The 57,671-nt window shown below is 71.0% G+C and carries 2 protein-coding genes (1 of these 2 running past the window's edge); both read right to left on the bottom strand.

Annotation, left to right across the window (positions count from 1 at the left end; all coding sequences use genetic code 11):
• Positions 1-25,204, bottom strand: partial view of a non-ribosomal peptide synthase/polyketide synthase gene (locus D7Y13_RS02195; protein ID WP_120582673.1) — the 5' portion only. 5,480 nt of this gene lie to the left of the window's left edge; only the first 25,204 of its 30,684 coding nucleotides appear in the window; the start codon lies at positions 25,202-25,204; the stop codon falls past the left edge of the window.
• A 355-nt stretch (positions 25,205-25,559) separates the two neighbouring features.
• On the bottom strand, positions 25,560-57,671 hold a 32,112-nt coding region (locus tag D7Y13_RS02190), incomplete at its 5' end, for a non-ribosomal peptide synthetase (RefSeq protein WP_147452417.1).

The raw sequence follows: 57,671 nt of genomic DNA, 5'->3' as shown, positions 1-57,671 counted from the left end.
GCCGGGCCATCAGCGCATCGAGGCTTTCGCGCAGGGCCTCCACATCCAGCGCACCCTCGAACCGCAGGGCCAGGGGGACGTTGTAGAGGCTGCTGCCCGGATCCAACTGGTCGATGAACCACAGCCGCTGCTGGGCGAACGACAGCGGCGGGGCGCTCGTGCGGTCCGCCCGAGCGAGGGGCGCGGTGTGCGACTGGGGGACGCCGCCGCCCAGCCGTTCAGCGAGCGCGGCCACCGTGGGAGCGGTGAACAGGTCGCCCAACGGAAGCTCCACGCCCAGCACGGTCCGGATGCGCGCCACCACCTGCGTGGCCAGCAGCGAGTGGCCACCCAGGTCGAAGAAGTTGTCGTCGATGCCGACGCCTTCCACGTGCAGCACCTCCGACCAGATGGCGACGAGGCTTGCCTCCAGCGCGTTGCGCGGAGCCTGGGCCCGTCGCTCCGAGGCGACCGGGGCCTCCGGCGCGGGCAGGGCCTTGCGGTCCACCTTGCCGTTCGCGTTGAGCGGCAGGGCCGGAAGCTCCACCCAGGCGGAGGGCACCATGTATTCGGGAAGCTGCTTCGCGACGAAGGACTTCACCGCGTCCAGCTCCAGCCCGTCCGAGGAGGGCACGACGTAGCCTACGAGGCGCTTGTCGCCGGGCACGTCCTCGCGCGCCAGCACCACCGCCTCTTGAATCCCGGGCGCCTGCCGCAGCACGGCTTCGACTTCGCCGGGTTCGATGCGGAAGCCGCGCAGCTTCACCTGGAAGTCGGCGCGCCCCAGGAACTCCAGCGTGCCGTCCTCCGTCCACCGCGCCCTGTCTCCCGTCCGGTACAGGCGTGCACCGGGCTCACGGGTGAAGGGGTGGGGGACGAAGCGCTCCGCGGTGAGGTCCGGTCGCTGGAGGTAGCCCCAGGCGAGGCCGTCACCGCCCACATACAGCTCGCCCGGCGCTCCGGGCGGCAGCGGCTGGAGTCCCTTGTCCAACACCCACGCCGTGGAGTTCCCCAGCGGACGGCCAATGGGCACCGTGCGCTCCACGGTGTCTCCCGCGCGCAGCGTGTGCGTCGCGGAGAAGGTGGTGTTCTCCGTGGGGCCGTAGCCGTTGATCAACACCGCGCCTTCCGGGAGGCGCGCGAGGTGATCGCGCACCGCCTGCGCGGGCAGCACGTCGCCGCCCGCGAGCACGCGGCGCACGCGCGCCAGATCCTGGCCCTGCTGGGACACCATCTGCTCGAAGAGGGCGGCGGTGAGCCAGAGCGTGCTGATGCCCTCGCGGCCCAGCAGCTCGCCCAGCTCCGCCAGGGACAGGGTCTTCGGCGGGGCCAGCACCAGCTTCGCGCCATTGAGCAGCGCGCCCCAGACCTCCAACGTGGAGGCATCGAAGGCGACGGGCGCGAGCTGGAGGAACACGTCTCCGGGTCCCACTTCGAGGAAGCCGTTGTGGCGCGCGAGCCGCATGATGCCCCGGTGCGGCACGCTGACGCCCTTCGGACGTCCGGTGCTTCCCGAGGTGAACATCACGTAGGCCAGCGCCTCCGCGGGCACTGGCACATCCAGCGGCGTGACGGGCTGCTTCGCGATCCGATCCGCCTCCTCATCCAGCAACACGAGCAGTCCCGCCACCACGGGCAGGCTGTCCGCCAACGCGTCCTGCGTGACGAGCACGCTGACGCCTGCCTCCTGGAGGATCCAGGTGATGCGCTCGGCGGGATCGCGGGCCTCGATGGCGACATAGGCGGCGCCGGCCTTGAGGATGCCCAGCATCGCGGTGATGAGCGCGGGCGAGCGCTCCACGCACAGGCCCACCCGATCGCCCGGCCTGACTCCGGACCAGCGCAGGTGGTGCGCGAGCTGGTTCGACTCCGCGTCCAGCTCCGCGTAGGTGAGCGTCCGGGTACCGGCCTTCAGCGCGACGGCATCCGGCGTGCGCGCGGCCTGCTCGGAGAAGAGCGTGGGCACCGAGGCGTCACGCGGGTAGTCGCGCTCCGTGCCGTTCCAGTCAAGCAGGAGCTGACGGTGCTCGATGGGCGTCAGCAGGGGCAGCATCGACAGCCGCGTCTGGGGCGCGCGGGCGGCATCCTTCACCAGCAACCGCAGGCGCTGGACCAGGCCCGCCACGGTGCGCTGGGTGAAGAGGGCCTTGTTGTAGACCATCGCCCCCGAGTACCCCTCCGGGCTCCGGCTCAGCAGCAACTGCAGGTCGAAGTGGATGAGGATCGGGGCGTCCTCCAGCGGGCGGAGCGTCAGCGCCGGCAGCTTCAGCTCCGGCATCGGCGCGTTCTGGAGGGTGAACGTCACCTGGAAGAGGGGCGTGCGGCCCGCGGCCCTCTCCGGCTGCAACACCTCCACCAGCTTCTCGAAGGGGACGTCCTGGTGTTCGTAGGCGCCCAGCGTGGTGGCACGCACCTGGGCCAGCAACTCGTGGAACGTGCGCGCTTCACCGAAGCGGGCGCGCAGCACCAGCGTGTTGGCGAAGAAGCCGATGAGGCCCTCCGTCTCCGCCTGCCGCCGGTTCGCGATGGGTGAACCCACGAGCACGTCGTCCTGTCCCGAGTACCGATGCAGCAGGGTCTGGAAGGCCGCGAGCCACACCATGAAGGGCGTGACGCCCTCCTGCTTCGCCAGGGCTTCCACCTGCTCGCTCAGCTCCGGCGAGATGCGCACCGGCACGAGCGCGGCATCCTGGGAGGGCACGGAGGGACGGGGCCTGTCCGTGGGCAGCTCCAGGATGCCGGAGGCTCCGGCCAGGGAGGCCTTCCACCAGGAGAGCTGCGCCTCCAGGGTCTCGCCCTGGAGCCAGTCACGCTGCCAGCGAGCGTAGTCCGCGTACTGCATGGGCAGGGCCGGCAGGGCAGGGGGACGGTTCTGGAGGAACGCCTCGTAGAAGACGGTGACCTCGCGGACCAGCACGCCGAGCGACCAGCCGTCGGACACGATGTGGTGCGTGTTCAGCACCACCTGGTGCTCTTGCGCTCCGAGCTTCAGCAGCAGGGCGCGCATCAGCGGCCCTTCACTCAAGCTGAACGGTCGGCGCCCTTCCTCCCTTCGCAGCCGCAGGGCTTCCGCCTGCCGGGCCTCCGCATCCCGGACGTGCGTCAGATCCACCGTCGCGAACGGGACGTGGAAGTCCGCGTGGATGACCTGGACGGGCTGCCCGCCTTCGGAGTGGAAGGTGGTGCGCAGGGCTTCATGCCTCGTCATCAGCGCATCGAGGCTCGCGCGCAGGGCGTTCACGTCCAGCGTGCCGTGGAAGCCCAGGGCGATGGGGACGTTGTAGAGGCTGCTGCCCGGCTCCAGTTGATCGATGAACCACAGCCGCTGCTGCGCGAACGACAGCGGCGGGGCGTTCGCGTGGACCGACGGGGTGATGGCTTGGGCTTGGGTCTTGGGCGTGGCTCGGCCCAGCCGTTCGGCGAGGGCGGCCACCGTCGGCGTGGTGAAGAAGTCGCTCAGCGGCAGCTCCAACCCCAACGTGGACCGGATGCGCGCCACGGCCTGCGTGGCCAACAGTGAGTGGCCGCCCAGGTCGAAGAAGCTGTCATTCCGTCCCACTGCGGGGACGCGCAACAGCTCCGCCCAGATGGCGGCCAGGGCCACCTCCGTGGGCGTCACGGGTGCTTCGTAGACGCTCGAAACAGGCTGGGAGATGGCCAGCGCTCGCAGCGCCTTGCGGTCCACCTTGCCATTGGGCGTCAGGGGCAATGCTTCGCGGGGCACCAGCGCTGACGGCAGCATGTACTCCGGCAGCCGCTGCTTCAGGAACTCGCGCAGCGTGCCGGGTTCCAGCTCGCGCTCCGCGACGAACCAGGCGACGAGCCGCTTGTCGCCGGCCACGTCCTCGCGCACGAGAACCACGGCCTCCCGCACGTCCGGGTGGGCGAGCAGCGCGGCCTCCACCTCACCCAATTCGATGCGGTGGCCGCGCACCTTCACCTGGGAATCCAACCGGCCCAGGTACTCCAGCGTTCCGTCTTCCCGCCAGCGGGCCTTGTCGCCCGTGCGGTACAGCCTCGCGCCGGCCCGGCCACTCAGCCCGTCCGGGATGAAGCGCTCCGCCGTCAGGTCCACTCGGCCCAGGTATCCACGGGCCAGGCCCTCACCGCCCACGAGCAGTTCGCCCGCGATGCCCACCGGCACCGCGCGGCCCGCTGCGTCCACCACGTACACGTCCGTGTTCGCGATGGGCCGACCGAGCGGCACCACCTCCACCGCCTCGCGCGGCGTCTCCCACACCACGCAGTCGATGCACGCTTCTGTCGGGCCGTACTGGTGCACCAGCTTCGCGCCCAGCTTCGTGACGAAGCGCCGGTGCAGCTCCGCCCCCAGTGCCTCACCGCCGCAGAAGACGTACCGCAGGCGTGCGCATCCCTCCACGCCCGAGGCCTCCAGGAAGGCTCCCAGGGGCGCCGGTCCGAAGTGCAGGTGGGTGACCCCGTGCTCCGCCACTGCGTTCACCAGGTACTCCGTGTCGCGCTGGCCTCCCGGCTTCGCCAACACGAGCCGTGCACCGCTCACCAGCGGGGCCCAGACCTCCCACACCGAGATGTCGAAGCTGCTGGAGGCCTTCGCCAGGAACGCGTCGCTCCCGCTCATCGGGAAGCGCACCTGCCGCCAGTGCAGGTGGTTGACGACGGCGCGGTGGCCCATGCCTACGCCCTTCGGCATGCCGGTGCTGCCCGACGTGTAGATGACGTACGCCAGGGCGTCGGCATCCACGGATGCCCGGGCTTCGTCGCGGGCGAGGCCTTGCGCGGGGGCCGTCGCGGCGAGCGCTTCCTCCACGTGGACCACGCGCACGGACGTCGCGGGCAGTTCGTGCGCACGCGCCGCATGTGCCAGCACCAGGGCCGCGCCGCTGTCCTTCACCATGAAGCCCAGCCGCTCCGCCGGATACTCCACGTCCAGCGGCACCCAGGCGCCTCCCGCCTTCAGCGTCGCCACCTGCGCGATCACCAGCGCGGCGGAACGCTCCAGCGCCAGGCCCACCTTCACCTCCGGGCCCACGCCCCAGGCGCGCAGCTTGTCCGCCAGTGCTTCGGCGGCTTCATTCACCTGCCGGTAGCTGAACGTCCCTTCCTCGCTGACGATCGCCACCGCGTCCGGCGTCTTCCGGGCCTGTGTCTCGAAGAGGCCGTGCAGCGTGGACTCTCGTGGGAACTCCGCCTGCGTCTGGTTCCACTCCACCAGCACCCGCTGCGCCTCGGCGCCTCGCAGCAGGGCCACCTCCGCGACGCGCGTGTCGGGGCGGACCGTCACTTCTTCCAGGAGGACGCCCAGGTGATTGAGCAGCCGCTTCGCGGTGCCTTCCTCGAAGAGGTCCGTGTTGTACGTCAGCGTCGCCGCCAGCCCCTGGCCCGTCTCCGCCATGGACAGCGTCATGTCGAACTTCGACGCCGAGCCTTCCGTCTCCATCGCTCGCAGGGACAGACCGCCCGGCAGGGACTGGCCTTCCGCGAGCACCGCTGCGTTCAGCGTGAAGGACACCTGGAACAGCGGCGTGCGACTCAGGTCGCGCTCTGGCTTCAGCTCCTCCACCAGCTTCTCGAACGGCACCTCCTGGTGCGCGTACGCGCCCAGCGTCGTCTCCTTCACCTGGCGCAGCACCTGCCGGAAGGTCGGACTGCCTTCCAGTCGCGCACGGATCACCAACGTGTTGACGAAGAAGCCGATGAGCCCTTCCAGCTCCGTCTGGTTCCGGCCCGCGATGGGCGTTCCCACGCTGATGTCCTGCTGCCCGCTGTAGCGCGACAGCACCACCTGCCAGGCCGCCAGCAGCAGCATGAAGGACGTGACGCCCTCGCGCTGGGCCAGCGCCTTGACCTGCTCCTCCAGCGAGCGCGGCAGGGCCACCGAATGGCTTGCGCCCCGGTAGCGCTGCACCGCCGGACGCGGCTTGTCCGTCGGCAGCTCCAACGCGGGCGGGGCGCCTTCCAACTGCTGACGCCACCAGGAAAGCTGCGCCTCCAACACGTCACCGCGCAGCCAGCCCCGCTGCCATGCCGCGTAGTCCGCGTACTGCACCGGCAGCTCCGGCAACGGCGACGCATGGCCTTGCCTGAAGGCCCCGTAGAGGGCACCCACTTCCTTCACCAACACGCTCACGGACCAGCCGTCCGACACGATGTGGTGCATCACCAGCACCAGCACGTGCTCGGTGGCGCTCAGCCGCAGCAGCTTCGCCCGGAACAGGGGGCCCTGGCTCAGGTCGAACGGACGCTGGGATTCCGACTGCGCTCGACGCTGGACCTCGGCTTCACGCTCGGTGGCGGGCAGCGCTTCGAGGTCCACCGACTCCAGCACGGACTTCACCGACGGCGTGACGACCTGCGCCGGCTGACCGTCACGCCCCTGGAAGGTCGTGCGCAGGGACTCGTGACGCCGCACCAGTTCATCGAAGGTGCGGCGCAGGGCCTCCACATCCAGTGGGCCCGACAGCCGGACGGCCGCGGGCAGGTTGTAGAAGGCACTGTCCGGCTGGAGCTGATCCAGGAACCAGAGGCGCTGCTGCGCGAAGGACAGCGGCTCCTCGCCCGTGCGCTCCTGCTTCACGAGCGCGGGCATCGTCGCGCGATGGCCCGACTGCCGGGCCGACTCCACCTTCCGGGCCAGCGCCTCGATCGTGGGCGCTTCGAAGAGGGCTCGCAGGGGCAGCTCGACGTTGAAGGCCGCGCGCATGCGCGACACCGCCTGCGTCGCCAGCAGCGAGTGTCCACCCAGCTCGAAGAAGCTGTCCTGGACGCCCACCTGCTTCACGCCCAGCACTGACTCCCAGAGCGAGGCGAGCGCCTGCTCCGTCGGGTCGCGGGGGGCCACGTAGACGCGCGTGCGCTCCGCGCCTGCTTCCGGCCTGGGCAGGGCCTTGCGGTCCAGCTTGCCGTTGGCGTTGAGCGGAAGGGACGGCAGTGGCACCCACGCGGAGGGCACCATGTACTCGGGGAGTTGCTTCGCGACGAAGGCCTTCACCGCGTCCAATTCCAGCGTGTTCCTAGAGGGCACGAGGTAGCCCACGAGGCGCATGTCACCGGGCACGTCCTCCCGGGCCAGCACCACCGCCTCCTGAACCCCGGGCACCTGCCGCAGCACGGCTTCGACTTCGCCGGGCTCGATGCGGAAGCCGCGCAGCTTCACCTGGAAGTCGGCGCGCCCCAGGAACTCCACCGTACCGTCGGGCAGCCAGCGCGCCACGTCGCCCGTGCGGTACATGCGCGCGCCGGGCGTGGGGCTGAACGGATCCGGAAGGAAGCGCTCCGCCGTCAGCTCCGGGCGACGCCAGTAGCCCCGGCCCACCTGCACGCCCGCGAGGAACAGCTCACCGGAGACGCCCACCGGCACGGGCTGGCCATGGCGGTCGAGCACGTAGAGTCGCGTGTTCGCCCCGGGACGACCGATGGGCACGCGGCGCAGGTCCTCCGTGCGCGGGCAGTGCCAGGAGGTGACCTCCACAGCCGCCTCGGTGGGGCCGTAGTGGTTGAGCACCTCCGCGACGGGCAGTCGCGCGTAGGCACGGCGCACCAGGTCCGCGGGCAGGGCTTCGCCGCTGCACACCACGCGGCGCAGGTGCGTCAGGCCCTCCAGGCCCGGCTCCTCCACGAAGACGCGCAGCATGGACGGCACGAAGTGCGCGGTGGTGATGCGCTGCTCGGCCAACAGCCGCACCAGATAGGCCGGCTCCTGGTGGCCACCGGGACGCGCCACCACCAACCGCGCTCCCGCCATCAGCGGCCAGAAGAACTCCCAGACGGACACGTCGAAGCTGAACGGCGTCTTCTGCAACACCGCGTCTTCCGACGTGAGTCCGTACGCCTGCTGCATCCAGCGAAGGCGGTTGACGACGCCCGTGTGCGCGTTCATCGCGCCCTTCGGACGGCCCGTACTGCCCGACGTGAAGATGACGTAGGCCAGCGCCTCGGAGGAACCCCGAGCCGCCGGAGGCGTCGTGGGGTGCTGGGCGATCCGCTCCCAGCCGGTGTCCAGGTTCACGACCTGGGTCCCCGAACCCTCCAGGGGCAGCTTGGAGACGAGGTGCTCCTGCACCAGCAGCACGGGCGCCTGGGTGTCCTCCAACATCCACTGGAGGCGATCGCGCGGGTAGGCCGGATCCAACGGCACGTAGGCCGCGCCGGCCTTGAGCACGCCCAGCAGCGCCACGACCAGCTCCAGCGAGCGCTCCAGGCACACGCCCACCAGCGACTCGGGGCCCACGCCCAGCGTGCCCAGGTGGTGCGCGAGCTGGTTGGCCTTCGCGTCGAGCTGCGCGTACGTGAGGCGCTGTCCCTCGAACACGACGGCGACGGCGTCTGGCGTCCTCGCGACCTGCTGCTCGAAGAGGTCGTGGATGCGCTCGCCGCGCGGGTGCTCCACGCGCGTGTCGTTCCACCGCACCAGGACCTGCTGACGTTCGTCCTGGGAGATGAGCGGGAGTCGATCCAGCGGAAGGGTGGGGGAAGCGATCATCGCTCCGACCAACAGCTCCAGGTGCCGGACCATGCGCGCCGCTGTCTCGGGCTCGAAGAGGTCCGTGCGGTAGAGGAGCACGCCCTCGAAGCCCTCCGGGTTGCAGAACAGCGACAGCTCCAGGTCGAAGCGAGCGCTCGCCGAATCCGTCTCCATCAGCCGCATCGTCACGCCGGGCAGCGACAGCTGCGGCAGCGGCGCGTTCTGGAGCACGAAGAGGACCTGGAAGAACGGCGTCCGTCCCAGGTCCCGCGCCGGCTGCAACGCCTCCACCAGCTTCTCGAACGGGACGTCCTGGTGCTCCTGCGCTCCCATCGTCGTGGCGCGCACCTGCGCGAGCAGTTCCTGGAACGTGCGCGCCTCACCGAAGCGGGCCCGCAGGACCAGCGTGTTCACGAAGAAGCCGATGAGGCCCTCCGTCTCCGCCTGCCGCCGGTTCGCGACGGGCGAGCCCACCAGCACGTCGTCCTGCCCGGAGTACCGGTGCAGCAACGTCTGGAAGGCCGCGAGCAACACCATGAACGGCGTGACGTTCTCCTGCTTCGCCAGCGCCTCCACCTGCTCGCTCAGGGCTCGCGGGATGCGCACCGGCACCATCGCGCCCCCCTGGGCGGGGACGGCGGGACGGGGCTTGTCCGTGGGCAGCTCCAGGACGCCGGAGGCTCCGGCCAAGGCCTCCTTCCACCAGGAGAGCTGCGCCTCCAGCTTCTCGCCCTGGAGCCAGTCGCGCTGCCAGACGGCGAAGTCCGCGTACTGCACGGGCAGGGCCGGCAGGGCAGGGGGACGGCGCTGGAGGAACGCCTCGTAGAAGGCGTTGATCTCACGCACCAGGACGCCCAGGGACCAGCCGTCGGAGACGATGTGGTGCGTGTTCAGCACCAGTTGGTGCTCTTGCGCTCCGAGCTTCAGCAGCAGGGCGCGCATCAGCGGTCCCTCGCTCAAGCTGAACGGGCGCTGTGCTTCTTCCACCCGCAGGCGCAGGGCCTGGGCCTGCGCATCCCGCACGTGCGTCAGGTCCACCGTCTCGAACGGCACCTGGAGCTTCGCGTGAAGGACCTGGACGGGCTGGCCCCCTTCCTCCCGGAACGTGGTGCGCAGGGCTTCGTGTCTCGCCATCAGCGCATCGAGGCTTGCGCGCAGGGCGTCCACGTCCAGCGTGCCGTGGAAGCTCAAGCCGATGGGGATGTTGTAGACGTTGCTGCCCGGCTCCAACTGGTCGATGAACCACAGCCGCTGCTGCGCGAACGAGAGGGGCAGGACGTCCGGCCGCTTCACGGCGATGAGCGGGGCCGGGGCCGACGCGGTTCCAGCGACACCCCGGAGCGAGTCGATCCGCTCGGCCAGCACCGAGACCGTGGCCCGTTCGAAGAACGCGCGCAGCGGCAGCTCCACCCCGAACCGTGCCCGCAGGCGCGCGACCACCTGCATGGCCAGCAGCGAGTGGCCACCCAGCTCGAAGAAGTTGTCATTGCGTCCCACCGCGGGGACGCGCAACAGCTCCGCCCAGATGGCGGCCAGGGCCTCTTCCGTGGGCGTCACGGGTGCTTCGTAGGTGCTCGCGACGGGCTGGGTGATCTCCACCGCGCGCAGCGCCTTGCGGTCCACCTTGCCGTTGGGCGTCAGGGGCAACGCATCGCGAGGCACCAGCGCCGACGGCAGCATGTACTCCGGCAGCCGCTGCGTCAGGAACTCGCGCAGCGTGCCCGGCTCCAGCTCCCGGTCCGCGACGAACCAGACGGTGAGCCGCTTGTCGCCGGCCACCTCCTCGCGCACCAACGCCACGGCCTCGCGCACGTCCGGGTGGGCGAGCACCGCGGCTTCCACTTCGCCCAGCTCGATGCGGAAGCCCCGCACCTTCACCTGGTCATCCGCCCGGCCCACGAACTCCATCACCCCGTCGGCCCTCCAGCGCCCCAGGTCTCCGGTGCGGTAGAGGCGCTCGCCCGGCGTGGCGGAGAAGGGATTCGGGACGAAGCGCTCGGCGGTCAGGTCCGGCCGCGACAGGTAGCCGCGTGCGAGGCCATCTCCGCCGATGAAGATCTCACCGGGGATTCCGGCGGGCAGCGGCTGTCCGTGCGCGTCCAGGACGTAGAACTGCGTCTCGGAGATGGGCCGGCCAATCGGGATGGACGTACCCACCTGGGCCCCGTCCGTCATGCGGTGCGTGGACGCGAAGACCGTCGTCTCCGTCGGGCCGTAGGCCGCGCTGACGGAGATGCCCAGGTCCTGCACCACGGTGCGCACGTGGGGCGCGGAGATGACATCGCCTCCGGTGAGCACCTGCCGCACGCCCCACAGGGCTTCGGGCTTCAGATCCACCACCTGCGAGAAGAGGCCCGAGGTCACCCACAGCGTGGTCACGCGATACCGGTGGATCGTACTGGCCAGCAACTCCAGGTCCGACGGCGAGCTGGCCGGGAAGACGACGAGCCTCCCGCCGAAGAGCAGCGGTCCCCAGATCTCCAGCGTCGAAGCATCGAAGGAGATGGGCGCGATGTGCAGGAACACCGCCTTCGGTCCCAGCTCCGTGAAGGACGCGTTGTGCAAGAGCCGCAGCACGCCCCGGTGCTCCACCGCCACGCCCTTGGGACGCCCGGTGCTGCCCGACGTGAAGTCCACGTACGCCAAATGGCGCGAGTGCGTTCCCGAGTGCACGGGTGACGTGGGCCGCGCCTCCAGCCGCGCCTCCTCCACGAAGAGGCAGGGCAGGGCGTCGTCCACGGCCAGCTTCGCGCGCACCTCCCGCGTGGTCAGCAGCAGCTTCGGCGGTGCGTCCTCCAGCATCGCGGTCAGACGCTGCGCCGGGTATGCCGCGTCCAGCGGCAGGTACGCGCCGCCTGCCTTGAGGATGGCCAGCAGCGAGACGATCAGCTCGACGGAGCGATCCAGGCACACCGCCACCAGGACGTCCGGGCCCACGCCGTGCTCTTGCAGCAGGTGCGCCCACTGGTTCGTGCGCGCATCCAACTGGGCGTACGTCAGGCGCGTGTCCCCGAACTCCAGGGCCACGGCTCCGGGCCGTTGCGCGGCCTGCGCCATGAACAGGTCATGGATGCTGGCGTCACGCGGGTACTCGCCGCCCGTCGCGTTCCACTCGACCAGGACCTGCTGCCGCTCCGCCTCGCCCATCATGGGCAGGTGCGCGAGCGGTGCCTCCGGATTCGCGGTGACCTGACGCGCGAGCTCCAGGAGGTGCTCCGCCATCCGCGCCACGGTCGCCTCGTCGAAGAGGGCGGTGGCGTACTCGAAGCGGCAGGTGATGCCCGTGCGGTTCTCCCAGATCTCCAGGCCCAGATCGAACTTGGACGTGTCCGTGGAGACCTCCACCGGGGTCAGCTCCAGCGACGGCAGCTGGGCCTTGGCTTCCGGCGTGTTGAGCACGTTGAGGACGACCTGGTACAGCGGCGTGCGGCTCAGGTCGCGCGGCAGGCCCAGCGTGTCCAGGATGCGCTCGAAGGGCGCGTCCTGACGTGCGTACGCCTCCAGCGCCTGGGCCCGCACCCGGCCCAGCAGCTCCGCGAACGACGGCGTTCCCTCCAGCTTCGTGCGGAAGGCCAGCGTGTTCACGAAGCAGCCAATCAGCCCTTCCACCTCGGGACGCGTGCGGCCCGCGATGGGCGTGCCCACCACGAAGTCGTCCTGTCCCGAGTAGCGCGACAGCAGCGTCTGGAAGAGCGCCATCATCACCATGAACGACGTGGCGCCCTGCTTGCGCCCCAGGGCCAGCAGCGGCTCCGATACCTCGGCCGGAAGCTGGAAGCGGTACAGCGCTCCCGCGAAGGACTGCATCGCCGGACGCGGTCGGTCCGTGGGCAGCTCCAACGTGGGCGCCCCGAGCAGTCGCTGCTTCCACCACGCGACCTGCTCCTCCATGACCGCGCCTTCCAGCCACTCCCGCTGCCACACCGCGTAGTCCGCGTATTGCACCGGCAGTGGCGGCAGCGGCGAGGACTTCATGCCCGCGCTGTACGTCGCGTAGAGCACCGTCAGCTCGCGCGCGAGCACCATGGTGCACCACGCGTCGGACACCGCGTGGTGGAGCACCAGCGCCAGCACATGCACCCGCGGCTCCACGCGCACGAGCCACGCGCGGAGGACGACCTTCTCCAGGTCGAAGGGCAGGGTGATGAACCCCTGGCACAGCCGCACCATCTCCGCTTCGCGGGCCTCGGGCGTGTCGCCGGTCGCTTCCACGAACGGCAGGGGCAGGCCCTGCGCCGGATGGACGAGCTGCACCGCGCGGTCATCCCGCAGGGCGTACGTCGTGCGCAGCACTTCGTGCCGGGCCACCAGTTCGTTCAGCGCGGCCTGGAGCGCGGCGACGTCCAGCTCCCCCGTGAGGCGGAAGGAGGACGCGTTGTTGTACGCGCTGCTCGAAGGCTCCAACTGCTGGAGGTACCACAGCCGCTGCTGCGCGAAGGACAGCGGCGGCGGCGGGTTCCTGGGCGCCCTCAGGATGGGCGGCGGCCCACTGGGAGCAGCCGGGCTTGCGACGGGGCGCGGGGGCGCCTCCGTGCGTGGACGCGTCACGGGCGGAGGCAGGCGCAGCGTCACCGGATCCACCCGGCCATCCGCGCGCAGACGCGCGTGGCGGCCAGTGCGGAACAGCCGCGCGGAGACCTCCGTCGGATGCGGGATCCACCGGTGACGCGCCTCCTCCTCGGCCTTCCACAGGCCTCCGGGGAGCCCCGCGCCCGCGAGGGCCAGCTCTCCCACCACACCCACGGGCACCGGCTGTCCCGCCGGGTCCAGCACCCAGGCCTGGAGGCTGGAGGGGACTCGTTCGTCGGGCGCGCGGGGCAGGAGCGCACCGTCGCTGGTGCCTCCGGACAGGAGCACCTCCACGCCCGCGGTCTGGTGCAGCGCGGAGGCCAGCTCCACCGACGCGTCCTCCAGCACCAGCGCGCCCACCGCGCCCAGGGACTCCCGGGCCCCGGACAGGTCCGCCAGCGTGCGCGCGAGCCGGGCCGACGCGTGCATCAGCACCGGACCGGGCTGCTTCGCGAGCGCGAGGAGCCCCTCCACGCCCTGTTCGCCCTCCACCAGCACCTGCTCCTGGCGGGCGGTGCCCTCCGCGTCCATCCGTTCGCGCACCGTGGCCAGCCGGCGCAGGCCCTCCAGCACCACCGGAGTTTCGAGGCCGAAGTCGAGGAGGGCGGCCACCTCGTCCACGTCCGCCTCGCGCACCTCGCGCAGCCGCTTCAGGCCGCTCTCCACCGTGCCGATGAGGCCCGTCGTCTTCGCGTGGTGCTCGAAGGTGTGCTCCAGCAGCGCGTTGATGTCGTCCGGGGACAGCTTCTCGATGTCGCCCTGGTAGCCCTGCGCCCGCAGCAGGGACGTGGAGATGTCCGCCGAGCTTCGGAAGTAGTCGAGCAGCGGCTGACGCACCGTGCGCAACACCTCCGCCTCGTCGTCTCCCAGGTACGTGTGCAGCATGCAGGTGATGTGGCCGCGGCCCGGGTGTCCGTTGCGGCGCCACGCGTCGCGGTAGAGGGCCACCTTCGACTTCAGCTCCTCCAGCGAGTGCGACATCAGGCCCGTCAGCACGCCCGCGCCCAGCTCGCCCGCCAGCCGGAAGGTGTCCGGGTTCACCGTCGCAGTGAGCCACACCGGCAGCTCCTTCTGCACCGGCTTGGGACGCAGCGACAGCTCCACCGTCGTGCCGCCACCCGCTGGCCGGGTCACCTTCTCGCCACGCCACAGCGCTCGCAGCGTCTTCAGGTTCTGCAGGAGGATGTCGCGCCGGTTCTCGTAGTTGGCCGGCGCGAAGGTGAAGTCGTGCACGTGCCAGCCCGTGGCCACGGAGAGACCCACGCGGCCCTGGGACACGTTGTCCACCACGGACCACTGCTCCGCGATGAGCAGCGGATCATGCAGCGGCAGCACCACGCTGCCGGAGCGCAGGCGCAGGTTCTTCGTGATGGCGGCGAGCGCGGCGGAGATCACCGCCGGCTGCGGGTACAGGCCTCCGAAGGAGTGGAAGTGCCGCTCCGGCGTCCACACGGCGGAGAAGCCGTTCGCGTCCGCGAACTTCGCGCCCTCCATCAGGAGCTCGTACTTGGGCCCGGTGATCGAGTCCTCGTCGTTGGCGAAGTAGATGAGGCTCAGGTCCATCGCCTTCGCGCGAGGACCGCCACCGTGCAGGTGCACCAGCCGCGCCGTCACCTGCTCCGGTGGGAACACCACGCGCAGTCCTCGGGAGAGCGCCCACAGCGCCTCCAGGTCCGGCCGGTCCGGCGCCGACTCGCTCGCGGCCAGCCACGTGCCCCCTTCGGTGGGGGACAGTCGCGCGTCCAGGCCCGTGAAGAACTCCGCCAGTTCGCGGTGGCCCAGGGCCCACGCGGGCTGTCCCGCGCGCCGATCCAACAGCCACGCCAGCGCGTCCGCGTTCGCGGCATCCTCGTGGGGGAGCGAGGGCTCCCCGGTGTCGAGGACGTCCTCCACGTACAGCACGCGCGAAGCCTCCACGCGCACGGAGGTGACGAGCTCGCGTGAGGTGATGAGCACCGGCACGCGCGCGCCGTCGGTCGCGTAGCCCGGCAGGCCGCCCAGGTCGGAGGGCCCCAGCGCGACCCCCGCGCCTCCGGCCTCCAGCACGCCCCACAGCGCGGCCAGCTTCTCCGGTGAGGCGCGAAGGCTCACGGCCACGGGAGTCCCTGCCTTCACGCCGAGCGACTTCAACCGCGTGGCCAGGGCGCCTGCCCGGGCGCCCAGCGCGGCCCAGGTCCAGTGCTGCTCACCGCGTGACACCGCGACGGTGTCCGCCTGACGGGCGCGCCGGTCCGCGAGGAGGGCGGGCACGGAGGTGAAGCCCGCCACGGTGCGAGGACGCGGCCAGGCGCGCCGCTCGGCTTCCGTGGACAGGGGCAGGCGGGAGAGGTGCGTGTCGGGCTGGAAGATCGCTGCGGACAGCAGCACCTGGAAGTGCTCCATCAGGCGCTTCACGGTGCCCGTGTCGAACAGCTCCGTCGCGTACTCCAGCGCGCCGTGGAGGCGGCCGGTGGACTCGAAGAGCACCAGCGTGAGGTCGGCCAGCGTGGCGCCCCACTGGACGGGCGTGTCGGGCACCTCCACCAGCGAGCCGCGCATGCCCTTGAGTTCCAGCGTCGTCGCGCCAGCGCTGGCGCCCGAGTGGAAGACGAACACGGAGTCGGCCATGCGGCCCTTGCCAATGTCCTTGCCGGGGATGAGCGCTTCCACCAGGTATTCGAAGGGCACATCCGGACGCGCCTGGGCGTCGTTCACCTCTTCGCGGATCTGCGCGAGCAGATCGCGGAAGGTCGGGTCGCCCACGAAGCGGGTGCGGAATGCGGCCGAGTGCGCCACGTAGCCGATGAGCGGGAACAGCTCTGGCCGGGTGCGGTTCGCGATGGGCGTGCCGACGATGAGGTCCGACTGCCCGCTGTAACGGTGCAGCAGCGTCTGCCACGCCGCGAGCACCGTCATGTAGCCGGTGAAGCCCTCGCGCTTGGCGAAGGCGGACAGCTCCCGCGCGAGCGTCGACGGGAATTCGACGTCCAGGCGCGCGGAGGTGAGCGGGCTGTTCGCGGGCCGGGGACGATCGGTGGGCAGATCGAGCTGCCGGGGCATGGCGGCCAGCCGCTGACGCCACCATTGCTCCTGCTCGGGCAGGCGCGCTTCCGCGATGCTCTGGCGCTGCCATGCGCCGAAGTCCGCGTACTGGATGGGCAGCGGGGGCAGGGGCGACGGACGGCCTTCGATGAAGGCGTCGTAGAGCTGGCCCAGCTCCTGGACGAAGAGCGCGATGGAGAGCGTGTCGCAGACGATGTGGTGGATGCCAGCCACCAGCAGGTGGTGCCGGGCTTCCAGGCGCACCAGCGTGGCGCGCATCACGGGGCCGTGGACCAGGTCGTACGGCGCGGCGGCGTCCTCGCGCGCGATGCGCAGGGCCTCGGCCTCGCGCGTCTCCGGTGGGCCCTGGAGTTCCACGCGCGTGAGGGGGACGTGCATCTTCGCGTGGAAGCGCTGCACGGGGCGGCCGTCCACCACGTCGTAAGTCGTGCGCAGCGCTTCGTGGCGCTGGACGATCTCCTGGATGCCTCGCTCCAGGACGTCGGCGTTCACGACGCCTTCAAGCCGCAGGACGAACGGGATGGTGTACGCGGACAGGCCGGGCAGGTGCTGTTCCAGGCGCCAGACGCGCTCCTGCACGAAGGACAGGGGCAGCGTCTCCGTGCGGGGACGGGGCACCAGGGGCAGCTCCGCCGTGACGGGAGCCTGGGGGGCCTGGAGCAACAGCGGCTCCAGGCGCTGGGCGATGCCGGCGACGGTGGGAGCCTCGAAGAGCGCGGCCAGCGGCAACTGGACGCCGAAGGTGTCGCGCAGTTGGTTGAGGAGCTGGGCGGCCGTCAGCGAGTTGCCGCCGATCTCGAGGAAGTTGTCGTCGCGGCCGACGAAGTCCATGCCCAGGCGCTCACGCCACAGCGCGGCGACGCGCTCTTCCAGTTCACCGCGCGGCGCGTCCTCACGGCCCGCGGGAACAGGGGCGGGGACCACGGCGGTGGACGCAGTGTGCGCGGTGAGGCCCGGCAGCAGGGGACGCACGGCGGAGGACGTTGCGCTCGCCGTGGGCACCGTGGAGGGAGCCTCCGCGTTCCCGATGCCAGCCGTGGGCATCGAGGGCGGTGTCTCCAGATTCGCGGCGTCGGAGTGAACAGGGGCCGCCGATATGGCGCGCTGTCCCGGGGCCATGAAGTGGGAGGGCAGGGCGCGGGCGCGCGGCTCCACCCATGCGGCCTTCTCCTGGAACGCGTACGTCGGCAGGCGCAGCCGCAGTCGCTGCTCGTGCGCGTAGAACGCGCTCCAATCCACGAGGACGCCTGCAGTCCACAGCTCGCCCACGGCCTGGAGCCAGGACTGCGTCTCCGTCGTCGTCCCGCCCCGGCGCAGCGACGCCAGCGCGCGGACGCGATCGCCGTCCATGCTCAGGTTCGAGCGGACCAGTGGCGTCAGGTCCTGGCCGGGCCCTACTTCCAGCAACACCGCGCAGCCCTCTTCCTGGAGTGCTCCCACCGCGTCGCTGAAGCGCACCGGCTGGCGCATCTGCTGCGCCCAGTAGTCGGGATCCGTGAGCTGTCCCGGCCGCGTCAGCGTGCCCGAGAGGCCGGACACGTACCGGACCGCCGGCTCCGAACGGCGCAGTGAAGCCACCACCCGCGCCAGCTCCGGCATCAGCGGCTCCACATCCGCCGAGTGGAACGCATGCGGCGCGGGCATCCGCACTGCTCCCGCCTTGCGCTGGCGCAGCTCCGCCTCCAGCCGCTCCACTTCCTCCACCGGCCCGGACACCACGCACCGGTCCGGCGCATTCACTGCCGCGACCGACAGTCGCTCCGACAGCAGCGGCAGCACCTGCTCCTGGGGCAACGCCACCGCGAGCATCGCGCCCGGAGGCAGGTGGTGCATCAGCTCCCCGCGCGTGACCGCGAGGCGCATCGCGTCCTCCAGGGACAGCACGCCCGCGACGCATGCCGCCGCGTACTCCCCGAAGCTGTGACCCAGCACCGCGTGCGGCGTCACCCCAAGGTCTCGCCACAGCCACGCCAGGGACACCTGCACGCTGAACAACGCGGGCAGCGCCACGCGCGTGTCCGCGAGGCTCGCCTTGACGTCCGCGCCCTCCGCCGGACGCAGCAGCTCCGACACGCGCTCACGCAGCGGCGCATCCAACAGCGCGAGGCACGCCCCCAGGTGCGCGCGGAACGCCGGCGAGGCCTCCGCCAGCTCGCGGCCCATGGCGACCTGCTGCGCGCCCTGGCCGGAGAACACGAACGCCACGCGCGGCGCACGCGGCGCTCCCTTCACCGCTGCCACCGGCTTGCGAAGCTGCCGCGCCAGATCCTCCCCGTCCTTCGCCACCAGCGCCTTGCGGAACTCGAACACCTTGCGGCCCACGCCGAGCGTGAAGGCCAGGTCCGCCAGGGACTGGCCCTCCATCCCCGCGAGCACATGCGCCTCCAGCTGACGCGTCGCCGCCTCCAGTGCCTCCGGCGTGCGCGCGGACAGCAGGACGAGCTGGTGGGAACGCGAAGTCGCGCCGCTCCGCCGCAGGGGGGCTTCCCCGAGGACGGCGTGCGCGTTGGTGCCGCCGATGCCGAACGAGCTGACCGCGGCGAAGCGGGGCCTCTCACCGCGAGGCCACGGCCGCAACGCCGTGTTGACGAAGAACGGGCTCGCCTCGAAGTCGATCTGCGGGTTGGGCTGCTCGAAGTGGAGGCTGGGCGGAATCTCTCCGTGGTGCAGTGCGAGCGCGGCCTTCATCAGGCCCGCGAGCCCCGCGGCCGTGTCCAGGTGGCCCACGTTCGTCTTCAGCGACGCCAGCGCGATGGTGCCCCGGTGCTCCGGCCCCAGGCCGTAGGCGCGCGTCAGGGCCGCCACTTCAATCGGGTCGCCCAGCGGGGTCGCGGTGCCGTGGGCCTCCACGTAACCGATGGCCTTCGGCGACACGCCCGCGTTGGTCAGGGCCTGCGTCACCACGGCGGCCTGTCCGCGCACGCTGGGCGCGGTGAAGCCGGACTTGTGCAGGCCGTCGTTGTTGAGGGCCGAGCCCCGGATGACGGCGTAGATGGCATCGCCATCCCGGACCGCGTCCTCCAGGCGCTTGAGCACCACCGCGCCCACGCCGTTGCCGGACAGCGTGCCCTTCGCCTTCGCGTCGAACGCGCGGCAGTGGCCATCCGGCGAGAAGATGAGCCCTTCCTGGTGCACGTAGCCCGTGCGCTGCGGCACCGCCAGCCGCGTCGCGCCCGCGAGCGCCACGTCGGACTCGCCCCCTCGGAGGCTCTTGCAGGCCAGGTGCACCGCGACGAGGCCCGTGGAGCACGCGGTGTAGAGCAGCGTGCTCTCACCGGTCAGCCCCAGCTTGAAGGACGTCTTGGTCGCCAGGCTCTCGTGCGTGGCGGTGCCTTGCAGTTCCAGGAACGACGCCGCATCCAGCGGCATCGCCTGCCGCACGGTCTCCGAGTAGCCGGAACCGGAGGCCCCCGCGTACAGCGAGATGGCCCCGGGGAAGCGCTCCGGATCCACGCCCGCGTCCTCCAGCGCGGTCCACGCCGTCTGGAGGAACAGCCGCTGCTGCGGATCCGTGAATTGGGCCTCGCGCAGGGACATGTTGAAGAAGGCATGGTCGAACTGCTCCACGCCCTCCAGGATGCCGGCGGCCGGGACGAACGCCGGGTGGTGCCACAGCTCCAGCCCTTCCGGCAGGCCGGGCATGTGCTCCAGCTCCTCCGGCGTGAAGCGTGAGATGGACTCCACGCCCCCGCGCAGATTGCTCCAGAACTCCGCCACGGTCTTCGCACCCGGGAAGCGGCCGGCCATGCCGATGATCGCGATGGAACCCGAGGCGCTGGCCTGCGGGGCCTCGCGGGGGCGGTGACCGGGCATGGGGGCCTCGGCGGCTCCCGGCCCCTGGGACTCGCGCTCCAGGCGCTGCGCGAGCGCCTCCACCGTGGGGTGTTCGAACAGCCACACCACGGGCACGTCGTGGCCCAGCTCCTCGCTCAAGCGCGCGGCGATGCGCACCACGGACAGCGACGTGCCACCCAGATCGTCGAAGAGGTGATCGTGCACGCCCACCCGGTCGGTGGACAGCTCACGGGCCCACACCGGGGCGATGCGCTGCTCCAGCGGATGGGTGGGTTCCACGAAGCGGTCCTGCCGTCCGGTGGACGCGGCGTCCGGAGCGGGCAGGGCCTTGCGGTCCACCTTGCCGCTGGGATTCAGGGGCAGGGTGGCCAGCGTCACGAACACCGACGGCACCATGTACTCCGGCAACCGCTGTCGCAGGGCCTCGCGCATCCGCGCGGTCTCCAGCGAGTGCCCGGCACGCGGCATCGCGTAGACGACGAGCCGCTTGTCCCCGGGCACGTCCTCGCGCACCACCGCCGCGACCTCCTGCACCTCGGGCTGTTCGCGCAGCGCGGCCTCCACCTCCGCCAGCTCGATGCGAAAGCCGCGCACCTTCACCTGATGGTCGGCTCGACCCAGGAACTCCAGCACCCCGGTGGGAAGCCAGCGGACCAGGTCGCCCGTGCGGTACAGCCGCGCGCCGGGCGTGGTGCCCTGCGCATCCGGGATGAAGCGCTCCGCCGTCAGATCCGGCCGCGACACGTAGCCCCGGGCCACGCCATCACCGCCGAGGAACAGTTCGCCCGGCACGCCCACGGGCACCGGCTCCAGCCGAGCGTCCAGCACGTACACCGTCGTGTTGGCGAGCGGCGCACCAATGGGCACCGATGCGCCGATCTGCTCCGGCCGCTCCACCGTGAAGGTGGTGGCGACCACCGAGCACTCCGTGGGACCGTAGCCGTTGGTGAAGGGCCGTCCCAGCGTCTCCACCGCCCGACGCACGTGCGGCACGGAGACGATGTCGCCGCCCGCGTGCAACTCGCGCAGGCGCCCGAGGATGTCGGGCCGGTGCTCCATCAACTGGGAGAAGAGGCCGGAGGGCAGGTGGGCGAAGGTGACGCCATGGCGCTCCACCACCCGGGCAAGCGTGTCCATGTCTCCCGCGGGCACATTGCCGGGGAAGATGACGAGCCGGCTGCCGTGAAGCAGCGGGGTCCACAGCTCCAGCACGGAGCCGTCGAAGGACACGGGCGCGAAGAGCAACCACGTGTCGCGCGAGCCATAACGCGAGTACGGCGCCGCGTGCACGAGTCGCACGAGGCCGCGCTGTTCGACGCCCACGCCCTTGGGCCGACCGCTGCTGCCGGAGGTGAAGATGACGTACGCCAGGTGGCGCGGTCCCACGTCGACCGTCGGCGCGGTGGAGGGCTGACCCTCCAGCGTCAGCTCCTCCACGAAGAGGCAGGGCAGGGACGCATCGGGGACGTGCAACCGTCCGCGCAGCTCACGCGTGGTGAGGAGCAGGCTCGGCCGGGAGTCCTCCAGCATGAAGCCCAGCCGCTGCGCGGGGTAGGACACATCCAGCGGCACGTAGGCCCCGCCCGCCTTGGTGATGGCGAGCACCGTGACGACGAAGCCCACCGAGCGCTCCAGGCACACCGCCACCGGCACGTCCGGTCCGACGCCGTGGGCCCGGAGGACATGGGCGAGCTGGTTGGCCCGCACGTCGAGCTGCGCGTACGTCAGCCGTTCGTCCTCGGACTCCACCGCGATGGCGTCCGGGCGACGCGCGACCTGCGCCGCGAAGATCGCCGCGACGGTGCTGTCGGCGGGGTAGGGGCGGACGGTGTCGTTCCACGCGACGAGCACCTGCTGGCGCTCATCGGACGTAAGCCACGGCAGGCGGAAGAGCGGCGCGTCCGGCGCTTCGATCGCGGCCTCCAGCAGCACGCGCAGGTGTCCGGCCAGCCGGATCGCGGTGTCCGCGTCGAACAGGTCGGTGGCGTACTCCAGGAAGCCCTCGAAGCCTTGAGGCGACTCGGCCAGGGACAGCGTCAGGTCGAACATGGCCGTGCCGGTGTGCACGTCCAGCAGGCGCGACTGGAGGCCCGGCAGTGCGGGCGGATCCACCTGCGCGCCCTGGAGGTTGAACATCACCTGGAACAGCGGCGTGTGTCCGCGATCGCGCGGGGGCTTGAGGGCCTCCACGACCTTCTCGAAGGGCACGTCCTGATGCGCGTACGCGCCCAGGGCCGTCTCCCGCACCCGGCCCAGCAGCTCCCGGAAGGTGGGCTCACCGGACAGCCGGGTGCGCATCACCAGCGCGTTGACGAAGAAGCCCACCACGCCCTGAAGCTCCGCGCGGCTCCGGCCCGCGATGGCCGTGCCCACGCTGATGTCGGCTTGCCCTGAGCGGCGCGCGAGCACCGTCTGGAAGGCCGCGAGCAGCACCATGAAGGGCGTCACGCCCTCGCGCACCGCCAGCGTCCGCACCGAGGCCGCGAGTCCGGCCTCCAGCACCACCGGCACCCGGGCGCCCGCGGTCCCACGCGCGGCTGGACGCGGCCGATCCGTGGCCAGCTCCAGCAGTCGAGGCGCGTTGGCGAGCTGCTGGCGCCAATACTCCAACTGGGACTCCAGCCGGCCCCCGTCCAGCCATTCCCGCTGCCAGTCCGAGTAGTCGGCGTAGCCCAGAGGCAGGGCGGGCAGGGGCGACGGGCGGCCTTCGAGCCGTGCGGCGTAGAGCGCGGACAGCTCGCGCACCATCACCGCCATGGAGGTGGCGTCCGACACGGTGTGGTGCATGACCAGCACCAGCAGGTGCGTGCGCGCGTCCAGCGTCAGGAGCGTGGTGCGCACCAGCGGGCCTCGCGCCAGGATGAACGGGCGGCGGGCCTCTTCGTGCGCCAGGCGGGAGGCCTCGGCCTCGCGGGCTCCGGCCGGCAGGGACTCCAGGGACACGCGCGTGAGGGGCAGCGCGACGTCCGGGGCGATGACCTGCGAGGGCCGTCCATGCACCTCCCGGAAGGTGGTCCTCAGGGCCTCATGGCGGGCCGCGAGCGCCGCGAGGCTGCCCTCCAGCGCGGCCACGTCCAGCGCGCCCTCCAGCCGCACGGCCGCGGGCAGGTTGTAGGTCACATCGCCCGGGGCGTACCGATCCAGGAACCACAGTCCCGCCTGGGCGAAGGACACCGCGCGTTCGCCTTCCACGTTCCGACGGCGAGGTGCACCAAGCCCCGGACCCGCTTCATCGCGGAGGGTCAGCAGTTGCTGAGCCAGGGACGTGATGCTGGGCCCCTGGAGGAGCCACTCCATGGGAACGCGCAGCCCGGTGCCCGCGGACACCTCATGGGCCAGCTCCACCGCGCCCAGCGAGTCCAACCCGAAGCGCGTCACCGGCGCCGAGACGTCGATGTCCTCGGGGCGCATGCGCAAGTGCCGCGCGACCACGGCACGCAGCCATGTCACCACGTCCTGCTCAGAGGGCCGGGCCGTCGCGTCCCTGCTGAACACCACGGGCTGGGAGGCAGCGACTCCGGATGACGGGCGCTCCGCCGCTACGTCCTGCTTCGCGGCTGGGACCGTCGAGTCCCTGCCGAGCGCCGTCTGTTGTGACACAGAGGCAACCATGGAATCGGAGGCCTCCCGCCACGTCCTCACCTCCTGCAACGTTCCGGTCAGGAAGCCCGTGCGGCACGCGTGCCGCTGCACCTTGCCGCTGGACGTCTTGGGCAGGCTGCCCGGCTCGATGAGCACCACCGCGTGCGCCTGCACCTCATGCGACTCCGCCAGTCGCTGCCGGATGGCGCCGAGCGCCGCGTCCACCGCCTCGAACTGCTGGCGCAGGCTCTCCAGCCGGCGCACGTCGATCTCCTGCACGACGACCGCGCGTTCCTCGCCCGCCACCTCCACCGAGAACACCGCGACACCACCCGGCCGCAGCGCCGGGTGTGCGGTCTCCACCGTCGCCTCCAGGTCCTGGGGGTAGTGGTTGCGGCCCCGCAGGATGATCAGGTCCTTGCGCCGGCCGGTGACGTACAGCTCACCCTCGGGCCGCAGGAACCCCAGGTCGCCCGTGCGAAGAAACGGCCCCGAGTCCTCCCGCGCGATGCGCGCCTGGAACGTCTCGCGCGTCGCGTCCTCACGGCCCCAGTAGCCCCGCGCCACGCTCGGGCCCGACACCCAGACCTCGCCCACCTCACCGGGCGCTCGCCGCTCCAGCGTGTCCGGATCCACGATGGCGATCCGCTGCTCCAACAGCGTCCGGCCGCAGCCCACCAGCGTCCGCGCGCCCGGTTCACCCGCGCCGGACTCCTCCGCGCGGTGGCGCTCCAGCGCGCTCCCGGAGATCGTCACCGACACCGGCGGGGCCGACTTCTCGCCTCCGGAGACGATGAGCGTCCCTTCCGCCAAGCCGTAGCAGGGATAGAACGCCTCACGCCGGAAGCCGCTGGGCCCGAACGCCTCCACGAAGCGATCCAGCGTCTCCGGACGGATGGGCTCCGCGCCGCAGAACGCCACCTCCCAGCGGCTCAGGTCCAGGGCCCGCCGCTGTTCGGGCGTGCTCTTCCTCACGCACAGGTCGAACGCGAAGTTCGGACCGCCGCTGATGGTGCCCCCGAAGCGCGACACCGCCTCCAGCCACGCCATGGGCCGCTTGAGGAAGGCCATGGGCGACATCAACGTCACCGGGAACCCTCCGTGCAGCGGCTCCAGGATGCCGCCGATGAGGCCCATGTCGTGGTACGGCGGCAGCCAGATGACGCCCACGCTGTCCGCCCGCGCCTGGAACGCGTGGTGGATGAGCCCCAGGTTGTGCAGCAGGTTCGCGTGCGTGAGCATCACGCCCTTGGGCGTGCCCGTGCTCCCGGACGTGTACTGGAGGAACGCGAGCGACTCCGCGTCCACGTCCGGCGTGCGCCAGTCCTTCTCACCGCCCTCCGGCAGCGCGTCCGTCGCCATCCAGTGCAACGAGCGGAAGTCCGGCGCCTGCTCGAAGACGAAGTCCGACAGCTCCAGGATGCCCGACGTGGTGAGCACCACCGATGCCTGCGCGTCCTGGATGATGGCGCGCAGCCGGGGCAGGGTGCGCTCCAGGCGCATCGGGTCCGGCGGGTAGGCCGGCACCGCCACCGCGCCCGCGTAGAGGCAGCCGAAGAAGCCCGCGACGTAGTCCAGGCCGGGCGGGTAGAGCAGCAGCACGCGCTCGCCCACCGCGCCCCGTGCCTGCAACGCCGCGGCGATGCGACGTGCGCGCGCGTCCAGCTCGAACGCGCTGAGCACGGTCTCTTCGCCGTCCGCCTCCCCGAGGAAGGTGTAGAGCGGCGCGTGGGCCGAGGGCCCCACCGCGAGATTCAACAGGACGCCAGGAAGGGTTCGCGAAAAATCAGGCACGGGGAGCCATCCAGAGTGTCGAAAACGCCGGCACTTCTTAGCAGCCCTCGCGTGTGCTCCTCAGGCACTCCCTGTGCCGGTTCCCGCTACAGGATCGTTGTCGCCAGCCCACTCAGGAAGCGAGGCGTGGAGGGGCGAAAAATCAGGCGTGGCCGAAGGGTCATTTCCAACCAGCCCATGAAGTTCCTCTGCATCGTGATCATCGCGTCCGGTGTCAGCACCGGTGCGACAGGATCCGAGGAGGTCACGTTCCGAGTCCGGCGGACGGTGTCACCTGGGGTGAAGTCGCGGATTCCGCCCCGCTCCCTCAAGCGAGGGAGCGGGGGGCTGATGCCCTATGGCACCTCCGCAGCCGCTACTTTCCGTGCGGATCGCGGAGGGCCTTCTTCAACAGGTCCGCCACGGTCTGCACGGTGGGCTCGCGCAGCAGCGTGTAGTGGTTGCCCGGCAGGCGGTACGACTCCAGCCGTTCACCGACAAGCGCCGACCAGCCGCCGTCACCCGAACCCGTGTCCGCCTGCACGCGCAGCACCTGCTGTTCCATCGCGGGCGGGCGGTAGCGCCGAGCCGCTTCGAGGTTGGCCTCGAAGACACGGAAGAGGGCGGCCGGGTTCGCGCTGTCCACGCCGGGCGGCAGCGCTCCGGCACGCGCCGCGGACTCCAGCACCCGCGTGAGGGCCGCTTCGGGCTCCAGCGTCGCCAACTCCGCCATGTCCAGTTCCAGCTCCGCCAGGGACACGCCCATCAAGTCCTGGGCGAACAAGCCCACGGCCAGCGTGCGCTCCAGGGCCGGCTCCGAAGCCGCCACCGTCTCCGGGACGTACGAGTCGATGAGCGCGAGCAGCGCCACCTCCTCGCCCGCTGCGCGCAGTTGGTGCGCCATCTCGTACGCGATGACGCCGCCCAGCGACCAGCCGCCCAGGTGGTAGGGGCCGGAAGGCTGCACCGTGCGCAGCGCCTGCACGTAGCTGGTGGCCATCTCCTCCACCGTCCCCAGGGGTGCACTCGTGCCGTCCAGGCCCCGCGCCTCCAGGCCGTAGAAGGGCTGGTCCGCGCCCAACCGCCGCGCCAGCTCCGCGTACGCGAGCACGTTGCCACCCACCGGGTGGACGCAGAAGAACGGCGGGGCGGTGCCCGGGCCTTCCTTCGCGAAGGGCACCAGCGGCGAGAAGGGCCGGGTGTCCTGCGCCTCATTCATCCACCGCGCGAACCGCTCCACGCTGGGCGCCTGGAAGAGCGCCGACAGCGGGAGGCGACGGCCCGACTCACGGTTCACCGCCGCCAGCAGGCGCACCGCGAGCAGCGAGTGGCCACCCAGCTCGAAGAAGCTGCTGCGCACGTCCACGGCGGACACGCCCAGGGCCTGCGCCCAGAGCAGCGCGAGCCGTGCCTCGGTCTCATCGCGCGGACCCATCAGGGCCCCCGTTCCCACCGCACCCTCCACCGGGGCCGGCAGGGCCAAGCGGTCCACCTTCCCGTTGGTCGTGAGCGGAAGCGCCGGCAGCGCGACGAAGGTGGCCGGCACCATGTACTCCGGCAGCGAGCGCTGGAGGTGGCCGCGCAGCGGAGCAGTGTCCACGGCGGGGGCCACGTAGGCCACGAGGCGCGGCAGGCCCGGGACGTCCTCGCGGACGAGGGCCACCGCGTCCCGGATGCCCGGGTGCGTGCGCAGGACGGCTTCGATTTCACCGGGCTCGATGCGGAAGCCGCGCAGCTTCACCTGGAAGTCCACGCGCCCCATGAAGTCGAGCGTGCCGTCCTGCCGCCAGCGGGCCCGGTCGCCCGTGCGGTACAGGCGCGCACCGGGCCGGGTGCTGAACGGGTGGGGGATGAAGCGTTCCGCGGTGAGGTCCGCCCGGGTGCGGTAGCCGCGTGCGAGTCCCTCGCCGGAGATGAACAGCTCCCCGGGCACGCCCACCGACACGGGGTTCAGGCTCGCGTCGAGCACGAACGCCCCCATGTTGACGAGCGGCCGGCCGATGACGGGCGCCAGCTGCGGCGCGCCCTGCATGCTCCACGAGGTGGCGTACACCGTGCCCTCGGTGGGGCCATAGGCATTGATGGCGCGCGTGCGCGTCGTCCCGGCGAGGACGCGCCAGGTGACTTCATCCACCGCTTCACCGGCGACGAGGATGCTCGCCGGCACGTGGGTGCGCTCCAGCAGGCCCGCCTCCAGCAGGGGCTTGAGCTGCGACGGCGTGCAATCCAGCACGTCGATGCGCTGCTGCTCCAGCCACGCGAGCATCCGCTCCGGCTCCAGGCGCACGTCCTCCGAGACGAGGCACAGGCAGTGTCCATCCAGCAGCAGCAACAGCTGCCCCACGGACACGTCGAAGTAGAGCGGCGCGTTGAGGCTGGCCCGCATGACCTTCGGGCCTTCTGCGGAGAGGACGTCCGCCATGGCGCGATGCAGGTGCATCACGGAGCGGTGCTGCACCATCACGCCCTTGGGCGTGCCCGTGGAGCCGGACGTGTAGAGGATGTACGCCAGGTGTTCGGGCCGCACGTCCGCGCGCGGGTTGCCCGGCGACAGCGCGTCGATGCGCCGTGCCTCCGTGTCCAGCCGCACCAGATGACGCACCGTCGGCTGCCACGTCTCCGCCAGGGCCTGGGTCGTCAGCAGCACCGATGCGCCGCTGTTCTCCAGGATGAAGGCCTTGCGCGCGGCGGGGGCCGCCGGGTCGAGCGGCACGTAGGCACCGCCCGCCTTGAGGATGCCCAGCAGCGCGACCAGGGCCTCCGGCGATCGCTCCAGGCTGAACGCCACCGGCACCTCGGGGCCCACCCCCAGCGTGCGCAGGTAGTGGGCGAGCTGGTTGGCGCGCACGTTGAGCTGGTGGAAGGAGACCGTCGTGTCACCCATCACCACGGCGGGTGCCTTGGGCGTGCGGGTCACCTGCTGCTCGAAGCGCGTGTGGAAGGACAGGTCGGCCGGGAAGTCGGCCGTCTCGCCGCTCCACTCCTCCAGCACCCACTGACGCTCGTCCGCGGACAGCAGGGGCAGCGTCTCCACGGCGGCGTCCGGCGTGGCGATGGCGCCTTCCAGCAATTGGACCAGGTGCTCCGTCAGCCTCCGGGCGGTGGCCGCCTCGAAGAGATCCGTGCTGTAGAAGAGGGCGCCCTCGAACCCCCGGGCCGTGCGGCTCAGGCTCAGGTCCAGGTCGAACTTCGTCGAGTTCAGCTCCACCTCCACCGGCCGCAGCGTGAGCTCCGGCAGGCGCGCTTCCGACTCCGGCGTGTTCTGGAGCACGAAGAGGGCCTGGATGAGCGGCGTGCGCGACAGGTCGCGCGCGGGCTGGAGCGCTTCCACCAGCCGCTCGAACGGGATGTCCTGGTGTTCGTACGCGCCCAGCGTGTTGGCGCGCACCTGCGTGAGCACCTGACGGAACGAGGGACGCGCGTCGAATCGCGCACGCAGCACCAGCGTGTTGACGAAGAAGCCGATGAGGCCCTCCGTCTCCGCGTGGCGCCGGCCCGCGATGGACGTGCCCACCAGCAGATCCTCCTGACCGGAGTACCGGTGCAGCAGGGTCTGGAAGGCCGACAGCAGCACCATGAAGGGCGTAGCGCCCTCACGCTGCGCCAGGGCCTCCACCGCTTCGCTCAGGGCCGGAGGCACGTGCACCGGGAGCATGGCGCCCCGTGCGGAGCGCTGCGGAGGACGGGGCTTGTCGGTGGGCAGGGCCAGCGCTTGCGGCGCACCGGCGAGCTGCTGCTTCCACCAACCCAATTGCGCATCGAGCGCATCACCCTGGAGCCAGTTGCGCTGCCACACGGCGTAGTCCGCGTACTGCACCGGCAGCGGAGGCAGCGGCGACGGCAGCCCCTGACGGAAGGCCTCGTAGAGGGCCACGACCTCGCGCACCAGCACGCCGATGGACCAACCATCGCTGATGCTGTGGTGGAGGCACAGGAGCAGCACGTGCTCGCTCGCGTCCAGCTTCAGCAGCGTGAGCCGCACCAGCGGGCCCGCGGCCAGGTCGAACGGACGCAGGGCGTCCTCGCTCGCGAGCCGGAGCACTTCGGCCTCGCGCGCTTCCTGGGGCAGGGTGGTGAGGTCCACCACGAACAGGCTTCGCGCCGGGGCGGGGTGGATGCGCTGACGGGGCTCGCCGTCGTGGGCCTCGAACGTGGTGCGCAGCGATTCATGCCGCTGGATCAGGGCGTCGAAGGCCTGCTGGAACGCCGGGACGTCCACCGTGCCCGACAGGCGCAGCGCGGTGGGCATGTTGTAGAGCGGGCTGCCCGGGTCCAACTGATCGATGAACCACAGCCGCTGCTGCGCGAACGACAGCGGATGCGGCCCAGGCGTCGCGGCCGGGGTCAGCGGCGGCAGCACGGTGGCCGTCGGAGCGTCCGGCAGGCGCAGGGCGAGTGTCGCCACGGTGGGCGATTCGAACAGCGCACGGACCGGCAGCTCCACGCCGAAGCGGGCACGCACCCGGGCCACGACCTGCGTGGCCAGCAGCGAGTGGCCGCCCAGCTCGAAGAAGTTGTCGTGACGGCCCACGGCGGGCACGCGCAACAGCTCGCTCCACAGCGCGGCCAGGGCCACCTCGGTGGGCGTCCCGGGCGCGTCGGTGATGCGGGTGGGGATCCGCGACGCTTCCGGCGTGGGCAGGGCCTTGCGGTCCACCTTGCCGTTGGGCGTCAGCGGCAGGGCGGGCAGGGTGACGAACGTGGCCGGCACCATGTAGTCGGGCAGGAACCGGCGCAGGTGTTCGCGCAAGGGCGCGGTGTCCACCTCCGGCACGACCCAGGCGACGAGGCGCGCATCACCGGCCACGTCCTCGCGCACCGCCGCGACCGCGTCCCGGATGCCCGGGTACGTGCGCAGGGTGGCTTCGACCTCGCCCAGTTCGATGCGGTAGCCGCGCAGCTTCACCTGGAAGTCCAGGCGGCCCATGAACTCCAGCGTGCCGTCCTCGCGCCAGCGGGCCTTGTCACCCGTGCGGTAGAGGCGCGCGCCGGGCTCGGTGCTGAACGGATCCGGAACGAAGCGCTCCGCTGTCAGCTCCGGCTGGCCCAGGTAGCCGCGCGTGACGCCCGCGCCGGAGAAGCACAGCTCGCCGGGCAGGCCGAAGGGCACCAGGCGCTGGTGCTCATCGAGGACGTAGGCGCGCAGGTTGTCCAGCGGCCGGCCGATGACGGGCTGGGACAGGGCGGTGCCCTGGATGTCGTACGTCGTGACGCAAACAGTGGTCTCGGTGGGACCGTAGCCGTTGAAGGCACGCGTGCGGCCCGTCGTGGCCAGCAACCGCCACGTCACTTCGTCCAGGGCTTCGCCGCCCAGCATGATCTGCGACGGCACCCAGGCGCGCTCCAGCATTCCGGCTTCCAGCAGGAGCTTGAGCTGCGAGGGCGTGCTGGTCTGCAGGTCGATGCGCTGCTGTTCAATCCACGTGAGCATCCGCTCCGGATCCCGGCGCGTGTCTTCCGGAATGATGCAGAGGCAGTGGCCGGCGAGCAGCTTGATGAACGCCTCGATGACGGCATCGAAGTACAGCGCCGAGTTGAGGCTGACGCGCAGCGGGCGCTGCTGCGTGTAGACCTTCCGGACCAGCGTGTGGTGCAGGTGGACGACAGAGCGGTGCTGCACCATCACGCCCTTGGGCGTGCCCGTGGAACCCGACGTGTAGATGACGTACGCGAGGTTGTCCGGGCCCGCGGAGGCAGGCAGGGGCTCCTCGGAGAGGGTCGCGATGTGGGCCTGTGCGACATCCAGCTTCACGACGTGGGCGACGTCGGGCCGCCACGCTTCGGCCTGGGCCTGGGTGGTCAGCAGCACGGAGGCGCGGCTGTTCTCCAGGATGTAGGCCTTGCGCGCGTCAGGGGCCGCCGGGTCGAGCGGCACGAACGCGCCGCCCGCCTTGAGCACCGCGAGGAACGCGACGATGGCGTCCGCGGAGCGCTCCAGGCTCAGTGCCACCGTCGACTCCGGGCCCACGCCCAGCGAGCGCAGGTGCCGGGCGAGCTGGTTGGCCCGGGCGTTGAACTGACGGAAGGACAGCGTCGTCCCCTCGAACACCACGGCGTCCGCGTCCGGCGTGCGGACCGCCTGCTGTTCAATGAGGCTGTGCACCGTGGACTCCAGGTCGAAGTCCACGACGTCGCCGCGTCCCAGGCCGAGGAGCCGCGCCTGCGCCTCGGGTGCATCGAGGGACAGGTCGGCCAGCGGGGCATCGGGCCGCACGACCACGGTCTCCAGCAGCACGCGCAGGTGCGTGAGGAGCCGCTCGATGGTGGCGGGCTCGAACAGGTCCGTCGCGTATTCGAGCCGGCCCGCGAAGCCGTCCGCGTCACGGCTCAAGTCGAGGCTCAGCTCGAACAGGGTGGTCGCACGGCTGCCGAAGTCGGCGGGCTGCACGGCGAGGCCGGGCATCGTCGCCCCCGACACCGGTGCGTTCTGGAGTGCGAAGAGCGCCTGGAACAGCGGCGTGCGGGCCAGGTCGCGCGTCGTCTGCAGCGACTCCACCAGCCGCTCGAATGGGAGGTACTGGTGTTCGTAGGCGCCCAGCGTCGTGGTGCGCACCTGCGACAGGAGCTGCCGGAACGAGGGCCGCGCACCGAAGCTGCCGCGCAGCACCAGCGTGTTGACGAAGAAGCCGATCAGGCCCTCCGTCTCAGCGTGGCCACGGTTCGCGATGGGTGAACCCACCAGCACGTCGTCCTGCCCCGAGTACCGATGCAGCACGGTCTGGAAGGCCGCCAGCAGCACCATGAAGGGCGTGGCGCCTTCCTTCTGGCCCAGGGCTTCCACCTGCTCGGACAGGGCACGCGGCAGGCGCACGGACACCGCGTCGCCGCGCTGGGTGGCGACGGCCGGACGCGGCTTGTCGGTGGGCAGGTCCAGCACGTGGGGTGCGCCCGCGAGCTGCTGCTTCCACCAACCCAACTGCGCTTCCAGCACGTCACCCTGCAGCCAGTTTCGCTGCCACACGGCGTAGTCCGCGTACTGCACGGGCAGCTCCGGCAGGGCCGGGACTTGTCCGTGGCGGAAGGCCTCGTAGAACGTGGTGACTTCGCGCACCAACACGCCCAGAGACCAGCCGTCGGACACGATGTGGTGCAGGTGCAGCACCAGCACGTGGTCCTCCGCGCCCAGCTTCATGAGCAGGGCGCGGATCACCGGTCCGTGCTCCAGGTCGAACGGGCGGCGGAACTCCGCGAGGGCCCGACGCTCCAGCTCGGCCTGCGGCTCCGTCGAGCCCGTGAGGTCCACGGACTCGAAGGGCACGGTGGCCTCGGCGTGGATGCGCTGCACGGGCTGGCCCGCTTCCACTCGGAACGTGGTGCGCAGCGATTCATGCCGCGCCATCAGCGCGTCCAGGCTCTTGCGCAGCGCGCCTTCGTCCAGCGCGCCCGTCAGCCGCAGCGGCAGCGGCATGTTGTACAGGCTGGTGCCCGGCTCCAACTGGTCGATGAACCAGAGGCGCTGCTGCGCGAACGACAGCGGCGGCGCGGTGGTCCGCTCCGCGCGGACCAGTGGGGGCGCCTGCGTCCGACTGGCGCTGCCCAGCTTCTCCGCCAGCGTGGCCACGGTGGGCGCGCTGAAGAGGTCTCCCAGAGGCAGCTCCACACCCAGCGTGGACCGGATGCGCGACACCACCTGCGTGGCCAGCAGCGAGTGGCCGCCCAGCTCGAAGAAGTCGTCGTGGATGCCGACGGTCTCCAGGTGCAGCACCTCCGCCCAGATGGCGACGAGTGCCGTCTCCATCGCGTTGCGAGGCGCGGACACCTTCGCGTCGGAGACGCGCGGCGCCTCCGGAGCGGGCAGCGCCTTGCGGTCCACCTTCCCGTTGGCCGACAGCGGCAGCGAGGGCAGGGTGACGAACGCGGACGGCACCATGTATTCCGGCAGCAGCTTCTGGGCGAACGCCTTGAGCTGATCCAGGTCGCCTGCGTCAGCCGTGGGCACGATGTACGCGACCAGCCGCTTGTCCCCGGGCACGTCCTCACGCGCCAGGACCACGGCCTCGCGCACCTGCGATGACTGGCGCAGCACGGCTTCGACTTCGCCAGTCTCGATGCGGAAGCCGCGGATCTTTACCTGGAAGTCGGTGCGGCCCAGGAACTCCAACGTCCCATCCGCCTGCCAGCGCACGCGGTCGCCGGTGCTGTAGAGGCGGGCGCCCGGCTCCGTGGCGAAGGGGTGGGGGATGAAGCGCTCCGCGGTCAGGTCCGGGCGCTGGAGGTAGCCCCAGGACAGACCGTCGCCGCCGACGTACAGCGAACCCGGCACTCCCGGCGGGACGGGCTGGAAGGCCGCATCCAGCACCCACGCGGTGGACTGCGCCAGCGGCCGACCGATGGGCACCGACCGGCCCACGCGGTCTCCGGCATGCAACGTGTGCGTGGCGGAGAACGTGGTGTTCTCCGTGGGGCCGTAGCCGTTGACGAGCACGGAGCCGGAAGGCATCCGCGCCAGGTGGTCGCGCACACGCTCCACGGGCAGCACGTCGCCGCCCGCCAGCACCTGTCGCACACCCGCCAGCGCTTCGCCCTGATGGACGACCATCTGCTCGAAGAGCGCGGCCGTGAGCCACAGCGTGGTGATGCCTTCGCCCACCAGCAGCGCGCCCGTCGCCTCGAAGGACAGGGCCTTCGCCGGGGCCAGCACGAGCTTCGCGCCGTTGAGCAGCGCGCCCCAGACCTCCAGCGTGGACGCGTCGAACGCGACTGGCGCCAACTGGAGGAAGACCTCCTCCGGTCCGAAGTGGATGAAGTCGTTGCCGCGCACCAGTCGCACGATGCCGCGCTGGGGCACGCTGACGCCCTTGGGGCGCCCCGTGCTGCCCGACGTGAACATCACGTACGCCAGCGCGTCGGCCGGCACATCCACGTCCAGCGCGGTCTCCGGCAGCTTCGCGATGATGGCCGCCTCCTCATCCATCAGGATCTGGAGGTCCGCCACCGACGGCAGCTCATCCGCCAGCGATTCCTGCGTCACCAGCACGCTGACGCCCGCCTCCTGGAGCATCCAGGTGATGCGGTCCGCCGGGTACTTCGCCTCCACCGGCACGTAGGCCGCCCCGGCCTTCAGGATGCCGAGCATGCCGACGATGAGCTCGAACGAGCGTTCCAGGCACAGGCCCACGCGGTCGCCCGGCCTGACGCCCAACCGGCGCAGGTAGTGCGCCAACTGGTTGGAAGCGCGATCCAGGGCCGCGTACGTCAGCGTCTTGTCCCCGGACTTCAACGCGGGAGCATCCGGCGTGCGTGCGGCCTGCGCGGAGAAGAGCCCGGCCACGGAGGCGTCGCGCGGGTAGTCGCGGGACGTGGAGTTCCACCCGACGAGCAGCTTCTGGCGCTCCTCGGGCGTGATGAGCGGGAGCCGCGCCACGGGGACATCGGGCGAAGCCAGGACCGCGTCCAGCAGGACCTGGAATCGATGGACGAGCCCCGCCATCGTCTCGGGCGCGAACAGCGCGGTGTTGTAGAGCAGCGTCCCGCCGAAGCCGTCGGGGGTACGGCCCAGCAACAACTGCAGGTCGAAGAGGCTGTAGCGCAGCTCGCTGTCCATCGGCCGGAGCGTCAACTCCGGGAGCACCCGCTCCGGCATCGGCGCGTTCTGCAGGGTGAACGTCACCTGGAAGAACGGCGTGCGGCTCAGGTCACGCTCGGGGTTCAGCACCTCCACCAGCTTCTCGAACGGAAGGTCCTGGTGTTCGTACGCGCCCAGCGTCGTGGTGCGCACCTGGGCCAGCAGCTCGCGGAAGGTCAGCGTGTCCTTCACCTGCGTGCGCACGACCACGGTGTTGGCGAAGTAGCCGATGAGCGCTTCGGATTCGGCGTGGCGGCGGCCCGCGATGGGCGAACCGATGAGCACGTCCTCCTGGCCCGAGTACCGGTGCAGCAGCAGCTTGAAGGCCGCCAGCAGCAGCATGTACGGCGTGGCGGACTCCCGCTTCGCCATCGCCTCCACCGCTTCGCTCAGCGCGAGCGGCAGGGACACGGTCTGGTCCGCGCCCTGGAAGGACTGCCGTGCCGGACGCGGATGGTCCGTGGGCAGGTCCAGGTACGGCGCGGCGCCGTCGAGCTGCTGACGCCAGTAGCCGAGCTGCTGCTCCAGCACATCGCCTTGCAGCCAGCCGCGCTGCCAGAGCGAGTGGTCGGCGTACTGCACCGCCAGCTCCGGCAGGGGCGAAGGCAGGCCCTTGGAGAAGGCCGCGTAGAGCGCGCCCATCTCCCGCACCAGGACGCTCGTGGACCAGCCGTCGGAGATGATGTGGTGCTGCGTCAGCACCAGGCCGTGCTCCGTGGGGCCCAGCTTCAACACGAGCACCCGGACCAGCGGCCCCGTCTCCAGGTTGAACGGGATGCGCGCCTCGTCGTTGGCGATCCGCAGGGCCTCCGCCTGACGCTCCTCCGGCGATGCGATGGACGTAAGGTCCACGTGGCGCAGCGGCATGGGGAAGGGCGGGTGGATGACCTGCGACGGTGAGCCCTCGTGCGGACGGAAGGTGGTGCGCAGCGCTTCGTGACGGCGCACCAGCTCATCGAACGCGCGCTGGAGCACGGCCGTGTCCAGGGGGCCTTCGAGCTTCAACGACACCGGGATGCTGTACGCGGTCCCCGCCGTGCCGAGCTGCTCGATGAACCACAACCGCTGCTGGGCGAACGACAGCGGCAGCACGTCCGGACGTTCCGCGCGGACCAGCGCGGGCAGGGACGCACCCGTGCCATCCGGGCCTTGGAACGAATCAATCAGCGCGGCCAGCGCGGCCACGGTGGGCCGCTCGAAGAACGCGCGCAGGGGCAGCTCCACCCCGAAGTGGGCGCGCACGCGAGAGACCAACTGCGTGGCCAGCAGCGAGTGGCCGCCCAGCTCGAAGAAGTTGTCGTGACGGCCCACGGCGGGGATGCGCAGCACTTCACTCCACAGCGCGGCCAGCGCGACTTCCGTCGGCGTCTCGGGCGCTGCGTAGTTGCGTGAGCCAACCTGCGAGGCTTCCGGTACGGGCAGGGCCTTGCGGTCCACCTTTCCGTTGGGCGTCAGCGGCAGGGCGGGCAGGGCGACCAGCGCGGCGGGCACCATGTACTCCGGCAGGTGCTTGCGCAGGTGTTCGCGCAGCGTCGAGGTGTCCACCTCCGGCACGAGGTAGGCGACGAGGCGCGCATCGCCGGCCACGTCCTCGCGAACGAGGGCCACGGCATCCCGGATGTCCGGGTGCGAGCGCAGGGTGGCTTCGACTTCGCCCAGCTCGATGCGGTAGCCGCGCAGCTTCACCTGGAAGTCCAGGCGCCCCATGAACTCCAGCGTGCCGTCCTCGCGCCAACGGGCCTTGTCGCCCGTGCGGTACAGCCGCGCACCGGGCTCCGTGCTGAACGGATCCGGGATGAAGCGCTCCGCGGTGAGATCCGGGCGGCGCAGGTAGCCGCGCGTGATGCCCGCGCCGGAGAAACACAGCTCGCCGGGCAGGCCGAAGGGCACCAGGTGCTGGTGCTCATCGAGGACGTAGGCGCGCAGGTTGTCCAGCGGCCGGCCGATGACGGGCCGGGGCAGGGTGGTGCCCTGGACGTCGTACGCCGTGACGGCCACGGTGCATTCGGTGGGGCCGTAGCCGTTGAAGGCGCGCGTGCGGGTCGTCCCGGCGAAGAGGCGCCAGAGGGCTTCGTCCATGGCCTCGCCGCCCACCAGGAACTGCGACGGCACCCAGGCGCGCTCCAGCATTCCCGCTTCCAGCAGGAGCTTGATCTGCGAGGGCGTACTGGTCTGCAGGTCGATGCGCTGCTGCTCGATCCACGTGAGCATCCGCTCCGGATCCCGGCGCGTGTCCTCGGGGATGATGCAGAGGCAGTGGCCGGCGAGCAGCTTGATGAACGCCTCGATGACGGCATCGAAGTACAGCGCCGAGTTCAGGCTGACGCGCAGCGGGCGCTGCTGCGTGTAGACCTTCCGGACCAGCGTGTGGTGCAGGTGGACGACGGAGCGGTGCTGCACCATCACGCCCTTGGGCGTGCCCGTGGAACCGGACGTGTAGATGACATACGCGAGGTTGTCCGGGCCCGCGGAGGCAGGCAGGGGCTCGTCGGAGAGCGCCGCCAGCCAGGTCTGTTCGACATCCAGCTTCACCACGTGCTCGACGTCGGGCTGCCACGTTTCGGCCAGGGCCCGGGTGGTCAGCAGCACGGAGGCGCCGCAGTCGCGCAGGAGGAAGTCCTTGCGCGCGGCGGGGGCTGCCGGGTCGAGCGGCACGAACGCGCCGCCCGCCTTGAGCACCGCGAGGAACGCGATGATGGCGTCCGCGGAGCGCTCCAGGCTCAGGGCCACCGTCGACTCCGGGCCCACGCCCAGTGAGCGCAGGTGCCGCGCGAGCTGATTGGCGCGGGCGTCGAGCTGACGGAAGGACAGCGTCGTCCCCTCGAACTCCAGGGCGTCCGCGTCCGGCGTACGGGCCACCTGCGCTTCGATGAGCCCATGCAGCGTGGACTCCAGGTCGAAGTCCACGACGTCCCCACGCGCGATGCTCACGAGCCGGGCGTGCTCTTCCGGCGAGCTGAGCGGCACGTCGGCCAGCGGCACATCGGGCCGCACGAGCACGGTCTCCAGCAGCACGCGCAGGTGCGTCGCGAACCGTTCGATGGTGGCGGGCTCGAACAGGTCCGTCGCGTACTGGAGCATTCCGGCGAAGCCGTCCGCGTCCCGGTTCAGGTCCAGGCTCAGCTCGAACAGGGACAGATCCCGTCCGCCGAAGTGAGCCCCCGACACGGACAGGCCGGGCAGCGCCAGCTCCGGGAGGGGCGCGTTCTGCAACGCGAACAGCACCTGGAACAGCGGCGTGCGGCCCAGGTCACGCGTGGTCTGAAGCGACTCCACCAGCCGCTCGAAGGGGAGATCCTGGTGTTCGTACGCGCCCAGCGTCGTGGTGCGCACCTGGGCCAGCAGCTCCCGGAACGTCGTCCGGGCGCCGAAGCTTCCACGCAGCACCAGCGTGTTGACGAAGAAGCCGATCAGGCCCTCCGTCTCCGCGTGGCCGCGGTTCGCGATGGGGGAGCCCACCAGCACGTCGTCCTGACCGGAGTACCGGTGCAGCACGGTCTGGAAGGCCGCCAGCAGCACCATGAAGGGCGTAGCGCCTTCCTTCTGCGCCAGGGCCTCCACCTGCTCGGACAGCGCGCGCGGCAGGCGCACGGACACCGCGTCGCCACGCTGGGTGGCGACGGCCGGACGCGGCTTGTCGGTGGGTAGATCCAGCACGTGGGACGCACCCGCGAGCTGCTGCTTCCACCAGCCGAGCTGCGCCTTCAACACGTCGCCCTGCAGCCAGTTGCGCTGCCACACGGCGTAGTCCGCGTACTGAACAGGCAGCTCCGGCAGGGCCGGCGTCTGGCCGTGGCGGAAGGCCTCGTAGAGGGCGGTGACTTCGCGCACCAGCACGCCCAGAGACCAGCCGTCGGACACGATGTGGTGCACGTGCACCACCAGGACATGATCCTCCGCACCCAGCTTCAGGAGGAGGGCGCGAATCACCGGGCCCTGCTCCAGGTTGAACGGGCGGCGGGATTCCGCCAGGCCTCGTCGCTCTGCTTCCGCCTGCCGTTCCGTCGCGTCCGCGATGCCCGTGAGGTCCACGGACTCGAAGGGCACGGTGGCTTCCGAGTGGATGTGCTGCACGGGCTGGCCCGCTTCCACGCGGAACGTGGTGCGCAGCGATTCGTGCCGCGCCATCAGCGCATCCAGGCTCTTGCGCAGCGCGCCTTCGTCCAGCGCACCGGTCAGCCGCAGCGGCAGCGGCATGTTGTACAGGCTGGTGCCCGGCTCCAACTGGTCGATGAACCACAGCCGCTGCTGCGCGAACGACAGCGGCGGCGCGGTGGTCCGCTCCGCGCGGACCAGCGGGGGCGCCTGCGTCCGGCTGGCGCTGCCCAGCTTCTCCGCCAGCGTGGCCACGGTGGGCGCGCTGAAGAGGTCTCCCAGCGGCAGCTCCACACCCAGCGTGGACCGGATGCGCGACACCACCTGCGTGGCCAGCAGCGAGTGGCCGCCCAGCTCGAAGAAGTCGTCGTGGATGCCGACGGTCTCCAGGTGCAGCACCTCCGCCCAGATGGCGACGAGGGCCGTCTCCATCGCGTTGCGAGGCGCGGACACCTTCGCGTCGGAGACGCGCGGCGCCTCCGGGGCGGGCAGCGCCTTGCGGTCCACCTTGCCGTTGGCCGACAGCGGCAGGGCGGACAGCTCCACCCAGGCCGTGGGGACCATGTATTCGGGCAACTGCTTCTGGACGAACGCCTTCAGCGCGGAGGAATCAAAACCCTCTCCCGCGGACACGACGTAGGCGACGAGCCGCTTGTCACCGGACGAGTCCTTGCGCGCCAGGACCACCACTTCCTGAACGTGCGGCGACTGACGCAGCACGGCCTCGACTTCGCCCGGCTCGATGCGGAAGCCGCGGATCTTCACCTGGAAGTCGGTGCGGCCCAGGAACTCCAACGTCCCATCCGCCTGCCAACGCACGCGGTCGCCGGTGCTGTAGAGGCGAGCACCCGGCTCCGTGGCGAAGGGGTGGGGGATGAAGCGCTCAGCGGTCAGGTCCGGACGGTTCAGGTAGCCCCACGCGAGGCCATCGCCGCCGACGTAGAGCGCACCCGGCACGCCCACCGGCACGGGCTGGAGGGCAGCATCCAGCACCCATGCGGTGGACTGCGCCAGCGGCCGACCGATGGGCACCGACCGGCCCACGCTGTCCCCGGCACCCAGGGCATACGTGGCGGAGAACGTGGTGTTCTCCGTGGGACCGTAGCCGTTGACGAGCACGGATCCCGAAGGCATCCGCGCCAGATGGTCGCGCACGCGCTCCACGGGCAGCACGTCGCCGCCCGCCAGCACCTGCCGCACCCTCGCCAGCGCTTCGCCCTGGTCGTTGACCATCTGCTCGAAGAGCGCGGCGGTGAGCCACAGCGTGGTGATGCCCTCGGTGGTGAGGAGCGCCCCCGTCTCTTCCAGGGACAGCGCCCTGGGCGGAGCGAGCACCAGCCTCGCGCCGTTGAGCAGCGCGCCCCAGACTTCCAACGTGGACGCGTCGAACGCGACCGGCGCCAGTTGGAGGAAGACTTCCTCCGGCCCGAAGTGGATGAAGTCGTTGCCACGCACCAGCCGCACGATGCCGCGCTGGGGCACGCTGACGCCCTTGGGGCGCCCCGTGCTGCCCGACGTGAACATCACGTACGCCAGCGCCTCGGCCGGCACTTCCACTTCCAGCGCGGTCTCCGGCTGCTTCGCCAGCACCACCGCGTCCCCGTCCATGAGGACCTGGAGGTCCGCCACCGACGGCAGCTCATCCGCCAGCGACTCCTGCGTCACCAGCACGCTGACGCCCGCCTCCTGGAGGATCCAGGTGATGCGGTCGGCCGGATACTTCGCCTCCACCGGCACGTAGGCCGCCCCGGCCTTGAGGATGCCGAGCATGCCGACGATGAGCTCGAACGAGCGCTCCAGGCACAGGCCGACCCGGTCTCCGGGCCTCACGCCCAGGCGGCGCAGGTGGTGCGCCAACTGGTTGGAGGCGCGGTCCAGCGCCGCGTACGTGAGCGTCTGCTCGCCGGACTTCAGCGCCAGGGTATTGGGCGTGCGTGCGGCCTGCGCGGAGAAGAGCGCGGCCACGGAGGCGTCACGCGGGTAGTCGCGGGACGTGCGGTTCCATTCGACCAGGACCTGTCGGCGCTCCCCATTCGTGAGCAGGGGCAGGTCGGACAGGCGTGTGTCCGGCGCGCGGACGGCGGCCTCCAGCAACAGCACCAGCCGCTGGACCATGCCCGCCGCCGTGGGCTGTGCGAACAGGCTCGTGTTGTAGAGCAGCCCGCCCGTGAACCCGTCGGGCCCGCGGTTCATCACGAGCTGCAGGTCGAAGAGGATGATGCCCGGATCATTGTCCAGGCCCCTGAGCGTCAGCTCCGGAAGGACCAGCTCCGGCATCGGCGAGTTCTGCAGGGTGAACGTCACCTGGAAGAACGGCGTGCGGCTCAGGTCGCGGTCCGGCTTCAGGGCCTCCACCAGCTTCTCGAACGGGAGGTCCTGGTGTTCGTAGGCCCCCAACGTCGTGGTGCGCACCTGCGCGAGCAGCTCGCGGAAGGTCAGCGTGTCCTTCACCTGCGTGCGCAGCACGACGGTGTTGGCGAAGTAGCCGATGAGCGCTTCGGACTCGGCGTGACGGCGGCCCGCGATGGGCGAACCGATGAGCACGTCCTCCTGGCCGGAGTACCGGTGCAGCAGCAGCTTGAAGGCCGACAGCAGCACCATGTACGGCGTGGCGGACTCCTGCTTCGCCAACGTCTCCAGGGCGTCGGTCAGCTCGCGCGACAGCACCAGGTGTTCGTCCGCCGCCTGGAAGGACTGCTGCGCCGGACGCGTGAAGTCCGTGGGCAGGTCCAGGAACGGTTCAGCGCCGTCCAGCTGCTCGCGCCAGTAACCGAGTTGCTGCTCCAGCACGTCGCCCTGGAGCCAGCCGCGCTGCCAGAGGGTGTGGTCGGCGTACTGCACCGCCAGCTCCGGCAGCGGGGAGGGCAGGCCCTCGGAGAAGGCCGCGTAGAGCGCGCCCATTTCGCGCACCAGGACGCCCGCGGACCAACCGTCGGAGATGATGTGGTGCGTGTTGAGCACCAGCACGTACTCCTGGGGGGCCAGCTTCAGCAGGAGCGCCCGGAACAGCGGGCCCTGCTCCAGGTCGAACGGAGCCCGCGCCTCCTCCAGTGCGAGCCGATTGGCCTCCGACTCACGCTCTTCCCTCGACGCCAGGACCGTGAGGTCCACGTGCCGCAGGGGCATGGGGAAGGGCGGGTGGATGACCTGCGACGGCGCCCCTTCGTCCGAATGGAAGGTGGTGCGCAGCGCTTCGTGACGGCGTACCAGCTCATCGAACGCGGCGAGCAGCACGATGGTGTCCAGCGTGCCTTCGAGCTTCAGCGCGATGGGCAGGCTGTACGCGGTGCCCGCCGCACCCAACTGCTCGATGAACCACAACCGCTGCTGGGCGAACGACAGGGGCAGCACGTCCGGCCGCTCCCCACGCACCAGCGCGGGCAGGGACGCACCCGTGCCATCCGGGCCCTGGAACGAATCAATCAGCGCGGCCAGCGCGGCCACGGTGGGCCGCTCGAAGAACGCGCGCAGGGGCAGCTCCACCCCGAAGTGGGCGCGCACGCGGGAGACCAACTGCGTGGCCAGCAGCGAGTGGCCGCCCAGCTCGAAGAAGTTGTCGTACCGTCCCACGGTGGGGATGCGCAGCACTTCACTCCACAGCGCGGCCAGCGCGACTTCCGTCGGCGTCTCGGGCGCTGCGTAGTTGCGCGAGCCGACCTGCGAGGCTTCCGGCGCGGGCAGGGCCTTGCGGTCCACCTTGCCGTTGGACGTCAGCGGCAGGGTGGGCAGCGCCATGAACGCCGCCGGGACCATGTACTCCGGCAGGTGCTTGCGCAGGTGTTCGCGCAGCGTCGCGGTGTCCACCTCCGGCGCGACGTAGGCCACGAGGCGCGCATCGCCGGGCACGTCCTCACGGACGAGGGCCACCGCGTCCCGGATGCCTGGGTGCGAGCGCAAGGTGGCTTCGATTTCGCCCAGCTCGATGCGGAAGCCACGGACCTTCACCTGGAAGTCCAGGCGGCCCATGAAGTCGAGCGTCCCGTCCTCGCGCCAGCGGGCCTTGTCTCCGGTGCGGTACAGGCGCGCTCCGGGCTCCGTGCTGAACGGATTCGGAACGAAGCGCTCCGCGGTGAGGTCCGGGCGTCCCAGGTAGCCGCGCGCGAGGCCTTCACCCGCGAGGCACAGCTCGCCCTGCATGCCGAAGGGCACCAGCCGCTGCTGCGCGTCGAGGATGTACGCCCGCACGTTGTCCAGCGGCCGGCCGATGACGGGCAGCATCTGGGGGGCGTTCTGGAGGGCCCAGGACGTCGCGTTGACGGTGGTCTCGGTGGGTCCGTACACGTTGAAGGCGCGCGTGCGCTTTGTCGTGGAGAGCCGCCGCCACGTCACTTCGTCCAGCGCCTCACCACCGACGATGAGCAGCGCCGGCACGTGGGCCCGTTCGAGCAGGCCCGCGTCCAACAGGAGCTTGAGCTGCGACGGCGTGCAGTCCAGCGAGTCGATGAGCTGCGCTTCCAACCACGAGAGCATCGCCTCCGGGTCCTTGCGCGTCTCGTCGGGGACGGGGCACAGGCAGTACCCGTCCAGGAGCTGGATGACCTGCTCCATGGACGCGTCGAAGAACAGCGGCGCGTTCACGCTGACACGCAGGCCGCGCTGCGGCTGCACGTAGATGTCCCGCGCCATCGCCTGATGCAGGTGGAGCACGGAGCGGTGCTGCACCGCCACCCCCTTGGGCGTACCTGTGGAGCCCGACGTGTAGAGCACGTAGGCCAGGTTCTCCGGGCCCACGTTAGAGGCCAGTGCCTCCGATGACAGCTCCGCCCAGGGCTTCTGTTCAGCGTCGAGGCACACGACGGCGCCCACGTCGGGCCGCCACGCCTCCGCCAGGGCCTGGGTGGTCAGCAGCACGGATGCGTGGCTGTCGCCCAGGATGAAGGACCGACGCGCGGCGGGTGCTGCGGGGTCGAGCGGCACGAACGCTCCGCCGGCCTTGAGGACGGCGAGCAGCGCGATGATGGACTCGGCCGACCGCTCCAGGCACAGGCCCACCGTCACTTCAGGACCCACGCCCAACGAGCGCAGGTGTCGGGCGAGCTGGTTGGCGCGGGCATCGAGCTGCCGGAAGGACAGCGTCGTGTCCCCGAACGCCACGGCGTCCGCGCCCGGCGTGCGGGCCACCTGCGCTTCGATGCGGCCATGCAGCGTGGCCTCGCGGTCGAAGTCCGCGACGGTGCCACTCAGGTCGCCCAGCAGTCGCTGACGCTCCTCGGGACCCACGAAGGACAGGTCCGCGAGCGGTGCGTCCGGACGCTCCAGTGCGCCCTCCAGCAACACCCGCAGGTGAGTCATCAGGCGCTCGACAGTGGAGCGCTCGAACAGGTCCGTCGCGTAGTCGATGAGTCCGACGAAGCCGTCCGCCTCACGGTTGAGGTCCAGGCTCAGCTCGAACTGCGACGTGCCTCGGCCCCCGATGTCGGCGGCCTTCACGGAAAGGCCGGGCAGCACCAGCTCCGGGAGGGGCGCGTTCTGCAACGCGAACATCACCTGGAAGAGAGGCGTGCGGGACAGGTCGCGCGTCGTCTGGAGTGATTCCACCAGCCGCTCGAACGGGATGTCCTGGTGCTCGTATGCGCCCAGCGTCGTGGTGCGCACCTGCGCGACGAGCTGCCGGAACGAAGGCCGCGCACCGAAGCTTCCTCGCAGGACCAGCGTGTTGACGAAGAAGCCGATGAGGCCCTCCGTCTCCGCATGGCGACGGTTCGCGATGGGCGAGCCCACCAGCACGTCGTCCTGTCCCGAGTACCGATGCAGCACGGTCTGGAACGCCGCGAGCAACACCATGAAGGGCGTAGCGCCTTCACGCTGGGCCAGGGCCTCCACCTTCTCCGCGAGGACGCGCGGCAGGTGCACGGGCACCGCACCGCCACGCTGGGTAGCGACGGCCGGACGCGGCTTGTCGATGGGCAGGTCCAGCGCATGGGGCGCGCCCGCAAGCTGCTGCTTCCACCAGCCGAGCTGCGCCCCCAGCACTTCACCCTGGAGCCAGCCGCGCTGCCACACGGAGAAGTCGGCGTACTGCACCGGCAGCTCCGGCAGGGCAGGGGCCTGTCCGTGGCGGAAGGCCTCGTAGAGCGCCGTCATCTCGCGCACCAGCACGCCCAACGACCAGCCGTCGGACACGATGTGGTGCAGGTGGAGCACGAGCACGTGCTCCTGCGCGTCCAACTTGAGCAGCAGGGCGCGAATCACCGGCCCCTGCTCCAGGTTGAACGGACGGCGGGACTCCGCGATGGCGCGTCGCTTCGCTTCGGCCTGACGCTCGGTCGTGTCGGCGATGTCCGTGAGGTCCACGGACTCGAAGGGCACGGTGGCCCCGGCGTGGATGTGCTGCACGGGCTGGCCCGCTTCCACGCGGAACGTGGTGCGCAGGACCTCATGTCGGGCGATCAGCGCATCCAGGCTCTGGCGCAGCGCCCCTTCGTCCACCGCACCGGTGAAGCGCAGCGGCAGGGGCATGTTGTAGAGCGTGGTGCCCGGCTCCAACTGATCGATGAACCACAGACGCTGCTGCGCGAACGACAGCGGCGGCGCCGACGTCCGGTCCGCCCGGACGAGCGGCGGCGTCTTGGCGCGAGCAGCATGGACCAGCCGCGCGGCCAGCTCCGCCACCGTGGGAGCGCTGAACAGGTCTCCCAGAGGTAGCTCCACACCCAGCGTGGACCGGATGCGCGACACCACCTGCGTGGCCAGCAGCGAGTGGCCACCCAGTTCAAAGAAGTTGTCGTGGCGGCCCACGGCGGGCACGCGCAACAGCTCACCCCAGAGCGTGGCCAGGGCGATCTCCGTCGGCGTCGCGGGCGCCACGTAGGTGCTCACTCCGAGCTGCGACGCTTCCGGCGCGGGCAGTGCCTTGCGGTCCACCTTCGCGTTGGGCGTCAGCGGCAGGACGGGCAGGGCGACCAGCGCGGCGGGCACCATGTACTCCGGCAGGTGCTTGCGCAGGTGTTCGCGCAGGGGCGCGGTGTCCACCTCCGGCACGACGTAGGCGACGAGGCGCGCATCGCCGGGCACGTCCTCGCGCACCAGCGCCACCGCGTCCCGGATGCCCGGGTAGCCGCGCAGCGTGGCTTCGATTTCGCCCAGCTCGATGCGGAAGCCACGGACCTTCACCTGGAAGTCCAGGCGGCCCATGAACTCCAGCGTGCCGTCCTCGCGCCAGCGGGCCTTGTCGCCCGTGCGGTACAGGCGTGCACCGGGCTCGGGGCTGAACGGGTCGGGCAGGAAGCGCTCCGCCGTGAGGTTCGGCCGGCCCAGGTAGCCGCGCGCGACGCCTTCACCGGAGAAGCACAGCTCGCCCGGCATGCCGAACGCCACCAGCCGCTGACGCTCGTCGAGGACGTAGGCGCGCAGGTTGTGGACGGGCCGGCCGATGACCGGGACCGTCTGGGCAGCGCCCTGGAGGGGGAACGTCGTGGCGTCGACGGTGCACTCGGTGGGGCCGTAGCCGTTGAAGGCGCGCGTGCGCTTCGTCGCGGCGAGCTGCCGCCACATCACCTCGTCCAGCGCCTCACCACCGACCGACAACAGGGCCGGCATGTGCGCGCGCTCCAACAGGCCCGCGGCCAGAAGGAGCTTGAGCTGCGACGGGGTGCAGTCCAGCGCGTCGATGCGCCGCTGCTCCAGCCACGGGAGCATCCGCTCCGGATCCAGGCGCACGTCCTCGGGGACGACCACCAGGCAGTGGCCGTCGAGGAGCTGGAGGACCTGCTCGATGGACGCGTCGAAGTACAGCGGCGCGTTGACCGTGATGCGCTGGCCGCGCGGCAGGCCCGCGTAGATGGTCCGCGTCAGCGACCGGTGCAGGTTGAGCACCGAGCGGTGCTGCACCATCACGCCCTTGGGCGTGCCCGTGGAGCCGGACGTGTAGATGACGTACGCGAGGCTCTCCGGACGGGCCGACGAGGGCAGGGCCTCCCCGGAGAGCGACGCCAGGTGCGCCTTCTCCTGTTCGGAGTCCAGCCGCACCACGTGCGCCACGTCGGGCTTCCACGCGTCCGCGATGGCACGCGAGGTCAGCAGCACGGACGCGCCGCAGTCCTTCAACAGGAACGACTTGCGCGCGGCCGGGGCCGTCGGGTCGAACGGCACGAAGCCGCCACCGGCCTTGAGCACCGCGAGCAGCGCGACGATGGCCTCCGCCGAGCGCTCCAGGCACAGGCCCACCGTCACCTCCGGGCCCACGCCCAGCGACCGCAGGTGCCGGGCCAACTGGTTGGCGCGGGTGTCGAGCTGACGGAAGGAGAGCGTCGTCTCCTCGAACACCACTGCGTCCGCGTCCGGCGTGCGGGCCACCTGTTCTTCAAGGAGGCCGTGCAGCGTGGCGTCGCGTTCGAACTCCAGGACGTCGCCGGACAGCTCACCCACCAGCCGCGCGCGCTCCTCGGATGTGACGAGCGTCAGGTCGGACAGGCGGGCGTCGGTCTGAATGAGCGACGCCAGGGCCTGGGTCCAGTGGCCCAGCATGCGCTGGATGGACCCGGGCTCGAAGCGGCGCGCTTCATACGCGAGGTTCAACCGGAGCTGGTTGCCGCCCGGGATGGCGGAGGCGGAGAGCGCGTAGTGCGTGCTCTCGCCCGTGGTGAGGTCGCGCAGGTCCAGCGCGGTGGAGCGCTTCAGCACGCCTTCGTCGACGGGGAAGTTCTCGTAGACCAGCAGGGTGTTGAAGAGCGGCGTACCCCGAGGAATGTCGCTCCACGACTGCACGGTGACCAGCGGCGTCTGCTGATGCTTCTGGATGCCCAGCTGCTGCTCCTGGAGCTTCTGGAGCCAGGGCAGCAGGGGCGCGTGTTCCTCGGGGAGCTGGACGCGGACCGGCAGCGTGGTGATGAGCAGGCCCAGCATGGACTCCGAGCCCTCCAGCTCCGGAGGACGCCCGGCCAGCGTGGTGCCGAAGAGGACGTCCTGCATGCCGCCGTAGCGCGCGAGCACCAGGGCCCAGGCGGCCTGCACCAGGGTGTTGAGCGTGAGCTGGTACTGGCGCACGAACGCCTGGAGCGCCGCCGTGGTCTCCGCCGACAGCGCCACTTCCAGGCTGCGCGGATCCGCCGCGCCGCCATCCGTCAGCGCCGGGAGTGCGGCGGGCAGGGGCGTGGGCGTGCTCAGCCCGGCCAGGTAGCCACGCCAGAAGGCTTCGTCCGCGGCGGGGTCGGTCCGCTGCAACCACGCGATGTACTCGCGGTACGGAGGCCGCGTCGGCAGGGCGGGCGTCGCGCCGGTGCTGAAGGCGTCGTAGAGGGCGAAGACCTCCTGGAAGAAGAGGCCGGAGCTCCAGCCGTCCAGCAGCAGGTGGTGGTGGCTCCAGATGAAGCGCCAGGTCGTGTCGGAGGCACGCATGGCCGTCAGCCGCATCAGCGGCGCCCGGGCGAGGTCGAATCCGCGCTCGCGATCCTCCACGAGCAACCGCTCCAGCCGGGCCTTCTGCTCCTCCTCGGACAGGTGTCGCCAGTCGTGCTGTTCAAACGGCAGGGGGGCGTGCGCGTGCACCACCTGGAGGGGCGCGTCGAGATCCTTCCACACGAAGCTGGTGCGCAGGATGGGGTTGCGGTCCACCACCGCCTGCCACGTCTTGCGGAACACGTCGATGTCCACGGCCGAGTGGATCGACCAGGAGCGCTGCTCGAAATAGAAGGCCGAGTCCGGCTCGTAGAGGGCGTGGAACAGCATGCCCTGCTGCAGCGGCGAGAGCGGGTAGAGGTCCTCCACGGAGGGCCCCTGCGACGCCAGCAGCGCGTTGAGCGACGCGGGCGCGAGGCGGGCCAGCGGGAAGTCGCCCGGTGACATCTGGCGTGCGTCCTCGGAGTGCCGCTGCGCGATGAGGGCGCGCAGGGACGCGAGGAAGTGCTGGGCCAGCGTCTCGATGGTGGAGGCGTGGTGCAGGTGGTGGCTGTAGACGAAGTCCAGTTGCAGCCGTCCCTCGCGCACCGAGCTGTTGACGAGCAGCAGGTGCGGACGCAACGCGCGCGCCACCACCGGACTGCCGACCGGATCATCGCCCAGGGTGAAGAGGGTGCTGGCGGCGGACGCGCCGTCGAGCTGGCCCAGGTAGTTGAAGGCCACCTGTGCCCGGGGGAAGGCCGCCATCCGCTCACGGACGTCCGGCGGGCCCATGTACCGCAAGAGCCCGTAGCCGAGGCCGTGGTGCGGCCACTTGCGCAGCGAGTCGCGCACCGAGCGCAGGCTGTCACCGTAAGAGCCACCCTCGGGCAGCTTCACCAGCGCGGGGGCCGTGGTCGTGAACCAACCGACCGTGCGGGACACGTCCGCGTCCGCGAACAGCTCCTCGCGACCGTGGCCTTCCAGGTCGATGAGCGCGCGCGACTGGCCGGTCCACTCGCGCAAGGCGAGCGCCATCGCCGTCAGCAGTACGTCGTTGATCTGCGCGCGCCAGCCGGCCGGCGTCTCCTGGAGGAGCAGCCGCGTTTCATCGATCTCCAGCCGGACGGCCACCGCGCGGCTCGACTCGAAGGTGTTCGGGCCCGAAGCGTCGACGGGCAGCGGGGCGATGTCCTGGCGTGCTTCGTCCAGCCAGAGCCGCGTCTGCACGGAGAGCGTGTCGGAGAGGGCGTGCGCCTCCAGCTTGCGCGCCCAGGCCTGGAAGGACGTCGTCTTCGCGGGCAGCACGGGCGACCGGCCCGCGAGCCGTTGCTGGTACGCGCCCTCCAGGTCCTCGACGAGCACGCGCCAGGAGACGGTGTCCACCAGCAGGTGGTGGACGACGAGCAGCAGGCGCTGGGCTTCGTCAGGTCCGAAGTGGAAGAGGGCGGCGTGCACCAGCGGCGGCCGGGACAGGTCGAAGCTGGACTGGAGACGACGGGCCTCCACCTCCATGGCGCCCAGCCGGTCACCGGCGGGGAGCGACGACAGGTCCACCTGGATCAGCGAGAGGGGAGCCTCGTCCGGGGCGGCGTTGCGCTGACGCCACGCGCCCGCGTCCCGGCTGAAGCCCAGGCGCAGGGCGTCGTGATGGGACAGCAGCAGCCGCAGGGCCTCTTCCAGGGGGCCCGCCTGCAGGGGCTGACGGGCCCGCAGCAGCAGCGGCTGGTTGAAGTGGTAGGCGTGTTCAGGGTCGCGCTCCAGCAGATCGAGCTGGATGGGCGTGAGGGGCACCTCGCCCACCACGGGTCCCTGCTCCGCGAGGCTGACGGTGCTCTCCCGGGCCACGACCGCCAGCGCGCCCAGCGTCGGGTGCTGGAAGAGGTCGCGCACGGAGAGCTGCACGCCGACCTGACGTGCCCGCGCGACCACCTGGAGGCTGATGATCGAGTCGCCGCCCAGCTCGAAGAAGTTGTCCTCGACGCCGATGCGTTCGACACGCAGCACCTGGGCCAGGACCGTGGCCAGCCGCTGCTCCATCTCCGTGCGGGGCGCGATGTACTCGCGCTTCGTGGTGCGCAGGCCCTCCGGGGCCGGCAGCGCCTTGCGGTCCACCTTCGCGTTCGCCGTCAGGGGCAGGGCCGCGAGGGGAACGAAAACGGACGGCAGCATGTACTCCGGCAGCCGCTGCGCCAGGAACGCGCGCAGCGCGGCCGGCTCGACGTCCTGGTGCAGGACCACGTACGCCACCAGCCGCTTGTCGCCGGGCACGTCCTCGCGCACCACGGCCACGGCCTCACGCACGTCCGCGTGGGCGCGCAGCGCGGCTTCCACTTCGGCCAGCTCGATGCGGTAGCCACGCACCTTCACCTGGTTGTCCGCGCGGCCCAGGAACTCCATCACCCCGTCCGGCCTCCAGCGCGCCAGGTCTCCCGTGCGGTAGAGGCGCTCACCGGCGGTGGTGGAGAAGGGGTTGGGGACGAAGCGCTCGGCGGTCAGGTCCGGACGCGACAGGTAGCCGCGCGCGAGGCCATCACCGCCGATGAACAGCTCGCCCGGGATGCCCGGGGGCACCGGCTGGCCGTTGGCGTCCAGCACATAGAGCTGCGTGTCCGCGATGGGCCGACCGATGGGGATGGTGTTCCCCACCTGGGCCGCGTCCGTCATGCGGTGCGTGGAGGCGAAGAGGGTGGTCTCCGTCGGGCCGTAGCAGGCGGTGACGGGGATGCCCAGCTCCTGCACCACGCGACGCACATGCGGCGCGGAGACGACGTCGCCGCCCGTGAGCATCTGCCGCACGCCCTTGAGCGCTTCGGCCTTGAGGTCCACGACCTGCGCGAAGAGTCCCGCGGTCAGGTGCAGCGTGGTGATGCGGTGGTGCTGGAGGACGTGGGCCAGCAGGTCCAGGTCGGTGGGCGGAACGGGCGGGAAGACGACGAGCCGACCGCCGAAGAGCAGCGGTCCCCAGACCTCCAGCGTGGAGGCGTCGAACGAGATGGGGGCGATGAGGAGGAACGTCTCATCCGGGCCCAGCTTCGCGTAGGGCGCGTTGTGCAGGAGGCGCAGCACACCCCGGTGCTCCACGGCCACGCCCTTGGGACGGCCGGTGCTTCCCGACGTGAAGTCCACGTACGCCAGATGGCGCGGCTGCGTGGCCGTCACGGGACGGGACGTGGGCTGCTCGTCCAGACGCAGGTCTTCCACCAGGAGGCAGGGCACCTCCTGGGCGACGGGCAGGGTGGCGCGCAGCGCGCGCGAGGTGATGAGCACCTGGGGCGGCGCGTCCTCCAGCATCGCGGCCAGACGCTGTGCCGGGTACGAGGCATCCAGCGGCACGTAGGCGCCGCCCGCCTTGAGGATGGCGAGCAGGGAGACGATCAGCTCGACGGAGCGCTCCAGGCAGAGCGCGACGAGCGAGTCCGGCCCCACGCCGTGCTTGCGCAGCGCGTGGGCGAGCTGGTTGGCCCGCGCGTCCAACTGCGCGTAGCTCAGCCGCTGCTCCGCGAACTCCAGCGCGATGGCGTCCGGGCGCAGGTCGGCCTGCTGCTCGAAGAGGTCGTGGATGCGGACGTCCGGGTAGCCCCCGGCCGTGGTGTTCCACTCCACCAACACCTGCTGACGCTCGGCCGGTGAGAGCAGGGACACGTCCGCCAGCCGGGCCGCGGGCGCGGTCAGCGACACCAGCGCCTGGGTCCAGTGGACCAGCACGCGACGGATCGACTCCAGCGAGAAGCGGTGCGAGTCGTACGCCAGATGCATCTGGGTCCGGTTGCCCGGCATCACCGACGCCGTGAGGGCGTAGTGGCTGCTCTCCCCGGACTGGAGGTCGCGGATGTCGAGCGCCGTGGAGCGCTTCAACAGGGACTCATCGAGGGGGAAGTTCTCGAACACGAGCAGCGAGTTGAAGAGCGGCGAGCCTCGCGGCATGTCGCTCCAGCCCATCGCGGTGACCAGCGGCGTGTGCTGGTGCTGCTGGATGCCCAGTTGCTGCGCCTGGAGCGACTGGAGCCAGGGCAGGACGGGGGCGTGCTCCTCGGGCAGCCGGATGCGGACCGGCAGCGTGGTGATGAGCAGACCCAGCATCGCGTCCGAGCCCTCCAGCTCCGGAGGACGGCCCGCCAGCGTGGTGCCGAAGAGGACGTCCTGCGTGCCGGCGTAGCGCGCGAGCACCAGGGCCCACGCGGCCTGCGCCAGGGTGTTGAGCGTCAACTGGTGCTGACGCACGAACGCCTGGAGCGCCGTGGTGGTCTCCGGCGGCAGGAAGTGCCAGTGGCTGCTCAGGTGCGTGGACTCGCCGGCCTGCGCGGCCGTGGCCGGCTGTTCGGCGGGCAGGGGCGTGGGGGCGGTGAGGCCGGCGAGCTGTCCGCGCCAGAAGGCCTCGTCCGCGGCGACGTCGGTCTTCTGCAACCACGCGATGTAGTCCCGGAACGGAGGCCGCGTGGACGGAGGCGGCGTCCTGCCCGCATGGAAGGCGTCGTAGAGGGCGAAGACCTCCTGGAAGAACAGGCCGGAGCTCCAGCCGTCCAGCAGCAGGTGGTGGTGGCTCCAGATGAAGCGCCAGTGCGTGTCCGACAGGCGCACGCCCAGCATGCGCATCAGCGGGGCCCGCGCCACGTCGAAGCCGCGCGTGCGCTCGGCTTCCTTCAACTGCGTCAGCCGGAGCTGCTGCTCCTCCGGCGACAGGTGACGCAGGTCCTGCTGCTCGAAGGGCAGCAGCGCATGCGCGTGCACCACCTGGAGGGGCGCCTCCAGGTCCTTCCACACGAAGCTCGTGCGCAGGACGGGGTTGCGGTCCACCACCGCCTGCCACGTCTTGCGGAACATCTCGATGTCCACGGCCGAGTGGATCGACCAGGAGCGCTGCTCGAAATAGAAGGCACCGTCCGGCTCGTAGATCGAGTGGAACAACATGCCCTGTTGCAGCGCGGAGAGCGGGTAGAGGTCCTCGATGCCGGCCCCCTGCGAGGCCATCAGCCCGTCCAGCGCGGGCTGGGTGATGCGTGCCAGCGGGAAGTCGCCCGGCGTCCTGCGGCGCGAGTCCTCCGAGTGCCGCTGCGCGATGAGCGTGCGCAGGGACGCGAGGAAGCGCTGCGCCAGCGTCTCGATGGTGGAGGCGTGGTGCAGGTGGTGGCTGTAGCCGAAGCCCATCCGCAGCTGTCCCCCCTGCACCGAGCCCGTGACGAGCAGCACGTGCGGCCGCAGCGACTGGGGGGCCACCGACGTGCCGATGGACTCGTCGCTCAGGGAGAAGAGGGTGCTGGCGGCGGACGCGCCGTCGAGCTGGCCCAGGTAGTTGAAGGACACCTGCGCCTGGGGGAAGGCTGCCATCCGCTCGCGGACCTCGCGAGGCCCCATGAAGCGCAAGAGCCCGTAGCCGATGCCGTGGTCGGTCCACTGGCTCAGCGAATCGCGCACCGCGCGCAGGCTGTCGCCGTGGGTGCCGCTCGTGGGCAGCCGCAGCAGCGCGGGCGTCACGGACGTGAACCAGCCCACGGTGCGGGACACATCCGCGTCCGCGAACAGCTCCTCGCGGCCATGGCCTTCCAGGTCGACGAGCGCGCGTGACTGACCGGTCCACTCGCGCAGGGCCAGGGCCAGGGCTGTCAGCAGCACGTCGTTGATCTGCGCGCGCCAGCCGGCCGGCGTCTCCTGGAGGAGCAGCCGGGTCTCTTCCGCGTTCAGGTCGACGAAGAGGGAGCGCTGCGACTCATGGGTGTTGGGGCCCGACGCGTCAACGGGCAACGGGGCCACGTCCTTGCGCGCGTCGTCCAGCCAGAGCGCCGTCTGCGCGCTCAGGGCGTCGGAGAGGGCGTGGTTGCCCAGCCGACGCGCCCAGGACAGGAAGGACGTCGTCTTGCCGGGAAGCACGGGGGGACGCTTCGCGAGCAGCTGGAGGTACGCGGCCTCCAGGTCCTCGACGAGCACGCGCCACGACACCGCGTCCACCACCAGGTGGTGGATGACGATCAACAGGCGCTGATCCTCCTGCGGCCCGAAGTGGAAGAGGGCGGCGCGCACCAGCGGCGGCCGGGCGAGGTCGAAGCCGGCCTGGAGGCGGTTCGCCTGCTCCTCCATGACGCCGGGACGGGCCTCCGGCGGGAGCGCGGACAGGTCCACCTGGAGCAACTGGAACGGCGAGTCCTCGGGCGAGGCGTTGCGCTGGCGCCAGGACGCATCCTCACGGGTGAAGCGCAGGCGCAGGGCGTCGTGGTGCGAGATGAGCAACTGGAGCGCCTGCTCCAGGTATGCCGCCTGGAGGGGCTGACGGGCCCGCAGCAGCAGCGGCTGGTTGGCGTGGTGGGCGTGTTCGGGGTCGCGCTCCAGCAGCTCCAACTGGATGGGCGTGAGGGGTACCTCGCCCACCACGGGTCCCTGCTCCGCGAGGCTGCCCGCGCTGACCCGGGCCTTGGTGGCCAGGGCCCCCAGCGTGGGGTTCTGGAAGATGTCGCGCACGGAGAGCTGCACGCCTGCCTGACGGGCGCGCGCGATGACCTGGAGGCTGATGATGGAGTCGCCGCCCAGCTCGAAGAAGTTGTCGTCCACGCCCACGCGCTCGACGCGCAGCACCTGGGCCCAGACCGTGGCCAGCCGCTGCTCCATCTCCGTGCGCGGCGCGACGTACTCGCGCTTCGTGGTGCGCAGGCCCTCCGGGGCCGGCAGCGCCTTGCGGTCCACCTTCGCGTTCGCCGTCAGGGGCAGGGCCGCGAGCGGCACGAACGCCGAGGGCAGCATGTACTCCGGCAGCCGCTGCAGCAGGAACTTGCGCAGCTCCACCGGGTCCAGGTCCTGGTTCGCGACGAAGTAGGCGACGAGCCGCTTGTCGCCGGGCACGTCCTCGCGCACGACGGCCACGGCCTCGCGGATCTCCGCATGAGCGCGCAGGGCGGCTTCCACTTCCGCCAGCTCGATGCGGTAGCCACGCACCTTCACCTGGTTGTCCGCGCGACCCAGGAACTCCATCACCCCGTCCGGCCTCCAGCGCGCCAGGTCTCCCGTGCGGTAGAGGCGCTCGCCCGGCGTGGTGGCGAAGGGATTCGGGACGAAGCGCTCGGCGGTCAGGTTCGGACGCGACAGGTAGCCGCGCGCGAGGCCATCACCACCGATGAACAGCTCACCGGGGACCCCGGCCGGCACCGGCTGCCCGTGGGCATCCAGCACGAAGAGCTGCGTGTCCGCGATGGGCCGGCCAATGGGGATGCTCTTCCCCACCTGGGCCGCGTTCGTCATCCGGTGCGTGGAGGCGAAGAGGGTGGTCTCCGTCGGGCCGTAGCAGGCGGTGACGGGGATGCCCAGCTCCTGCACCACGCGACGCACGTGCGGCGCGGAGACGACGTCGCCGCCCGTGAGCATCTGCCGCACGCCCTTGAGCGCTTCGGCCTTGAGGTCCACCACCTGCGCGAAGAGTCCCGCGGTCAGGTGCAGCGTGGTGATGCGGTGGTGCTGGAGGACGTGCGCCAGCAGGTCCAGGTCCGACGGAGAACGGGGCGGGAAGACGACGAGGCGACCGCCAAAGAGCAGCGGTCCCCAGACCTCCAGCGTGGAGGCGTCGAACGAGATGGGCGCGATGAGGAGGAACGTCTCATCCGGGCCCAGGTGCGCGTAGGGCGCGTTGTGCAGGAGGCGCAGCACGCCCCGGTGTTCCACCGCCACGCCCTTGGGACGGCCGGTGCTTCCGGACGTGAAGTCCACGTACGCCAGGTGGCGCGACTGCGTTCCCGCGTGCACCGGCGACGTGGGCTGTTCGTCCAACCGCAGCTCCTCCACGAAGAGGGAGGGCAGGGCGTCATCCACGGGCAGGCCCACGCGGACCGCGCGCGTGGTGAGCAGCAGCCTGGGCGGCGCGTCCTCCAGCATCGCGGCCAGACGCTGCGCCGGGTATGAGGCATCCAGCGGCAGGTACGCGCCACCGGCCTTGAGGATGGCGAGCAGGGCGACGATCAGCTCGACGGAGCGATCCAGGCACACCGCCACCAGGACGTCCGGGCCCACGCCGTGCTGGCGCAAGAGGTGCGCCCACTGGTTGGTGCGCGCATCCAGCTCCGCGTACGTCAGGCGCGTGTCCCCGAACTCCAGGGCGATGGCGTCCGGGCGCTTCGCGGCCTGCGCCACGAAGAGGTCCTGGATGCACGCCTCGCGCGGGTACTCGCCCCGGGTGGCGTTCCAGTCGACGAGGATCTGCTGGCGCTCGGCCGGGTTCAGCAGCGGCAGGTGCGCGAGCGGGACGTCCGGTGCCGCGACGGCCTCGCGGGCAATGCCGATGAGGTGCTCCGCCATCCGCACGATGGTGGCTTCGTCGTAGAGCGCGGTGGAGTACTCGAAGCGGCAGGACAGGCCGGTGCGGTGCTCCCAGACCTCCAGGCCCAGGTCGAACTTGGCCGCGTCCATGGGCACTTCGACCGGGCTCAGCTCCAGCGACGGCAACTGGGCCTTGGCCTCCGGCGTGTTGAGCACGTTCAGGATGGCCTGGAACAGCGGCGTGCGGCTCAGGTCGCGCGGCAACTGAAGCGTGTCGAGGATCTTCTCGAACGGCGCGTCCTGGCGCGCGTAGGCCTCCAGCGCCTGCGTGCGCACGCGGACCAGCAGCTCGTTGAACGACGGCGAACCCTCCAGCTTCGAGCGGAAGGCGAGGGTGTTGAGGAAGCAGCCCAGCAGGCCTTCCACCTCGGGACGCGTGCGGCCGGCGATGGGCGTGCCCACCACGAAGTCAGCCTGACCCGAGTAGCGCGACAACAGCGTCTGGAAGAGCGCCATCATCACCATGAACGACGTGGCGCCCTGACGGCGGCTGAGCGCCAGCAGCGGTTCGGCCACGTCGGCTGGGAACTGGAAGCGGTACACCGAGCCCGCGAAGGACTGCACGGCCGGACGCGGCCGATCCGTGGGCATCTCCAGCGCGGGCGCGCCCATCAGGCGCTGCTTCCACCAGGAGACCTGCTCCTCCAGCACGCCGCCTTCCAGCCAGTCGCGCTGCCACACCGCGTAGTCCGCGTATTGGATGGGCAGCGGAGGCAGCGGCGATTCCATGCCCGCGCTGATCGTCGCGTAGAGCACCGTCAGCTCGCGCGCGAGCACCATGGTGCACCACGCGTCGGACACCGAGTGGTGCAGCACCATCGCCAGCACGTGCACCTTCGGCTCCACGCGCAACAGCGTGGCGCGGATCACGACCTTCTCCAGGTCGAAGGGGAGCAAGGCGTGCTCCTGGCACATGCGGATCAGCTCCGCCTGACGGGCCTCGGGCGTGTCGCCGGGCACGTCCACCATCGGCAGGGGCAGCCCCCGCGCGGGGTGGATGACCTGCACCGCGGAGTCACCCGCGAGCGAGTACGTGGTGCGCAGCACTTCGTGCCGGGCCACCAGCGCGTTCAGCGCGGCCTGGAGCGCGTTGATGTCCAGCTCGCCGGTGAGGCGGAACGTGGTCGCGTTGTTGTACGCGCCGCTCGAAGGATCCAACTGCTGGAGGTACCAGAGGCGCTGCTGCGCGAAGGACAGCGGCAGCGGCCGGTCCCTGGG

The sequence above is a fragment of the Corallococcus praedator genome (assembly GCF_003612125.1).
In the GTDB taxonomy this organism is placed as follows: Bacteria; Myxococcota; Myxococcia; order Myxococcales; family Myxococcaceae; genus Corallococcus; species Corallococcus praedator.
This window is presented reverse-complemented; position numbering and strand designations above follow the sequence as displayed.